Raw genomic sequence first — 56828 nt, forward strand, 5'->3', positions numbered from 1 at the left:
TGTTGTTTGTATCTCCATAAAGCACAGCACCTATGATTTTTCTTCCTTGAAAAACCAACTTTTTATAAACACTATCCAATTCATCAAAAGTTGTGATGGATTTCGTTGTTTCGTCACCAAGGAAATCACCAACAGAAAATAGCTCAACTCCTGATATTTTCAACTGGGTCGAAAGGACCGAGCCTTGGTATCCGCTGCATTTCATCTCACAAATATGCTTTGCCAGCACTTCACCTTGTTCGTAAAGAGGTTTAACAAGCCCATAAACCATGCCTTGATGTTCAGCACATTCGCCAACCGCATAAATATCTGGGATGCTGGTTTCTAAATAGTCATTTACAATGATTGCACGATTTGTATCAATTCCGCTTTCTTTGGCCAATTGAATATTCGGCCTGACTCCCGCAGCCATAACGACCAAATCTGCATCCAGCTCCGTTCCATCTTTAAAACGGACGCGCTCTACACGCTCGTTACCGATTAACTCCTGTGTTTCCTTTTTTAAAAGAAAGTTCATTCCCTGGTTTTCCAACTCTTTTTGCAGTAAAAGTGATGCCGTTGAATCGAGCTGCCTTTCCATTAAATAATCAGCGATATGAACGACATGCACTTCCATACCAAGGTTTAACAGCCCTCTCGCTGCTTCCAAACCTAACAAACCGCCTCCGATGACGACTGCTTTTTTATGTTTGCGTGAAGTTTCAATCATCTTTTGGCAATCTTCAATCGTCCGAAATGCAATGACGCCTTCTTTATCCACACCTTTGACAGGAAGAATGAACGGGACAGAACCTGTGGCAATTATCAGCTTATCGTAGTAAACTTCCCGTTCTTTGTCTGTTTTTACTTTCCTGGTCTCTTTATCGATTTTTATGACCGTTTCACCTGTGAACAATTGGATATTATTCTCCGTATACCAGTTTCGATCATTTATCGTAATATCTTCAAAAGAGGTGTTGCCTTGAAGCACAGTCGACAATAAGATTCGGTTATAGTTAACGTGCGGTTCACTTCCGAAAATAGTAATCTCAAAGGCAGTCGGATCCTTACTAATGATGGATTCAACACAACGTAATCCTGCCATTCCGTTCCCTACTAAGATCAGTTTTTGTTTATACATTTTATCCCCCCAAAAACAAGTGCTGTAAAAAGCCAAACAAAGTAAACAAAGTTCTAGATCTTAACTGAATTCTTTCCGAGTACCCACGTTTTTCTCCATGAAAGCTGAGCTAGGCCCAGGATAAGCAAAGCCACGATTCCAACTGCGGAAAATACTAAAAATCCTGTAGCATATGTGCCAGTGATCTGTTTCAACGTACCTAGTATGTTTGGAACCAAGAATCCGCCAACACCTCCGGCAGCTCCCACAATCCCTGTGATAAAACCTATTTCTTTAGAAAATCGCTGTGGAACTAACTGAAAGACAGCTCCGTTGCCCATACCGAGAAATAGCATTCCGATGAACAGAAGGATTGTAACGACAGTAAGAGAATAAAGAAAACTAATCCCAAACATACATATAGTGAGTCCAATAAATAGAAACATAAGCAGTTTAACTCCACCTATTTTATCGGCAATAAATCCTCCGACGGGACGAAAGAAACTTCCGGCGATGACACATAATGTAACGAATTCCCCCGCCCTTATTCGTGTTAACCCATACTCATCAACAAAAAAGATGCTTAAAAAGCTAGTGAACCCGACAAAGCCCCCAAAAGTCACACTGTAAAGAATACAAAAATACCAAGTGTCCGTTATTTTAAATACGTTGAAATATTCCTTTAGTGGTTTTGCCGGCGGTTGAGATGGCGCGTCTTTTGCGATTAAAATATAAATGATAAACACGATGGTTAAAGGAATCAAAGCTAATCCCATAACATTATGCCAGCCAAGAGATTCTGCAAGACGAGGTCCGAACAATGTCGCAAAAAGAGTTCCGCTGTTACCGGCACCTGCAATGCCCATCGCAAGACCCTGCAAATGCGGGGGATACCAACGACTGGCCATAGGAAGTGCTGCAGCAAAACTTGCTCCTGCCACCCCTAGTAATATCCCTATTAAATAAAGCTCTGCTAAACTTTCACCGAATAACCATCCCCAAAAAAGTGGAATCATCGTTACAAGCATCCCGCCGATTGCGGTTTTCCGCGGGCCGATGCGGTCAGTCAAAAAACCAAGGACGATTCGAAAAAACGAGCCTCCCAAAATCGGAATAGCCACAATCAAGCCTTTTTCAGCTGGGGAAAGTCCGAAATCCTTTGTAATATAGACACCGAGTGCCCCTAATAATACCCAAATCATAAAACTGATATCAAAATAAAGGAATGAAGCTAATAATGACGGAGCATGACCGCTTTTTTTCAATTCAGATATTTTCATTTTTCATCTCTCCAATACTTTATTAATTGAATATTCGTTTATTTTACTCTTATAAAAGTAAGATTTCTTTGTTTATGTAAGAAAACATCACACACTTTTTTTGTAAGTTATTAAATTGTTTAAAGTAGGTATTGGTCAAAATTTAATAAATTCATTTCCTTTTTCTTATAAAAATCGCATGATATTGTGGTTTACTTAGGTGATGTAAAGTTACATGCTTGTTTAACTTTTCATTTATGGCCGGAATAAACTCCAAGAACATTTTGAAATATTCTCCATACAAAAAAAGAGAAGCCTAATGCTTAAGCTTCTCTTCCAGCCTGTAGATAAACCTGACTATAATGGAGTTTTTTTTCAGTTTTATATTTGTCCGTTCATTCATTCCAGCCACCCGCTCCCAAACAACTTTGTTTAACATAAGTTAGAACTCCTTTTACCTACAGTCTTTTTTGTTTAGGCTGTTTTCGCATACTTTGTTGCTATTTACTAAGTAGTGCGGTGTGGTTGATTTCCCCTCCAGATGCTCGCTTTCCGCGGGGCGGGCGGTGAGCCTCCTCGGCGTAAACGCCTGTGGGGTCTCACCTGTCCCGCTGCTCCCGCAGGAGTCTCGCACTTCCGCTCCAATCAACCTTAAATAGTTTCGTTTTAAAAACAACAATCTTTACGAAAAGAGCCTTTGTTTTTAAATAGAAGAAATAAAACTTGAGGTGATATCCATTCAGCGAGATCAACTTTAAATGATGACTGCCTCTTCTTTAGAGGCGGGTTCTTCCCACGGCACGAAACAAGGACCTCTTTCATATGATGTGTTATGAACGGTATGAGATATTTAATAATCTGATTCTATCCGGGGAAAGGTTGGGTACAATAATATGAAGCAATATCCATTTCAGAACATCCCATTTCAAAATCTTCAGAAAAAGGATATGTCCTTTGAAGAGGTATTCGTTCATATTGTTGAGTTTATGGAATTAAATCCTTCCGGTAACTATCAATTAATGGTCGGGACAGATTCGCAAGTACATAAAAAACATACGGTTTTCATTACAGGCATCGTAATACGGCAGGTCGGAAATGGTGTATGGGGTTGTATAAGAAAAGTGATGATCCCTAGAAGGATGCTGCATTTACATGAACGTATCTCTCAAGAGTTGTCGTTAACAGAGGAAATCGTATCACTGTTTACAGAAGAAAGAAAAAATCAATTAATCGATATTGTCCTGCCTGCTGTATATCAAGGTGCGACGTTCACAATGGAAGGTCACATTGATATCGGGGTTGGAAAGCGAAACAAAACCAGTGAGTTTGTAAAAGAAATGGTAGCCAGGATGGAATCCATGGGGGTGGAACCAAAAATCAAACCGGATGCTTTCGTAGCTTCAAGTTATGCCAACCGTTATACAAAACAAGAGTGAATGTTTACAAAAATATGTAATTGCACAATATGGTTTGGGAATTTTCAGACGGCAAAGCGTTACATACTTTTTTTCGGTATGCAATTTTAAATAAGCAAAAAACCGGCCTCAGACCGAGACCGGCTTTAACATTTTAAGATATAAGCCGCCAATGCCGTATTCAGTAAGAAAGTTTTAAACCACCACTCCTCAAAGTGGGTGTTTGCAGAAAAAATCCTGTTGTCCAAGTCAGTGACGAGGCATAACATTCCTGTTTCAATATAAAACTCCCTATTACAGCTTAAAGGTTAAAACTTTATTATCATTACGAACAGTGCAGCTTGTATAATTATCATACCTGAATTACTCACATGTTACAATGTTAATAATCACCATTTTAAAATCGCTTATGGCTATGGAATGGATGGAAGCTGGATTCGTTATAATCAACTATTGATCAAAATAACCGATAAAATCCCCTTGGGCCTCATTTTGAAGATATAATACCGTTTCTTTGTCAGAAATGGTTGGCAGTCCGAATTTTTGATCATACCTCTCAATTCCTTTACCTGTAATGATAATCCAATCCCCTTCTTTTCCTGCTTGTAACGCCTCCTGGATAGCAAAGGTACGATCAGGAATAACCTTCCCATTTCCAGCTGAGTAATCGCTAAGCAGTTTATTTAGTGTGGATTCCATCCCGTCCGAATTCAGATCATCCATTGTCAAAATCAAAACATCACTATGTTCCGAAGATACTTTAACCATTTCAGCCCTTTTGGTTGTATCTCGTCCACCCCGAAACCCAAAGATATGATAAATCTTTTTGGCCCCACATTCTTTGGCCGTTTGAAGCATGTGATGAATGGCATCTGCAGTATGTGCATAATCGATGACTATAGTCGGCCCAGATGCTTTCTTATATATTTCAAACCTTCCTGGTACACCGGAAAATCGTTTCAATGAAGTGAGAATTTCCTGTTTTGAAATTGGAAACATCTTCGCTACGGAATAGGCAGCTGTTGCGTTATATAAATTATGAAGTCCAGGTAAAGGTAACTCAATTTTCACAAAGTCATGATTCTCATTCAATAAAATAAAGGGGTTCGTTGCGGTATTATAATTGGTTATGGCTAAATCGCAGCGATTGGATTTTCCAAAAACAAAGGCTCTGACATTCTTCTCCCTTAAGTATTCTTGCAGTTTCCCCCCCCAGAAATCATCTCCATTAATAACCGCAAGACCACTAGGTTTTAATTTTTCAAAAAGCAGTAATTTTGCCAGGAAATAATCCTCCATCGTACCGTGGAAGTCAAGATGGTCATGATACAAATTCGTGAAGACACAGAAATCAAATTCAATTCCTTCTAAACGGTATTGAGCTAATCCATGTGAAGACACTTCCATTATGACAACCATGTCCCTACTTTCAACCAGCAAGGAATTCAATTCCATGGTACCTGGAGTCGTATTATGCGAATCGACTTTGTTCCCATTGATAATATGCTGTATCGTACCAATGACTGAACAGGTTACTCCATTCTCTTCTAATATTTGCTGAAGCATATAGCTAGTTGTAGTTTTTCCATTTGTGCCCGTAATTCCTATCATTATTTTTTGATTGCTGGGATCTCCATAAAACCTTTTGGCGATTTGTCCTAATGCTTTACGGCTGTTCTCCACTCTTAAATAAGGAACTTCCAAACCCTTAATATCTCGATTGCCAATCACAGCCGATGCCCCTAAGCGAATTGCATCATTGATGTAATTATGGCCATCGGACTTATATCCGGTTACGGCAACAAAAAGGAATCCTTTTTTTATTTCTTTAGAGTTATCGGTTACACCTGTTATGGATATATGTTCAACGTCCTTCGGCAAATCCCCGTTTATCGCTTCTTTCAATATGTCTTTAAGGATCATTAACTTTTCTCCTTTGTAAGCTATTCACTTGCATAAGTACAATAAGCTCATTTTTAGTATTAACCAGTACTCCTAAAATAAATATAAATCCAGAATTTGTAAGTTTCAATGACAGTATGAAGAAAAAAGAAAGAAAAGCAGCCAATTTTGGCTGCTTTTCTAATGGTTGTAGCTGTATTTAGGTGCTGGCACACCGCAAGATGCTTACGATTGAACTTCCAGAGGTTTCGTTTCGGCCTTCTGATTGTACAATGGCAATATGAAAAACATTCCTAGAATAAAAAAGAAAGCGGCGGTTTCAAATATGGCGACGAGTGAAAATTGCTCTTTCAGCACGCCTGCCGCGCTCATGGTCAACACCATCGATCCAGTGAATAATGGGCTTAAGATTCCATTGACCCTTCCGATGAACTCTCCCTCGGTCTTCTGCAATATCAATGTATTGATCCCGATTTGGATACAAGGAAGCATTAGCCCATTAAAGAACTCGGCAGTAAGTGTAATCCAAAGATTTGTCGAAAGCCCCATTACCGCCAACCCTATGGCATTCACAAGCATTCCGAAGGCTAATAATCTTTGAGGTGCCACCTTTTTGGCAAAGATCATTACACCGGCTCCGCCTAAAATCATACCAAACCCATTCACCATAAATAACCATTGGAGATTTTCCTTAGGCAGTTCCAGTTGTTCTGTAACAAGGAATATCGAGAGCGGCTGAATGAAACCCAGTCCGAGCCCGGCAGCCAGAAAACATAAACCAAGCAAACTTAGTTCTTTTTTTCGTAATACGTAGTTCACACCGCTTTTCATTTCCTGCCATAATGTTGTTTTTGCTGTCCCCTCATTCAGTTTGCGATCTTTTGGAAGAAAGGCGAGTGCGCCAGCTGAAAGTAGAAACGCCAGGCCAGTAATCGCAATCGAGGTGTTGATCCCGAAAGATTGGAAGGCAAATGTACCAAGAATCGGACCTAAAACCATAAATACTGCGAAAACGGTCTGATAAACTGACATCCCTGTCTGGATTTGACTTTCTGGCAAATGCATCTTAAATAGCTTCATGCCCGATGGCTGAGAAAATTGAGAAAGTATCGCCGAAATTAAAGTTGCGAAGAAAACCATTTTCCAACTGCCGAAGATTAGCGAGATAAGGACAGCAAATACAGACATTGCACTTAAAATATCACACCAAACCATCGTTTTTTTCGGACTCCAGCGGTCAGCAAATGTGCCTCCAATAAATGAAAAAATAAAAATGGGTGCGAATTCTGCTACTGATATCATGGAAATGGCAAAGGCATCTCCATTTGTCTTTTCCATGACGAATAACAAAACGGCAAAATTCCGTACCCATATCCCTATTTGTAAAAACAGCCCTGAGAAGATAATGGCCTGGAATACTCTATTTTTAAAAATGTTAGGTTCCTTTTTATTTAATGTTTCAGATGTGTTATTCGCCAATATAAAAACCTCCTGTGAAATATCTGGACAGGAGGCAGTACAATACAAATATAACAAGGAAAAATATCCCAATCGAAGGACACAATGATCTTTGTTTGTATTTTAATGTACAGACTAATCCTATCCAGAAAAAAATTCGTTTTAAGCACGCATTTTTTCTTAAAAAATAGGATTAAATGATCATTGTTTAAAGGTCACCCTTCCATTTTATGTTATTTTCATAATAATTTATTTAATCTGATAAATCAAGGGAAAAATTAATAAAATAAAACTATTTTTTTGGATGGGTTTGTTCTATTTTTCTAATATAAAAAATGGACTTCCTTTAAAAGAAAGCCCTTTTATTCCTTAAGTTTCAAAAGGCTGCAGCCGAATATGGCTTCTGCCCTTTGTTACCTTATCCATCATTTTTTCATGATCTTTTCCCGATTATCTCAAGCAAATGTGTTTCTTCTTTTCAGTTTTCCAATAAACGTTCCTGATTAGGATTGCCCTGTACAAGCAAATGGGAAGATGGCATTAGAATTTGATGTTCATGTAAAGCAGTCATCATTTCAAACCTCACGCTTCTCGATGTTTCAAAGTAATCATCAGGTTTCACAAGTCCCACTATGCATAGTTCATATCCAACATATTTTAGATTCGGATTTAAATCCGTAATGCCTATGTATCTAAAATCCTCTTCGGGTGTACCATCTTCTAGCCTTAGAAGGCTTTCACCATACTTATCATTACAGATAATACATATATCCTCCAACAGCCGTTTTACCTTTTCAGGATTTTCCTGGTAACTTACTGTAATGCGTTCAATGATTCGCATTCTCCCTTTATTAAAATTTTGAATCGTCCTGATTTCACTATGTGGGATGGTCAGCAATTTTCCTGACCATTCCCTGATCTGCATGAACCGGATACCGATTTCCTCAATCGTCCCGGAACTTGTCCCGTTGAATGTCACGAAATTCCCGACTCGGAATTCATTATCCGAAAGCCTTACAAATCCCAATAAGATATCCTTAAGCATTTGCTGAGCGGCAAATCCGATCACGACCCCTAAAATACCAGCTCCAGCTAAAATTCCTTTTAGGTCTATAAACTGTCCAATCAAATATATAAGGAAAAGCCCGGATATACCGTACCTAAGAGAAGAACGAGTAACCCCCTGTATTGTTTTTTCGACTTCCTCGTCGAAAAAATTGGATCTTCTAAAAAACCATTCAACCAGTTTATTCAAAATATAATAAACAGCCAATAACAGTATAGCCAAAATGAAAAGCCTCAATAATAAAAATTCTTCCCAGTAATCCACAGCAAGCTCAGAAAGTTTCAAGATATTCATGTTTTCACCTCCATTTTCACGTTTATTCAGATTCGATTAAAATCCAGTCATCATCCTTTCCGATTATCCCTTTATCAAGGATAAGTCTCGTTTTAAGGCGATAGGATACCCCTCGCTTATAAGGCTCCTTCAATATAGGCAGACAAAAGTTGAAAGGAATTTCGTTGCTTTCCCCTGAATTTATCTCCCTTGTAGACAAAATGGTGCTCGTTTTAAGGATCTCTTCCATTCCCGTAGAATGAGTATCCATGATCAAATCACATTCAATCCTTCTTATTCTTTGCGCAAGGGTACCACCCTTAATCAAAAAATATCCATTTATGCATTCACCGGATTTATACGTATTTTTCGGAAGGATTAAATCTATTTGTGCAGAACCTATTCCTAAAAGTAGCAAAGATTTTCTAAGTATCAAAGAATACACTCCATTTATATTTATTTGTTTTTCTATTAAAACCTACATGTTTATACATTTCCTTAAGGGGACTACAAAAAAACCTTTACCACTTTGGTAAAGGTTTACTAAAACAAAATAGACCTTTACCAATAGGTAAGGTCTGGCTAACAACAATATGCTGCCAACAACACCGAGAGCAAAGAGCTCCGTAATGACGACATTGTTGTAAAAGCTACTCCCCTTTGGAGAATGTATTCAAGTATATAATTTATAATACGGTAGAATTAGAAAGTTTGTCAAACCATTATATTTTATTTTTTTCGGGCTCTGCCCGGGTAATTCGGGTTATTTGAACATATCTTGTTATTAATGAAAATATAATGAATGAACTTGTCCGTTGAAAGTATTCACTTCTTGGTTTTAAAAAGGTCAGTTGGTGGAATAGGAAGTATGTAACCTCATTCTATTGCAAATCTGTGAACGCCCTTTCAAAAAGAATATAGTGAACAAATTATGAATATGTAATAAAACCTAAAATTTATTTAAAAATTTACAAGATTTCTCTTTTACTTATGCCAAACATGTTGTAATATAAATGTAACAATTGTAATATTTATTAAACTTTCGTTACATAAGTATCCTATTAAGGATTGGGGAGATATGATATGAAAAAACTTTTAGGTATGTTATTATCCATTATCATTTTATTTTTCACATTAAGTGGTCCGGTTACCGCAAAAACGACATCATTGTCTGACGCAAATGCATTAAAGATAGCCGATAATGCCAGCAAACATTTTTGGAGTGCTTTATATGGATACAAAACCCGTTCATGTTCACAAAAAACTTTCAATTATAAAGGGACAGAGTATTCATACCTTTGCCAAGAGTTTAATACAAAAGATAAATTGACTGCCTACTTAGCAGAGACATTTACTAATAATGCAGTTGAAAAAGGGCTGACTAAATATAATTACATTACCCATAAAGGGAAATTAGCCCGTCCAGTCGGAGACGGCTTTAGCATGTTAGAGTGGAAAAAAGCAAAAATTAAATTAGTCTATCAAAAACAAAACGTTAGGTCATACAATTTAACAGTACCTACAGTCGACGGTGAGTCAGTAAAAAGAACGGTGACCTTTTATAAGTCCGGATCTACTTGGAAAGTCAATCAGTTCGATGCAGTTCAATAAAACATTGGTTTAAATGTAACGCCTCATATGCTGTATAGTTAGTTAAAAACTATATGACATATGAGGTGTTTTTTTGTTGACCATTATATCTTGAGAAATAATCTTTCTGGCTTGTATCAGCTCACCTTTCACTTCACAAAACATTCAAAAAAAAACACAGCTAGGATGCTGTGCCTTAACGGATTTTTGCCTTTCGGAAGCCTTGATAGGTATCGTAGGCGGCAAAAATGATGGAGAGGAGTATGAGACCCCAGTATATCGAGCTTTTCCATTCATCGATTGAGAATAGTGTTCTTTGGTATGCAAGGAATTCCGGGTTCAATAAATCAGGATTACTAATGATGATGATGAAGGCCAGAGTGTACAACAGCTGGTATATGGCATGAAAAAAAGCTAATTTCAGGGTCCATCGACCTAAAAATAATTTATATATCGCTAAGAGCACCCCAATGATAATGACGCAAGATACCAGCAGCCAATAGGAATTCAATACATCTTGATTAAAAGAAGGTGTCACGAAAATGAGACTGCCATTTCTTTTTTCATAGACGCCTAACAGGTTTGCTGCATTGAAATAAAGGGCTGCAAATACGGAAAGGCCTAACAAACTTGCAAAAACCTCGATCATAGGGACCGCTTTTATCTTTGAAATGTTCGGAATATCTTTTAAGTTTTCCGGTGTCCATGGTTTCAAGTCTTTTGTTACGGGCGACTGGTCTTTTGAAGTGTCCAAGCGTTCTAAAATGGCAAATGAAAGCGTTAACCAGAAAAACACTTGGATACCTGTACTGATGATACTTGAAATTCCTTTCCCGATTATTTTTAAAATTGCTTCCATAACCGTATTCCCCGCATCCCGAAACGGATTGTCCCCTACTAATGCGATCAGTGAAATGACTGCAGCGATTGGTAAAATCATCTTCAACAGACTGATATAAACATCATAATAACGAGGTCCGATCAGATGCATTGGCCGATCACGATAACCACTTGCCAGTGTAACCGGATCTCCTAATTTTAAAAGTACCGCTTTCACGTCTTGCTCCGTATGATCATCCGGAAGCATATCTTCGATTATGGATTGAAGCTCAAGCGCAATATCCGCCCGGTTTTTTTCTGGCAGCCTTCGGGTCACTTCCTGAATATAAAGTTCAATCAGCTCCATCTTCTCCCTCTCCTTTTAATAATATATAAAGCTCTTGAGAAGTTTTTCCCCATTCTTCCTTTAACTGCGTGAAGATTTCTCCCCCATAATCACTTAAAGAATAGTACTTGCGCGGTCTACTTTCAGAAGTATCCCAGCTGCTGGTCACCAATTCTTGTTTTTCCAGGCGGCGAAGCAAAGGATATAAAGTACTTTGATCAATGGTAATTCCAGACTTCTCTAAACGCTGGACAAGCGAGTACCCATACTGCGGAGTTTTTAGCTGACTTAAGACAGCTAAAGTCAAAGTGCCTCTGCGCAGCTCAGTGGTTAATGAATTCAGTAAAGTGCTCATCCAATCACCCCTTCTCTATACTATGTGACGTACACCATACCTTATACTATGCATCATACACTATTTTAGTTCTTACAACACCATAAAAATGAAAATATATTTTATTTAAAGCATAAAAAAGAGAAGCGGGTCACGCCTCTCCGTTTTTCCAATATTCATATTACACAAGAATGACCCACAATATCATCGTCGTGATAATCGTGACCACTCCTTGTATTAAGGTTGCCATTGTTTGAGCTTTATAGGCATCCGTCACTTTCATCCCGCTAAATTGGGTGACCACCCAGAAGAAGCTATCATTTACATGACTTACTGTCATCGCACCTGCTCCAACAGCCATGACTACCAATGCAAGAGGAACAGCCCCTTCAATACCCAACGTTGGAAGCATGGGGGCAATCAAAGATGAAGTGATGACCAGTGATGCTGTCGAAGAACCCTGAGCCGTTTTCAACCCAGCAGCAATTAGGAACGGGACCAACAGGAACAAGGAACCGCTAAAGATGCTGCCCATATCCCAACTTTGGATGATGTCTGCAATCCCCGTATTTTTAATGACGGTACCAAATGCTCCGCCCGCCCCGGTGATCAATAAAATTGGCGCAGCATCTAATAAGGCAGCTCCTATCCAGTTTGTTAATGTTTCTTCATCATACTTAGGCAGCAATGTTAAAGCGGAAATTACTCCTACGAGCAATGCGATGACCGGCTGGCCCAAGAATACGAAAAATGCGGCAATCCCCCCTTCCGTTCCAAAGAGCGTTAATACAGAACTGGCTCCAATCAGGACAATCGGTAAAACGATCGGTAAAAATGATTGTAAGGCAGAAGGCATCTTGCCGAATGAACGAACAATTTCATCATAATTGTAATCCAGGTCACTTCGGTCATCTTCAACTTCTATCTTGGTCGCTACTTTCATTGACCATATATAACCAGCAAGTGCAGCTGGTATGGCCGTAATAAGACCTATCAAAATGACAGTCCCCAAGTATCCGTCCGCTCCGATATTTCCGGCTGCCGCAATTGGCCCTGGAGTTGGAGGTACAAGTGTATGTGTTGCATACAAACCAGTTGCAAGTGCAACTGACATGGAAGCAACTGCTACTTTTGCGCGTCTTGCCAACGCTTTTCTTAAGCTCGATAAAATAACGAAACCTGAATCGCAAAAAACGGGTATGGATACGATAAAGCCAATCATACTCATGGCAAGCTGCGGTCTTTTAGGGCCGACAATCCTCAATACAACTTCGGCCATTCTTAATGCGGCACCGGCCTTTTCCAAAATGGTCCCGATTATTGTACCGAAAACGATTACAAGTCCAATGCTTGTCATCAATCCGCCAAAACCGCCGTTGATATTCTCAACAATCTGATCCAGAGGCATTCCAGAAGCAAAACCCACAAATAAAGTGCCTAATAGAAGCGATAAGAACGGATGCAGCTTGAATTTAGTTGTCGAAAAAACAATTAAGAACACGCCGATGGCCAAAACAATAAATAACATAAGATTACCCCCTATTTTTGATCGCTGCCAAAAAAGCCCGCATTACTTGTTCGGCTGAAACTTCCAACAATTCAGCTCCTCTTTCCATTGCTTCCTTTAAAGGCATGGGAGCGTTCACCAAACTATGAACACTCGTTATTCCGTGGTCATATAAAACTTCAATACCTGTTCCGATCGATCCAGCCAAAACAAATACCGGAATACCATGCTTTTTGGCTTCTTGTGCAACTCCCATGGGTGTTTTGCCTGAAGCAGTCTGGTAATCGATTTGGCCCTCACCGGTAAAGACACAATCGGCACCGGACAATTTTTCACCCAGTTTCGTATACTCCATGACAACATCGATGCCCCTTTTTGTTTCTGCACGGAAAAAGGCTTGAAATGCACCTCCAATTCCTCCTGCAGCACCAGCACCTGCTTTATCATGCAAGTGTATGCCTGTTTTGATTTCCACCAAATCAGCCCATGATGATAAAGCCTTATCAAGCATTTCAACCATGTCAGAAGTCGCCCCTTTTTGAGGTCCGAATACCCTTGATGCCCCATCAGGACCGACTAACGGATTTTGGACATCCGAGGCAATCAAAAATTCGGAATCCGCTATTCTGGAATCAAAATCCTCCGTATTAATGCTTGATATCCGTGATAATTCGGCACCTCCGTATCCCAGAGTTTTACCTTCTTCATCAAACACCTTCATCCCCAAAGCCTGGAGCATACCGACACCGCCATCGTTGGTAGCGCTTCCACCAATCGCTAAAATGAACTTTCGACAGCCATCATTCAATGCCTTTTGAATAAGCTCCCCTGTACCGTATGAAGTAGTGATCAATGGGTTCAACTCAGCTAGATCGATAAGGCAGAGACCAGATGCACTAGCCATTTCAATCACACAAGTTTTTTGATCGCCCAAGATTGCATATGCTGCCTGAACATCTTCAAGTAAAGGTCCTTTAACGGTCACTTCAACTTTTCGACCATTTGTAGCTGCTACAAGACTATCCATCGTGCCTTCCCCGCCATCCGCCGCAGGAACCAGTACTGTCTCCGCATCCGGCAGTGCCTTCCTGATTCCTCGCTCAATAGCCTTTGAAGCTTCTGTTGCTGATAAACTTCCTTTATAGGAATCTGGTGCAATAACAATTTTCATGCTCAGTTCCCCTTTGAATATATTTTTATATCAATTAATTATAATCTTCGGAAATATTTTAATCATCGTTCATTCTAAACGAAAATAAGTATGACATATTGGATTTTTTTGGTTATACTATACAGAAAAAATAATCTGTCTGAAAAGTTTTCTGTTATTTTCCTATTTTCATAAAATATAAGATAGCTAAAGGCTTAAACTATCGACGATCCCCCTTTACATGAAAAATCATAGCTTGTTTGCATAAAATATGATCACCATTCTGTTAGCAAATAAAAAAACTCTAGAAGGATGACTTGAATGCTGACCCAAGAAATTGCAATGGAAATTGTCAAACAAACCACCAATAGACTTAACAGAAACATTAATATTATGGATGATAAAGGAATCATCATCGCTTCCGGAAATCATGAACGCATCGACCAATTGCATTTAGGAGCATGGGAAGTACTGAAAACGGGAAAGCCGTTAATCATTCCCGAAAATGATCGTCATCAATGGGTAGGTGTCCTTCCTGGAATTAATTTGCCGATTAATTTTCAAAATGGAATTATAGGTGTCATTGGGATCACCGGAGATCCGACTGAACTTTTGGAATTCGGCGAATTGGTGAAAATGATAACGGAAATGATGCTTCATCAAGCTTTTATGGCGGAACAACTCGAATGGAAACAACACTTGAAAGAATTGGTATTTGAAGACTTATTAAAGGAAGATATCAATCAGCATTCGATTGATCAGAGACTTGAACTGATTGGAATGAAATTAGAACCTCCCTATCAAGTGGGGGTAATGGAAATGAAATTAAATCCGTTAAATAAGAATGAGCTGATTCAGATGACTGAATCTGTTTTTAGTTCCCAGTATGCCCTTGTTGGGTTCCTGAGTGTGAATCGGGTTTTCATTCTCACTACGGCGCTTAGCGGAAATAACATTGAGAAAAGACTGGATTCAGCCATCAAACAATTAAAAGCAAAAGACTTCGTTATACGAATCGGTTTGGGCTCTATCGTGGATAAGGAATCATCCATCGTCCACTCTTTCCGCGAAGCTGAAACAGCACTTTTACTAGGTGAAGCAAAACAAGCTTTATCTAGATATACTGATGTGGAAACAAAAGCTCTGTTGGAAAGGATAGATGAGCGGACGAAACAGCAATTTCAGGAAAGAATTCTAGGCAACTTATCTGAGAAGTTGATTGAGACACTGCATCAATTTTTCCTTAGTAACTTAAATATCGGGGAATGTGCCAAAAGAATGTATATCCATCGTAATTCCCTTATATATCGATTAAAAAAAATCAAGGAAATTACCGGATATAATCCACAAGTGCTGCATGATGCCATAACTTTGCAGTTAGCCATTTGGGTAAGCCAATCGAAAAGGAGAAGTTGAAAGATATTGTGAGAACGATAATGCCTATTTAATTTTTTTCGTTCAATCCTATAAAAGCTTGCATTGGAATTTTGTATAATTGATCGAATTACCGAGTAGATTAAAAATACATGATTTTTTTGCATATCAGGAGGGATTGAATGAGTGGCATCGCAAATGTATTAATTATCCTTGGATTTACCGTTATTTTCATCATTATCATCATTTTGGTTTTACTATTAATTTATATGATTTTCTTTGATCGCATGCAGAAGCACCATGCAATTTTAAGAAATTACCCCGTGCTTGGGAGAATACGATACTTTCTGGAAAAAATCGGACCTGAGATGCGGCAATATTGGTTTAACAGTGATAACGAAGGAAAACCCTTTTCCCGCGATGACTATGAACATATGGTGAAAAGTTCAAAATATTTACGGGATGTCATAGGTTTTGGTTCAAAGCGGGATTTTGATGAGGAAGGCTTCTTTGTTAAAAATAGCATGTTTCCAAAATTGGCCGAAGAAGAAAAATATGATCGTGAAACCAAAGTGACGACAAAAAGATACATTCTATTGAAAGACCCGCTTTTCTCACAACGAGAAGAAAAATGGGAAGATGAAGCTTCCTCTGCATTCTTATTGGATGATGAGGATGCCGTAATCATCGGCCCAAACACTAAGAATCCCTTTCGGCTAAAAGGTCTTATCGGAATGTCCGCCATGAGCTATGGCTCTTTGGGGAAGAACGCAATCACTGCGCTTTCTGAGGGATTGGCTGCAGCAAAAGGCACCTGGATGAATACAGGTGAAGGCGGACTATCTCCTTACCATTTAATCGGCGGCGTCGATATCATCATGCAAATTGGTCCAGCCATGTTTGGGGTTCGGGATAGTACCGGCGAAATGGATTGGGATGAATTAAAGAGAAAAAGTGAAATACCCGAAATCAAAGCATTTGAAATCAAATTGGCCCAAGGCGCCAAAACTCGCGGAGGGCATATCGATGCTGAAAAAGTGAATCCGGAAATCGCTGAAATCCGTAAGGTCGTTCCGTACAAGGCAATTGATAGTCCGAATCGGTTTCACCAATACGATGACGTAAAATCCATGTGCGATTTTATCGAAAAAATCAGGGACCATACAGGAATCCCGGTCGGCATCAAAATGGTAATCGGCGGAACTGACAGTGTTGAAGAGCTTGCTAGCTACATGAAAGAAACCGGGAAAGGTCCGGATTTCATTACATTGGATGGCGGTGAAGGAGGAACCGGTGCTTCTTATCAGGAGTTGATCGATAGCGTAGGATTGCCGATAAAATCCGCTTTACCGATTTTAGTATCGACACTGGAAAAATACGGAGTCCGTGATAGGGTCAAAATCATCGCCTCCGGTAAATTGTTCACGCCTGATAGAATTGCGATCGCTCTAGCCATGGGAGCAGATCTTGTTAACATAGCCCGGGGTTTCATGATTGCGATAGGATGTATACAGACGATGAAATGCCATTCCAATGCTTGTCCTGTCGGGGTAGCCACCACTGATCCGGAATTGCAAAAAGCACTTGTCATCGATGAAAAGAAATACCGTGTGGTTAACTTTCTTGTAACCCTTAGAAAAGGATTATTTCGGATCTCAGCCGCAGCTGGTTTAGAATCGCCTCTCCATTTTCAGCCTAAGCACATTAGCTATAAGGACGATAAAGGAATTGTCACATCTCTTGAAGATATTATGAAAGAAGTTAATGGACAAATAGGGTCCAGGCAATGAAAAGACCACCGCCCAAGTATGATGGGCGATGGTTTTTTCTTTCTCGATCAATGAATGAATCCGTTATAGGTCAATTGTATCAGGCATGTATTCGAGTATCACCTGTCTCCGCTCTTCCCTTACCCGCCAGCTTTCCATAGCGATAATAAACATAAGATGGAGTAATTAGCGGCTTTAGTTTGGAAAAAATTTCAGATGGATTGATAATACCATTTGCCATCACGTTTAAACTTTCTGCATTGGTCATTCAAAAGAAGGTATTCTAGGTGTGCCAATGTTTCACCTACAGCAAATCTGGTTTCGTGGATGGACAGATTTCCAAATAAGATCTGGCAAGCACTTTTTACAGAAATCGGCTCTTTCATGTTTTCATGAATTACATGCAATCGGTCCTGGTGGTGATCCAACAATTCAACAATTCTTTTATTGGCATTTTGAAACGGTTTCCCATGAGAAGGGATGACATATTCAACGTCAAGCTTTTGTATTTTTTTCAAAGAATTAAAAAACTCTTCCAATGGGTTGCTGAAACCTTTAAACCAATAAGATATATTTGGAGATATCTTGGGCAATATATGATCTGTCGAGAAAAGGACGCTATTTTCCTTATTATATAAGGAAATCAGGCCGTCAGAATGTCCCGGAGTGAAAAGCACTTCATACTCATATTTGCCAAAATGCAGCTTCATTCCTTCTTCAAGATGATGATTTACGGTAGGATAGGGTTTTACTTGGGGCATGAATCCGCTTTCGTCACTGGATAAGGCCGCGGCGACATCTTCTTCCATACCACACGCATTGTAATTATCTTTAAGCAGATTCAGCGAATCGGCTTCCCAATACGTAGTTCCCGCATGCTCATCCACTTCTGTCATCCATACATCCGCACAGGTCAATTGTTGTAATGTCCCTGCATACCCGAAATGATCTGGGTGATAATGTGTGATGATAATATCGGCAATATCGTGTTTTTCGATAATTGGGTTCCATAAATCCCTGGTCGTTTTGTTATTTAATCCCGCATCAATGATAGTCCATCCTTTTTCACCTTCCGCCAAGTAACAATGGACATGGTCCAATCTAAAAGGCAATGGAATGGTAATTTGCGTAACTTTCAATTCATTCAGCAAGTATAACTTCCCCTTCCGATGTAACTACATTTACATGAAAAAAATCGAAATTGCTAAAAACAAAACATTTAAGTTTATTAAATAACGTATATCATTAATCAATTCGACGAATTTTCTCAGTTTCCTTTAATCATATCCACAGCCAATCGATTAAAATCCAAAAGCCATAGCCTGGGCGCAATGGTTAATTCATGAAAATTTTAAAAAACGCCATTAAAATTAATGGCGGCAGACTGTAGACAAACTCGATGAAAATCGAGTTTGTCTATTTTTATGGCTTGTACAATTTGGAGGTTGATTGGAACGTAGGGCACTCGCTTTCCGCGGGCGGTCGGCCCTCGGCTTTCGCCTGCGAGGTCTCCCCTAGACGCGCTTTTCTAAGCAGGAGTCTCGTACTCCCGCTCCAATCAACTTTGTCTTACCATTTACGGCACTTCGTTTTACATATCTTCCTCGATCGTTTGAACAAGGTTGAAAAGAAAATGATAAATTAAATGAAAAGCTTCTTCCAATGACATGTCTTCTTGAAACCCTTTAATGTTATCCAAGGCTAAATTCACATCCCATAGCCCGTCGCCCTGGTTAAACATTAAACTGAACGAACCAATTTTTTCTGCTTGAAGTTCCTTGGTTAAATACGTTTTTAAAACTTCTCCCATTTTTTTCTGGAATTTCAATCCGAACATCGCGTTATATGTACCGAAAACATCATCGACTTCTAACGAAAGTGCCTCAACGCCGATTAATTCGAACCATCGTGATTCAAAGTAAAGGAATTCATCTTTGTTTTTTTTCAAATACTCAATCGGTTGTGATAAAAATGCAGAGTTCTCTTCAGAGATTAATTCTTCGCTCTCTTTATTACTGCGCTCTATATAAGCATCCGTAAAACGCGATGCATTCTCTTTTTCCACTATGATGATATCCTCGGCGAGTAATTTATGCTTTTCTACATAATCCTTTTCTTCTTTAAATAACTCAATCTTGTTTTCGATTACGGATTCTGATATGTATGATTCCATTTGTTTTTTTAGCATGATATGTCCTCCTAGTGTCTTTTCAAGCTTTCACAATTTCAATCATAGCATATTCAGTATAGATAAAATAACTTTGTGAAAGAAATTAGAATATCAGATGTGGCAATCATTTCTGGTCTCCGATATAGTAGTGGTAAGCGTTTATACATATGAAAGAAATGAGATGTTGAATCATGCAAAAAATCATTGTAGTTGGTGCAGGAATTTTGGGAGCTTCCACTGCCTATCAATTGGCTAAAAATGAGGTTGAAGTGATCATTATTGACCGCCAAGATGTCGGTCAGGCAACATCTGCAGCTGCAGGAATCGTTTGCCCGTGGATATCGCAAAGGCGCAACCAAGCTTGGTATCTTCTTGCCAAAAATGGTGCGGCCTTTTACCCGGGTTTAATTGAAGAACTTGAACGTGACGGTGAAACCGAGACTGGGTATGCCCAGGTCGGTGCCATAAGTCTGCATACAGATGAAGCTAAACTGAATGCCATGAAGAACCGGGCTGCAAAACGGCAAGAAGATGCACCGGAGATGGGGGCGATCACCTTACTTACCGCGGAGGAAACACGTGCCTTATTCCCGCCTCTTTCCAGAGAATATGCAGCCGTTCATGTGAGTGGTGCAGCGCGGGTCAATGGACGCGCACTACGTGATTCCTTATTGAGAGCTTCACAAAAATACGGTGCAAAACTTATGTATGGCGAAGCTAAACTTACATATAACGGTACTCAAGTGTCAGGTGTAACAATTAGAGATGAATTCATTCCTGCTGATAAAGTGATTGTTTGTGCTGGCGCTTGGGCACCGGAATTACTGAAACCACTGGGCGTGAATTTTCAAGTCACTTTCCAAAAGGCTCAAATCATTCATCTGGAAATGGCAAATGAAAATACAAATAAATGGCCAGTAGTCATGCCTCCGAGTGATCAATATCTTTTGGCTTTTGATCATAATAAAATCGTTGCGGGGGCGACTCATGAAAATACGGAAGTTTTCGATAACCGAATGACCGCAGGAGGGCTGCAGGAGGTTTTCAACAAAGCCTTGCAAACCGCCCCCGGTTTGACAGATAGCACGTTTGTTGAAGCGAGGGTCGGATTCCGTCCATTCACGCCAGGATTCCTTCCCGTCATGGGACCTTTACCTGGCTGGGGAGGCATAATCGTAGCCAATGGTCTTGGAGCTTCAGGTTTAACTATGGGCCCATATATAGGCTCACTATTGGCAAACCTCGCACTTGACAGAGAAATTGAAATCGAAATCGAAGATTATGATGTAAGAGGTGCGCTATAAATTTAACTTCCCTTTAATTAACTTGCTGTATGAACTCGACTGATCAGAAAATGATCAGTTCCGTTTTTTTCAAATGGTCCTTTTCATAAAAAAATCAAGGACCTTTAATGGGTCCTTGATTCAGACTGTAGACAAACTCGGGGAAAATCGAGTTTGTCTATTTTTATGGCTTGTCCAATTGGGACGTTGATTGGAACGTAGGGCATCGCTTTCGCCTGCGGGGTCTCCCCTAGACGCGCTTTTACCACAGGAGTCTCGTACCTTCCGTTCCAATCAACTTTGCTTGAACTCTTAGATAGAACACTTTTGCCTAGGGTCATTTTTGTTTTAAAATAGAAGTATTAAAACATGAGTTGATGAAGATGCTTTCTAAACATGATTCTATTCAGCGAGATCAACTTGAAATGATTACTTTAGATTTAGTTCAACCGGTGCCACCGAACCATTTGGTTCGTAAATGGAGGCTGCCATTGACTTCACTTTCATTTATGACTTGGTGAAAGATCTGTATTCAGAGTTAGGACGCCCAAGTATTGATCCAGTTATTTTAGCCAATATACCTTTGGTATTCGTTCCATGCGTAAAACGATTGAAGAAGCGGAAACAAATAAGGCTTACCGTTGGTTCTTAGGCTATGGTTTTCATGATAAAGTACCTCCTACTCCACGTTCGGGAAAAATCATGCTGTTCTTTGAAATGAAAAAATAAGAATCTTCCATTTCAATCTATTTCATCTATTTATTAATATCAGGTTCACTTACTTCTTCATAAATAACTTTTAACTCTTCAATAGTGAGTGTTTTTAAAAATTCCTCTAATTCATCCATGTTAATGCCTCCTATAATTAAGAACATTAGTTCCTATTATAATCACCATAATATCAGTAGTAAATAGTTAATTTTACTTTGAACACAAATAGATGAATTATAGTATTCAATAATCAACTGTTTCCCATCTTTTTATACCTAAAAAAGATTCAATGATCATACAGCACTCCTTTTTAACCCACGGTCATTTCCTTTGAAAAATAGTGCTGTAACATCCTTTTCATTTGCTCTCTATTTGCTGCAAATTGCTTATGACGATGACCATTTCCTCCAGATGGATGAGGAAATCCTAGAAGTATGTTATTGGCATCCAAATAATCTTGACCCGCTAAATAGTTTAAGACCTTGGTAACATTAACGCCTAAAGGAATAATAAGCGGACGATCAATGGTACCTATTTCGGTAGCAAAGCCTTCCATTATATTTTTTTTAAGCAACTCGGTCTTTAAAATGTTCGGAGTTGTTCCACTATAGTTTTTTCCGTTATAAAAAACTGGGTAGGTTAAAACTGAGGTAGTATGAACGAGGTGACTCGCTTCGTCAAAAAGATCCAGTGTGGACGAAATGTTTAAGTATGTGTGTAATCCAAGCTCATCCAACATTTTAACTAAATTTTTTCTCATCGTTCCTTCAAAACTGGAATTTTTTTTTACTTCGTGCAGGATCTCTTCGTCACCATGCAGGTGCCCTCTTGCATTAATTACGGTAGAATAAGATTTTTTCATTTGATGTAAACCAGGAGTGATTCCGACAATCACCACTTTGGCCCGTTCATTTATATATTCGAAAGGAGCATAATATATTTCGAGTTTTTTCTTTTCTTCTCTTTCAAGCAAAAATTGCTCACTCTTTATCATTTCATCTGTATAGACAGCAGGTAAAGCTTTAATTAAGTCTTTAAATTGTTTAAACTTAGAAAAATTAGCGATCCCCATAAATTACTACCCCTTCTTCCCTTTATTTATTTTGGCCAATATAGTATATCAGAAATTCAGATTTGCCACCGACATAGGGGCATTATGAACCTTGTTGGAAACCTCTCAAAAAAAAGATAAATTGCTTTCCAACCCTTGGATTGAAAAGAATTTATCTTGAAAATGGTATTTGGGGATGAAAAAAATGTTTGGGTTTACAAATTGAAACTATTGATTGAATCTTCCGCGTTGGCGAAGTAATTCACGATTCAGGTTCGGATCCTTTTCAAATGCAGCGCGGCCGTGAAGCCAGAATATGTTGTTGACAACAACTAAATCTCCAACAGGCAGTTCAAGTTCAAGTACACTTTCATCACTTTCTAATGAATTGGATAAATCGCGCAAGTATTTGGCTTGTTCGATTGAATCAGGATAAACAAATTGATCGATAAAACATACACCAGGTTTGTTATTATGATTGAAGAAGGTCAATCTTTCAATTTCCTGGTCAACGTTCTTGCTTTTTGGAGCTTTATACGTGAATTTGTGGCTGGATAATGGATGATTCACATACATATCAAGCTCTTTCCAATCGTCTAAATGCAATAAACGTGATTCGCCACCACGTGCATTTTGTTCGATCATCTTCATCATTAGTAACCAGTCCGTTGGTTCATCTACAAATGTGCCATCCGTATGAAGTGTAAATAAACGATAAGCCTGACGTAAATATGAATCACTGCTATCCGTGTCTTGAACATTAAAGCGGGCATAATATTTCCCTGACATGGAATCATGGTTTGGAGTTCCCAGCAAGTATGAAATGGCCGTTGCAAAAATGACATATTCATCTGTATTCTCCGTGACACCCTCCAAGCCAAGGGTGAAGCCGCCGGATTCCCGATCATGAACGATGTTACGAAGCAATTCACCAAAGTCTTCCCCTACTTGATCCAAAAGATATGAAGCAATGATGAGTCGTGCATATGGCGTATATTCCAGATGTTGAACAGACTGATTATCCTTGGATACCGTTTCTAAAAAAGCAGCAATCGCCTCTTTTGAAATTTCAATATGATATAAACGGCTGGATTGAGGGTGAACTTTAACCTCGTATTTTTCTGTTTTCCTTTCAAACTTCGCTCTCTTTTTTTCTGCAATGTTCATGAATGATTCCTCCTGTTATTTGTAATATAGGTGACAAAGTTAACAGGAAATATAAAAAGCCAGTCGCACATGATTCCCAAATAAAATGGGAATCCAACTGTACAACTGGCTTATATTCACTTCACTGCTCTATGCAAATAGAGTCACAGCGAATATGCAGTTTATGTATGATTTATTTTTCCTGTTTCCAATCATTAAGATCTTTACACGATTCTGAAAAGGTAGTTTCCAAAAGGTGTTAATGTCATAATATTGGCCTAATTACATTAAAACGTTTTTTCATATAATTGTCAACATCTTTTACAAATTATTCTGATAAATTATTTTACTAACTTGGTAGTTTCGTTTTTTCTGCCGCTTTAATTTGCTGAAAATGGAGATCCAGGTCCTTCAATGCAGCAATCAATGCATTAGCCGCTTTCCCCCGATAATAAGATGTAATCGATTCTATCGCTTCATCAACACCATCATTTAAACTGATACCTTTTAATAAACGCCAAATAAATTCCCGTCCATGCTCTGTTGCCAGTGTACAAGACGCCTCCAGGATAACACCATATTTAGCATCGACTTCTGCAGTGATGGTCAATGTTTCAAAGACACTTTTCGCCGCCATCCCTTGAGGTAAACGTGCATGACCTGCAATAAAAATTGTTTTACAATTGAACATGAGGCCTCTTCCTCTCTTTAACAATATTATTTTGTCAATACAGCTTCCAATAAGTGTGTTTGTTCCGGAATGCGGGTAACAACCTCTTTTCCAATTTCAATGGAGGCTGTTGCTGCAGGTGACGGTGCATTACAAACATGAATGGTCCGTTTCCCCATTATAATATGAAAATCATCCACCATATTACCATCATCCTGTAACGCCTGTGCTCGGACTCCGGCAGGTGCAGGGATTAAATCATCTTCTTGAATTTCCGGAATCAATTCCTGAAGGCTTTTCGTAAATTGCTTTTTACTAAAAGAACGGACATATTCTTCCATCCCTTCCTTCATGAATTTACTGGCCAGTTTCCAAAAACCTTTATAGCTTAAAACTTCAGTTAAATCCTTCGCATTGAAATCGGTTTTTTTATAACCTTCACGTTTGAAACTTAGTACAGCATTTGGGCCAGCATCTACTTCGCCGCTAATCATCCGTGTGAAATGAACTCCTAGAAATGGAAACTTAGGGTTAGGTACCGGATAAATTAAATGATTGACAAGAAAGCGCTTTTCGGGCTTCAATTTAAAATATTCACCGCGAAACGGGACTATTTTCATATCAGTTTTATACCCCGCGGCTGCTGCGATACGGTCACTGTGCAATCCAGCGCAATTAATGACTATCCTTGCTTTTATTGTCCCGTTGTTCGTAGCGATGATGACTTCATCAGAATCCTCGTCAATCTTCTCCACCTTTGTATTCAGCTTGATTTCACCGCCGTTGCCTCGGATGATATCCGCCATCTTTTCACTTACCTGACGATAATTGACGATGCCAGCTTGCGGGACGCGAATCGCTCCAAGTCCATTAACATGCGGTTCAATTTCCTTTAACTCTTCCACACCGATTCTTTGGATAGCTAGCTCATTTTGTAAACCGCGTGAAAATAAATCATCTAGAAGGGGCAACTCTTCTGGTTTTGTTGCAACAATGACCTTGCCGCAAATATCATGATCAATTCCATGCATCCTACAGAATTCCGTCATTGATTTGCTTCCTTGACGGGCAAACCGTGCCTTGAAACTGCCTGGTTTATAATAAATTCCTGAATGGATGACTCCGCTGTTATGCCCCGTTTGATGATCTGCAACAACAGCCTCTTTTTCAATGACTACCACTTTAGCATTAGGAAACCGCTGATAAAGGGCCATTCCCGTCGATAAACCTACAATTCCCCCGCCAACAATTGCGAAATCATACACAATTAACACTCCTTTTATTAATGATTTTTAGTATTCAGCAACTCCATATACGTAATTAAATTGTTCTTAGTCCGTAAGATGTGAAATTCTACTGCTGCCCTTAGTTCTGCAGGATCCCCTCTTAGTGCCGCTTCATATATCATCCGGTGTTCCCGTTGCGTTTCTGGGTAATAATCAATCAGCAAATTCGGCGCAATGGGGGAGATACCCAACGTTTCTACCATTTTTTGAACTCTTGGCCATGGGCACCCTTTTCGGAGGGTTTCATGAAAAGCCGCATTCAAAAGGATATAATGTTCATTGGTTTCATCAGATAACTGAATCCCTTCCATTTCAATCAAAATTCCCTTTAATTTTTCTTTATCCTCCTTTGTTAAATAAGGAAGCGACTTTTCTACAGCAAGGCCTTCAAGCAGAGACCTTGTATGATAAATTTCTTCAATATCATCCCGGGTAATCGGTGTGACGATTGCTCCTTTATGAGGAACCATTTCCACCAACCCCTCCATTTGAAGTTGTGTAAGGGCTTCACGAATGGGCATTCTGCTTACTTCCAGGCGATCTGCCCACTCCTCTTGGATGAGTCGCTCCCCCTTTTTTAACGTCCCATTCAAAATCGCCTTCCTAAGACTTTTCGTTACATTTTTTACGATTGTAGATTTATCTCTTTTAGAATTAGCATTATCCAATCCAGCGTCCACCTTTCGATATTGGATACAATTTAAACTATATCAACTTAATGAAGCGATTACAATACAGAAAATTAAATAAATTGTATCCAATTTAAAAAACACTGGATACAATACTAGGTGAACATCTACTTTTCTCATATAAAGATAATTTATGGCATTCATTTATATGTAGCTATACACTAGTGATTTAAAAGCAGTTTTTTTGGGATGAAATTCGATTCAAATCAAGTCTTTTTGTATCAAGATACATTAATATCTTATCTGCAGGCTTCAACCGTGTTAAAATCAAACAAATATAGTTATGAAGTACAAAATATGAAATTGGTAAAAGTCATTAGAATAAAAGGGGAAAATTGCATGGCAGAATTAATCGATTGGAAAAATAGTGCTCACGGGCATAAATTCATAGCATCTTTTAGCGGAGGAAAGGATAGTGTCTTAGCCTTATATAAGGCATTGAAGGTTGGAGAAGCTGTAGGACTGATTGTCATGCTGGAGGAGGAAGGAAAACGTTCCAGATCCCATGGAATGCCTCCGGAACTCATAAAAGCCCAAGCTGAATCAATAGGTTTGCCTGTATATACTGCTGCTGCGAGTTGGACTGATTATGAAAAGGTATTTATGCGCCTTTTAGAAGATGCAAAGAATCAAGGAGCAGAAGTGTTGGTAACTGGAGACCTGGATATGCCTGCCCATGGTTGTTGGCATGAAAAAGTTACGAAGAATGCCGGATTGAAGCTTGGAATGCCTTTATGGGAAATGAACCATCGTGAAGCTGTCGAAGAGTTCATGAATCTAGGATTCGTTACGATCATTGTAACCGTTAATTTATCATTGGGAATGCGAGAGGATGATTTAGGACGAACATTAACCCATGAATACGTGAAGGAACTTGAAGCTCGCGGCATTGACCCCTGCGGAGAAGGTGGAGAGTTTCATACCACAGTAATAAATGGGCCCATTTTTAAACAGCCAATTCCAGTTCGTAAATGTGAGATTATTAAAGACGGGGAGTATGCTTTTTTACCTTTGGAGCTAGATAAGATGACGAATAAGAGTACCTTATAACCGAACTTATTATCAATATTCCTGGCAACAACTCTATACTGCACCCCAATTATGTGATTTTCTTTAAGGATTGAGGTGCAGTTCATCTGAGGAGTACTTTAACAATAGGATAAGATTATTTTAGTTAACATAATAAAATTATAGTAACTTAACTTTGCAGCAATCATTTATTGCTGATAACTTTCTGATTCATTATTTGTTAAATAGGAGAACAACAGACTTTTAGAAGAAAAAATATTTCTAATATACCATTTTAATAAGAAATTAAGCGATAAAAATCAGTACTGGTGACATCAAAAAAAGACTATATATTCTAGTCTTTTTTGAAAAGTCATTCGGTTGATTTAAAACTGTTGCCTTAACAAAACTCTTATATTTTTCAAAAATCCTCAGCGAAGGCGATTTTCTTAGTATAAGGAGCTTATCCCCCTCCGAAACCCCTTTCACCTCTCCGCATCAATGATGCCGGTTTTATCTCCCCTTTCAGATATAACGAAATAATGTTTCTCTATAATAATGCTCTATTTAAGGACTGTGTTATCCATATAAAAAGAATGAAAAATACAGGAGTTGTCTTCGTCCGTTCAATTAATAATAGAAATCCATTAATGTTTCGTCCATTAAATCCTGTGTGAGTCCTATGTAAATCATCGTATCTTTGGGATTGGAATGATTAAGGATTTGCTGCAGTAGAGCGATATCCTTGAATTTTTGGTAATGCAAATAGCCGAAGGTTTTTCGGAGGGTATGTGTACCGACATCCGGAATGTCTGCCATTTCAGCCGCTTTGTTCAGAACTCGATAGGCCTGCACCCTGGTGATTGGACCATTACCTTTTCGACTTGGAAATAAATACTGTTCATTTTTCAGGTTCGATTTGCGGACATATTTCCTAACTTCCTTACGAAGCTGAGGATTGACAAGGAACCGCTTAATTTTATCTGTTTTTTGCTCCACAATGACTATATGCGTACCCTCAAGGATGTCTTTCACTCGCAATTGTAAAAGATCCCCTATACGTAATCCGATGTTTATCCCGATTGAAAACATCATATAATCCCTGTAGCTGCAATATTTTAATAGTGATTTTTTCATCTTTTCTATGTGATCCAACCTGCGTATCGGCTGAACATTTTTAATTCTTTGAGAGGTTGCTTGCATGAACGGCTCATTCCCCTTTCTCCTTCTTTCATTTTACGTGAACAGCTTAAAAAAAGGCAAGTTTTATAAATTTTGATACGCTTATAAACCTTGATTTAACGGGATTTCGAATGTATCAATAGAGGTCCTTTGTTACATTCGGAATATTCTAACAAAAGTGATTTGAAAAGAGCTTGTAATCTACTACCCTCCTTTCACCGGCTTATAGCTTCATAGAGCGCTTTTAATCGGTTCTTGACTTATGACTCCAATGAGTTAAAACAATAGCTTTAAAAGCCAAATATGGAGCTCGTTTTTTTGACTTTTTTAATATTTTTGTAAAATAATGTATACCATCCCTATAACCCAATCAATTTTCAATTCATTTGGCAATTCATTTGGCAATTCATTTAATTTACTATAATTTAATTATGTAAACTTTTGTTTTAAACATTTCTTCATTTTAAATTTAACAAAGAGAATTCAATTTACTTCCCTTTGTCAAATATCCCCCAATCCATTAATGAATATAAAAACTGGCACCATCAATGATTTCTATGTCTTTGTGACTTTTCAGCTCCTCCATCAGCTGGAAAAGCGCTCCATCCTTTTGTTTTGCTTCAATCATGCAGTCGAGATGTGGTAAGCTTCCCTTTATTTGTTGCAAAAATTCCAAGAACATCCCAGTATCCACAAAGTCAGCATGTGCTCGAAAATCTTTTTCGGACCTTGGACTTGAAATATGCATTTTAGGGTGTAGTTTGGAATTACTCCAGGTAGTCAATATTCGGTCCCAATGATCTTTCCAATCTTCATTCGGTAAATGATGTGCGAGGTGATGGTGATAATCAAAAACCATTGGTATTCCTAATTTTTCACATAAATAAAGGGTTTCCGACAAAGTAAAGGTAGTATCATCATTCTCAAGAATGACCAATCTTTGAATCGATTCCGGAATCAAACCCCAATTATGGATAAACTGCTCTAATGCCTGTACATGCTCGCCGTACCCCCCGCCAACATGTAAAACACAGCGATGTTCGGGATCCACTCCCATTTTTTTTAATAATGTATAATGCATCCTTAATGTTTTTAAGGATGTCTTCAGAATATCGATATTTGAACTATTCAAGATGACAAAATGATCTGGATGAAAATCTACCCTTATTTTGGGGTGATTCTTTATGAATGTTTTTAATTTAGCCAGTTCTTCTGAAATAGCTTCTATGTAATCCCATTCTGGAATTTCCGGATGATTGGCTAAAGGGATAAGTTTTGAAGAAAGCCTAAAGAACTGAATATTATTGGCTTCGTTATGAATCAGTAAACGCCAGCAATTATGAAGATTGGATATTGAAAGGCGTTCGAGCTTCCTTATCGCTGCATCTCTGTCCTTAATCTTCGAAAACTGAGTATAAGTCATCGTTTGGGATGGCGAACAGTTTGGCACATGATTACTCATGGCTACATAACCAAGGCGAATTAATGTCAAAGTGATGGCTCCTTTACGGTTGAATGTTTAATGGAAGTATTCCCCTTTTTGACCAATAATATATATGTGAAAAATCCACCGTTCCAAGAAATTAAAAAAATGGCCTTTTTCCGAAAGAATATCGGGCCAAAACCATTTTTCCAAGTTATCATTTCAGTCTAGAATTTCATACTTTTTTTCACTTACACTTCAGGGGTAGGAGTTGGTTTGGCATACCCACTTTTATATTTTTCATCGACTTTATTCCGGATCTCTTTGACGCTCATGCCATCATTCAAGTCCAATATGGATTGCGCAGCAATTTCCAAGCAAACTCCGCATCTTGTCCCGTGGTCATCCCAAACCACTTCCCCATTTTTTTTATTCTCATGGATAAAGCAATCATAATTATTTTTATGGTTAGCTGACTCTCCGCAACCGCAATAACAAGGTATTTTTTCTAGTAAATCTTTATTTTGTGCAACAGCTAAATAGATTGTCTTCATATCCTCTGGTTTTTCAGCTAAGAAATCCGGCGCTATTTCCTTACTGCTTGTCTCCTCCTGAAGATCTCCGGATACCGTATGCTCTGAATGTCCTTCATGGCCGCTTTCTTTTTGTACAACACTTTCCTCTTCACTTGAACAACCTGAAAGTATTATCGAAAAACAGATTCCCATAGTGACCGTCATTAATTTCAGATTCATTTTTACACTCCTTGCTCCTTTTAATACTCCCATTTTATGGCACGTAAGTTGTTTCTACAAGCATAAGTTTCCTTAATTATTAGGATTTAAAATGGCAATTATACTAAAATGGCTTTCTGGTACGACTTTCGTACATAATTTTAAAGTATTTACCACGCTTTAAGATAAAAGAATGAGGTGATACTTTGATAAGAGCGCTACCATCATTGTGTTTTTTAGGCACGTATTTACTTATTATACTCCTCGACAACCTACAGGGCTTGAATATATGGCTCTTTCTTTAGAATCAAACAATATTTGATCGTAGGTCGTGGATAAGATTACTTTCTGCTCTTGTTATTTACCATATTTTTTTATATTTGTTTATATCCTCAGCTATCAAAAACCGGCAGCCTCCCTCTTCATGAAGCAGCTGGTTTAATTTTTTGTTTTATATAAGCGGTTATCAATAAGGACCTAATACGGACAAAGAACGATCGAATTGAGGGTTAAGGAAACCCCACCTATAATTATGCAAAGAGGCCCACTTTAACGGCAGAACTCTTTTTATTCAAATACGGAAGGATCATCGTAATCGTAATCAATTCTCCAAAAGGCACGGTGATACCTGTAGGAATCAACTCTTTCCATAATGATGTTACCATCTGCCAATCCGTCAAGGTGGATTACAGTTGGCTTTACCGATTTTTGGTGTGGAGATTCAACCATTCGCACGGACAAATCTGAACTATGCCCGAGCTCTTTCATCAATCTCTTTACATTTTCACTCCCTCACATAATAGGTGCCATCGGTTGTAGGTTTTCTTTAGCTCTTTTAAAAGAGCGTCCTATTCTAACTTTTCCGCCCCTTAATAATTAAGTGTGTGTTCGTTTCACTTATGATTGCTTTTATTATTTGTATCTCATATAAGTATATGTAATAAAAGGATGGCGAGAGAAATTTTGATAGCACGTTCAACGAAAAAAACCGATGCATTCCCTTTTGGCAATCATCGGCTTAAATATTTTTAATGGGTTCTCAAAAAACAAAGTCAATTTCGTATACGATTCTACGTCCACTTCAATAAGTTTAACGAGCAAGGCACTTTATTTCCTACTTTTAGATAAGGTTAGTGGAATCGTTACGAGTGAAACTCCTGCTGCAATCCAAAACCAACCGGTGTTTCGTTTTTTATCGCTTCCGCTTTTACTGGGAATACTTGATCCGTATGATTTTCTTGAGGCGGGCCGTTCTATTTCCGCTGTTTCATTCGTTTTATGCAAATGCTGATTCTCCGGTAATTGGGTGGTTCTTTCCAGATCGCTTGTATCTTCTCCCATTCCTTTAATAAAAGTCATCAGGAAGGTCATGGCTTGTTTGACTTCTTGGTCATTCAAGGAACGCAGTAATGCTAAATAACTTGGCTTTTCTGGCGTTTTATCAGCTTCGGCCACACGGGCAATCCCTGAGTTGACTTTGAGGATTAGCGGTTCAAGCTGCTGAACATTAAGTGTCCCTAATGTGCCAAGTATGAGAAGCAGATTTTTCAGCGTATTTGCCGTTTCTGGGGTGTCCGCTGTCTTGACAAGAATGTTCAGCACTTTATCCCCTTCCTTCAACAAGTTGTTAACCATCGATAATATCCCACGATCCTGCATGCCCTTCATGACTTCAAACGTTTCTTTAATCACTTCTTTATTTTCCAAAAGGGTACGCTCGATATCCTCGAGTTCAATCCTTCTTCTTTCTTCATCACTAATGCTGATTCGATTGATCACTTTTGTCGCTTTAGCCACGGTTCCTCTCCTCCTTTTTGATCTTCAAGAGGTCACCAGGGAATATATAATCTTCGCGGGCCCATTTTTTTTGTACTTGTACACCTATCTGCGGTTGTGGATTACCATTACGATGGTTGATGCTCGGCAATGGATTGTCTCCTTTGACCCTGAGCACTTCCATTTTTGCTTGAACTTCCTTATAGGCAGGAGTATCAGTATCTTTATCTGAATGGCTGCTTGTCAATTGGTTGATTGCCCCGTCACCTGAATCGTTCATCGGAAGATAAACTTCTTTACCTTTTACACGATCCGTAATCAGACATTCCACTTTTGCATGTCCATACGGTGAAGTAAGCCGAACAAGAGTGCCATCCTCAAGCCCTCTATCTTTTGCCAATTCCCGGGATACCTCAAGGAAGACTTTTGGCGTTTTGGAAGTGATGCCTTTTGATTTATAGGTCATGTTTCCTTCATGGAAATGTTCCAATAAACGGCCATTATTCACATGGATATCGAACTCATCCCCAAAGTCAATCGGTTTGGTCCATTCGACTGGAAATAACCTTGCTTTTCCATCAGGGAAAGGAAATGCTTCCGTGAATAACAGTGGCGTATCTTTACCATCTGAAGCAACTGGCCATTGAAGACTTTTATAACCTTCCAAGCGTTCATACCTTACTCCTGCATATAACGGTGATAGTTTAGCGGCTTCTTCCATAATTTCACTTGGATGCTCATAATTCCAGCCGGCTCCTAACGAATTAGCGACATTCAATATAATTTGCCAATCAGGCTTTGAGTCGCCAAGCGGTTCAAAGACTTGATAAAGACGTTGAATACGGCGTTCCGTATTCGTGAAAGTACCTTCTTTTTCAAAGCTTGGGCTTGCGGGAAGAACGACATCCGCGAATTCAGCCGTTCTTGATAAGAAGATATCTTGTACCACAAAGAAGTCCAGTTTTTCAAATGCTTTATGGACATGATTGATATTCGAATCGACCATACCCATATCTTCACCTTTTAAGTACATGGCTTTAATGGTACCTGAATGAATCCCTTCGACCATTTCATGATTATTAAGGCCAGGGTTTTCGGGTATTTTTGTACCCCAGATGTTTTCATATTTCGCTCGTACCTTTTTGTCCGTTACTTTTTCATAACCTGGCAAGCGATCCGGCATACTGCCAAAATCACTGGCTCCTTGTACATTATTATGTCCGCGTAAAGGGTAAGTGCCTGTTCCAGGTTTACCGTAGTTGCCCGTTATGAGAAAGAGATTGGAAATTGCAGTACTCGTATCACTTCCTCCGCCATGCTGGGTAACGCCCATGGCCCAAAGCGCTGCAACGCTTCCCGCTTCATGAATGGCTTTTGCCAACGTAATTAAATCTTCCTTAGCTACGCCTGTTACTTTTTCCGCATAATCCATTGTGTAGGGTTCTAAAGTCTTGATATATTCCTCCATCCCATTTACACGATTTTTAATGAAGTCTTTATCTGTCCAACCTTTATCGACGATATATTTAGTGACGGCCGATAGCCATATCATATCCGATCCCGGAGCAGGCTGGATGAAGAGGTCGGAACGGTCAGCCATTTCATGCTTTCTGATGTCTGCGACTATCAGCTTCTGTTTCCCCAGTTTATGGGAACGCTTGATTCTTGTAGCCAACACGGGGTGTGATTCGGATGTATTGGAGCCTATGATCAATACAAGTTCGGAATTTTCGATATCCTTTATGCCCCCTGTATCTCCACCATATCCAACCGTTCTGAATAGTCCCAAAGTAGCCGGTGTCTGACAATACCGGGAACAGTTATCAACATTATTCGTGCCGATGATGCCCCTAGCCAGTTTTTGCATTAAATAGGACTCTTCATTGGTGCATTTGGAAGACGTTATGAAAGCCATCGAATCCGGACCGTGAGAATCCTTAATGTCGGTGAATTTACGGGAAATCAATTCAAGGGCTTCTTCCCATTCAGCCTCTCTGAACGCATCCCCTTCTCTAATTAAAGGTTTTGTTAGTCTTTCTTCACTATTCACGAAATCCCATCCGAATTTCCCTTTAACGCAAGTCGAAATTCCATTTGCAGGTGCCTCCACTTGCGGTTCGATCTTAAGGATTTTACGGTCTTTGGTCCAAACGTCAAAGCTGCATCCTACACCACAATATGTACAAACCGTTTTTGTCTTCTTGATCCTTGCATCCCTCATGGCGGATTCCATATCTGAAATCGCTAAAATCGAGCCATAACCCGTTTCAACATTTTTCGTAATTTCTATCATAGGTCGAAGAGTTTGTTTAGCGATGCCAGTTAAAAATCCGGCTTCACCCTCCATCCCTTTTTCCATCATTGCATTACACGGGCAAACTGTGGAACAGTGCCCACATGACACACATGAAGATTCATTGATCGGAACATTATCATCCCAAATGACACGCGGACGTTTTGCTTCCCAATCAATAGTCAATGTTTCAGTGACCTGTACATCTTGACAAGCTTCAACACAACGGCCGCAAAGGATGCATTGATCTGGGTCATATCGATAGAATGGATTTGACCGATCCACTTCATAGGGTTTTTGATCAAAAGGAACACTTTGATGATTTACCTTCATTTCCTTAACGGAATTGTGTATTTCACAAGTGCCATTATTATAATCGCAAACCGTACAATAAAGCTCATGGTTATATAATATCTTGTCCATCGCCATGACCTGTGCTTCTTTTACCTCTGCTCCGGCTGTATCGATTACATCCCCATCTTTGATCTTGGTGGAACATGATCTAACTAGTTCCCCATTAACGCTCACTAAACATGTATCACATGTTTCGATAGGACCTAGGCTAGGGTGGTAACAAACATTCGGGACTTCAATGGAGCTATCCGTCAGCATTTGTAATATTGTTTGATTACCTTCCACACTGGTCTCAGCACCATTGATTTTTACATGCACTTTCTCTGGCAAAATAATCGCTCCCCTCTTAAAAAACGATAAAATTTATCATTTGGTATTTTCTACCCTCGCACAAATTTTCTCAAACTTGTGAAAGTGAATAATGGAAGTCTTCATTTGACCAATTTCATATTAGAAAATGAACCAAAGCCGAAGTGAGACATAGTATTCACTCACTTCGACTTTAGTATCATTGATTAGTGTTTGCTTTCAATACAAACGAACTTAAAGGGGCAACGGTTATCTGACTACCTTTAATCCTATCAATTTCTTCCAGGCCCGAACGCTGACCATCCACTAAAACGGACCAATTACCTTCGTGCGGAAGAGTAATGGTTATCGCGTCCCAATTTGCATTATGAATCACTGCCATTTTATAATCTTGATGTTGTAAGGTGAATGCAACCGCATTTGGCGGAGCATCAATGAATTGTAATTGCTCCTCAATTTCTTCGGGTGTGCTTAACCTAAAAACAGAATGATTTTTCCTGAGAGAAATCAGCCCTTTCATATACTCCACTTCCCGATCTAACTCCGCTCTCCTTTTCCAATCCAACCTGTTAATCCAATCAGAAGATTGATAGCTGTTTTCATCTCCATCCTTCGTGCGCATAAACTCTTGTCCAGCATGTATCATGGGAATTCCCTGTGACAGTAAGACAATTGCCGAAGCTAATTTATGCATCTGTTTCCGTTTTTCTTCCGTAGCATCTGGATTAGTGATGAGCAGCTTATCCCATAACGTATAATTATCATGTGCTTCAACATAATTGATTACCTGATCTGGTCTTTGATATGTGGCGATATCTTCATCATATTTCAAACCACCAGCGATGCCCTTTTTTATAATATCTTCCATTCCTGGTTTGCCATTGACGAATCCCTTATCATGTTCATTCATGACAAACCCTTTTAAACCATCTCGGATCGCATCATTAAAGTGAGCGATTCCAGGCATTTTAAAAGCATTCTTTTGATTTGCTTTCAGCTCTTGGGCCAAGGGTGTATCCATATCCCAGCCTTCGCCCAAAACAATGAGGGTCGGATCAATTTCTGCCAGTGCCTTTTTCACTACATTCATCGTTTCCACATCGTGAATACCCATTAAATCGAAACGGAAACCATCAAGGTTAAATTCCTTCGCCCAATAGGTCACAGATTCAACGATGAATTTTCGCATCATTTTACGTTCGGAAGCAGTATCATTTCCTACACCAGTTCCATTCGATAAGGTGCCATCGGCGTTATAGCGAAAAAAGTATTTGGGAACGAGTTTATGGAAGTTTGAGTCTTCCACAGAATAAACGTGATTATATACAACATCCATGATCACTCGTAACCCGTGGTCATGTAAACCTTGTATCATTTCCTTTAACTCCCGGATCCTTACTTTTGGCTGATACGGATCAGTCGAATAAGAGCCTTCGGGAGCGTTATAATTCTGTGGATCATATCCCCAGTTATATTGTGGTTCATTCAATTTCTTTTCATTGACTGTAGCAAAATCAAATATCGGGATAAACTGAACATGGGTAACACCTAGATCTTTAATATGATCAAGACCCGTTTTCGCTCCTTCTGGACCTTTGGTTCCGGCTTCAACTACTCCTAAGAATTTACCTTTATGATGGATTCCGCTTTCAGGATGAATCGATAAATCACGTGTATGCAATTCATAAATGACTATGTCCTCAGCTTTTTCAAGAGGTGGTTTATCCCGTGTCCACCTTTTTGGGTTCGTATCTGTTAAATCTATCACGACCCCTTTATCACCATTAACAGTAACTGCGCGAACATAGGGATCGACGGCTTCGCTCCAGGTTTCTCCCAATTTCACTTTATATGTATAAATCAATCCATCCTGATTTCCGTTCAGCTCAATGGTCCAGGTCCCCTTTTCCGAACGAACCATTTGAATCTCCATTCCATCTGTATCATCCCAATGTTTATAAGTAACTAGCTTGGCTTCAGATGCAAGTGGTGCCCATAACCGGAATGCCGTTTTATCTTTAAGATAGGAATTTCCTAAATCTTTGCCTTCATAAAAATATAAATCATCCAATTCTGACGGGTTTACCGGATTAATATTAGCAATCGGCAGGGATTCCAACTGATTTTCCGTTTCATTATCCATAGGTTTTTGGTTATTTTTATTTTCCTCTTCAAAATAAGAAAGTGAATCTTTAATAGGTCATTCCTCCATTGAAATTCCCATTTTAGAACAGGAATTATTCATTTTTATAATCATGAGCGAATCTTCCATTATGTTATGATTCCACAGGCATTACCCATCAAAACATCCAATCTGCAAATTATGTCGAAAATTCAGAAATCTATATTTAATAATCGAAAGCAGCAGGTCATTTTGCTGGACCTTACTTATCGTTTAATGAAAAGTGAATCCAAAAAAAGAAAAAAATGCCTCCATAACAGTTTTACGGTCTTGGAGGCATTTCTAGTACTCTTTATGGTGTTTTAATAATTTTCACTGAGTTATCTTCAATAATTGCAGTGAAGTTCTTAACTTCAGGCTGCTCAAAGATAAAGTCGGTGATGCCATCTTCGAGCTGTTCTTGAAGAACACGGCGGAGCGGTCTCGCCCCGAAAGTTGGGTGATATCCGAGTTCAATTAGCCTTTGTTTCGCTTCATTGGTCACATCTAAAGATAAACCATTTGCAGCAAGTGTTTCGTCTAGCTCGTGAATCATGATATCAACAATTTGCAGAAGATCTTCTTTCTTCAATGCAGAGAATTCAATGATGCTATCGAACCGGTTCAAGAATTCGGGTTTGAAGAAGCTCCCTAAAGATTGCAGGATTGAAGCCTCTTCCACAGCTGAACTTGTTCCGAATCCCATTACTTTTTGTTTCTCACCGACTCCTGCATTACTCGTCATGATGATCACGGTATCTTTAAAAGTAACGGTCCGGCCTTGACTGTCGGTTAAGCGGCCATCTTCCATGATTTGCAGGAACATATGCATGACATCCGGATGTGCCTTTTCGATTTCATCCAATAAGATGATACTGTAAGGCTTGCGGCGAACTTTTTCAGTCAATTGTCCAGCTTCCTCATGTCCTACATATCCAGGAGGAGAACCAATTAATTTGGACACACTGTGTTTCTCCATGAATTCACTCATGTCAAGACGAATCATAGCGTCCTTGTCCCCGAATAATTCCTCAGCAAGAGTTTTCGCCAATTCGGTTTTACCGACTCCTGTCGGACCGACGAAAAGGAAAGAACCGGTAGGACGATTTTTGGATTTTAACCCGGCACGACTTCTTCGAACGGCCTTGGATACCTTTTTGACAGCCTCTTCCTGCCCGATTACTTTTTTCATCAGCTCCGCTTGGAGATGAATCATTCTTTCTTGCTCATCTTCTTGGAGCTTACCTACAGGAATGCCGGTTTTTTGTTCGATGATATTTTGAATGTCTTCAATGGTTACGGTTGGCTTAATTGCATCTTCCCCTGCTTGCAATGACTTTTCCAGTTTTTCTTCTTCATCACGAAGAACGGCAGCCTTTTCATATGCTTCTTCTTTTAAGGCCATTTCTTTTTCTTTATAAATTTGCGCCAGTCGTTCTTTCATGTTTTCTACCTGGCCGTCTTCGATGGTCAAGTTCAATTTGGAACCAGCTTCATCCATTAAGTCTATTGCCTTGTCAGGGAGGAATCGGTCTTGAATGTAGCGGTTCGAAAGTTCAACAGCCGCTTTTAGGGCTTCCTCACTATATGTTACACCATGATAAGATTCATAACTTTCTTTTAAACCGCGTAAGATGACCAATGCCTCAGCCGTTGTAGGTTCGTTAACCTGTACAGGCTGGAAACGTCTTTCAAGGGCACCGTCTTTTTCAATTTTCCTATATTCGGATAAAGTGGTTGCTCCGACAAGCTGAAGTTCGCCGCGTGCAAGTGCAGGTTTCAAGATATTTCCTGCATCCATTGATCCTTCGGCCGAACCTGCCCCCACAAGCTGATGAATTTCATCGATGAATAAAATGACATTTTTCCTTTCCTGTAATTCGCTGATCAATTGCTTCATTCTTTCTTCGAATTGCCCTCTAATTCCAGTATTGGAAACAAGGGATGCTACATCAAGCATAAATACTAGCTTATTACGTAATTTCACTGGCACCGAACCTTCAACAATCGCTAAAGCAAGACCTTCAGCAATGGCTGTTTTACCGACACCAGGTTCACCGATTAAAACTGGATTATTTTTATTGCGTCTGTTTAGAACTTCAATGACGCGTTTGATTTCTTCATTTCGTCCGATTACCGGATCAATAAGTCCTGCTTTAGCAGCATCGGTCAAATTGCGGCCATACTCCTCAAGCAATCCTCCGTCCTCGCCATTTTCAGCTGAATCCGGTTTTGGTACACCATTATAATTAAATGGATTGAATGAATTTGGAGATCCGTTAAATTGGAATTTCCCCATATCCATTCCGCCCATAGCTGCTCCAAGTTTGTTTCGTTCTTCTTTATAACAAGTGGAGCACAGTTTCACATCATGCTCCTGACCATTCATATTTAGGTGAACTTGAATATTAGCTTGGTTTACATGGCATTTTTCACAAAGCATGTAGTACTCCTCCTTTAAAAAATTAAATTGAAAGCAAATCTTTGACCTTCTTTGACTTTCTGACTTTATTATACATTGACCTTCTTTGACTTTCAATAATTTTGTCTGGGAATTTTTTTGAAAAAAAGGAATTCCTTCGATTTGGTTTGCTTAGCATATTAAACTATCCATTTCCAGTCAACTAAAAAGCTTTCATGAATGCTTCATACTACCGATTACCCAATTCAGGACTTACCATAACCTTAAACTATTAGCAAAATGCCAATTCTCTTGTCCATGTGCCTCATTCACTCTTATTTTTTGGCTGTTTTCGCATACTTTGTTGCTATTTACTAAGTAGTGCGGTGTGGTTGATTTCCCCTCCAGATGCTCGCTTTCCTTGGTGCGGGCGGTGAGCCTCCTCGGCGTAAACGCCTGTGGGGTCTCACCTGTCCCGCTGCTCCCGCAGGAGTCTCGCACTTCCGCTCCAATCACCCTTATATAGTTTCATTTTAAAAACAACAATCTTTACGAAATGAGCCTATTTTTTAAAACAAAAAAAGACTTTATTAAGTCTCTTTATGGTTAGTACAATTTTTAAACGTTGGATTTCCACTCCAGGTACTCGTTTTCCGCGGGCGGTCGGGGAGCCTCCTCGGCGTCTTCGCACCTGTGGGGCCTCCCCTTGACGCGCTTTTCCCTCAGGAGTCTCACACCTTCCGTTCCAATCATCTTTGTTTTAATTTTAAGATAGAATACTTTTTTTTGTTTTTAAGCAGTATTAATACTTGAGGTGATATCGATACTTTCTTAAAAGTCCCCTCGTTGTTCAACCCATGCCATGCTTTCCTTTCCGCAATAGCTGATTCAATTCCAATAAAAAACCAAAAAGGTTTCGGAATGAATCCTTCCGAAACCTTTTTGTCTACAAATTGAAAGAGACTTCATTAAGTCTCTTAGCTTTTTTATATTAAGATTGATTTTCTTCTATTATATACGTTTCGCACCGATATACTTTGGCTTCCAATAACTATTATTGGTTTTAGCGTATGACACTCCTTTTGATGATGACGAGTGTATGAATTCATTGTTTCCTATGTATATGGCCACATGTGTGGGTTTTTTCGCTTTATTTGGTGCAAAGAACATTAAGTCACCTTTTTGCAGGCTTTTAACTTTCTTTCCTTTTTTATATATGTCAGCAGCAGTTCTTGGTAAATTCTTACCAGCCTTTTGATATGAATACTTCACTAAACCCGAACAATCAAAACCTGATGAAGAAATGCCACCCATTTTATATTTTGTACCTAGTTCACTTTTAGCCACTTTAATCGCTTTTGTATGATATGAAGCAGCTTCCACTTGGTTTCCGGCAAAGGATGCGGTTACAAGCGTGATAGCCAATGACAATCCGACGACAATTTTCTTAAACAAATTATTTACCCCCTGATGTGATTTGCTAAACCTAATATACTAGAAAAGCTATATCACTCGCATCACAGGATCTTTACGAATATGTTACATTTAGTAGATTTAGGAAGAATGACCATATAAAACATAGAAATAAGTCGAATCAAGTGTCCATTCAATATATTGAAAAGCACCTTTAATAAAACTATCTTTTCTTCATAAAAAAACAGCGGTAAAAAACCACTGTCAAAATTCTTTTGAGAAAAATGGAAGAAATAATTTCACTCCACGTTTATTAAAAGGTAAACATTTCAAATCTGCAATTAAATGACTTATGTATCCTAATGAACAAGTGGCGAAAATTCCGTCAATCCCCATAAAGGCTTCGAATTGAAAGGCAATGATGCCAAAGAAAGCGATACCGGCAATCGAATGGGTATAACTTCTATGTGGTGTAAAGGATGCCAGGATAATATAGACTCCAAAAAGCCACAACCAGCTTTCCTGCAAAGATAAACCGCCTCCTAATACCGCTAATCCAGTCAAGGTCAGCATATGCCTTTGCCTAATGAAAGATGAAATAATGATGATTCCGATTCCTGCTCCTGCACCGATCCACTTTTCCGTTTCAGAGCCTTCCAAAAGACTATAAATGATCATTAAAATTCCAATCGTTTGTGCTATCGTTCGGATAAACTTATGTGAAAAGGTAATCCTATTACTTAACTTCCCATCAATATCCATATCGGGCATCAGCCCTGAAACTCCCCCGATGCCCACCAAGAATAAAGTGGTGGTTGGATCTGTTTGAAGTGTGTTTGCCGTCAAGAATCCAACTGTTGCCCCTATGGCCATGTGTGCTGTCCCGTTCACTGTCTCTCTCCTGCCTCTAAGAAGTAATCTGCTCAAGAAACGAATGTTTGTTCGAATCTCTGCATACCTAACTATACAACATTTTGGGGGGAATTTCTCTAGTTCTTATAAATAAAGCCAAAGAAATCAGAGATTAGAGCAAATATAATACCTTTTCGTACATTTAAAACACTTTTTCTAAATGTCTATAATTGCTTTGTTTAGGTAATTTTCATTACTCTAAATACGCAAAATATTTTTCAGTAAATTGAGGTTTTTCATGAAATTTTATCCAAAATATGAATATACTAATCTATAAGGGGAGTGATTCAGATAGCTTTTTTAAATGCCTTCAATAATTTTAAAAATGGGAAAAAGTCCAAGAAAATAAAGAACATGGATTTTCGGGAACAGCATGTAAATAAATCGTCAGAGCTCATTGGTAATAATGTAATTGTCCAAAATATAATTAACAATCACCTTTCCAAAAAAAATAACCACTTGTAGGGTGGTTTTTTTAATTATTGGGGGAAATGGTTTCATTCTTTTCCAGCTTCTCACTTGCTTCGTAAATATAGTTATATTGTAAATAGTAATCGTATATGACGTTTTGCAGGATTTTAAGCAGTGATTTATCGAATGTATCGAATTCAGTTTGATAACTATTTAAGACGGTGACGAATTTCCCGTCCATGTTTTCGAAATAATGGATAAGAAAGTTCTTGTAATATTCACTATCGCTATTGCTTTTATTCGTAATGCACGGATCGCCGGTTTGAATGGACTTTTCAAGCATCGCTTTGATGGATTTAGGTAGCTTTGCTTTTTTGAACTGGTTCAGGGTATAGATATCATAGGTAAAGGAAAGACCTAATTGATCGGAATAAAAATCCTCGGCACAGTCCAATGTATAGATTAAGGGTGTTTTAAAGTCTTTGCTGTTGGCAATTTCCTCTGATATCTCCAATTGAAATTCCTCGGATGTTAAATAGGCTGCAAATTTCATTTTTGAACTGCTCATGCTGAATACTTCATAAACGGCTGCATCTTGTTTTTCAATTTCAATTTCGATATTAAAGAATTTAAAGTGTTTTAAACGGTAAAAAGCAATCGGGGCTAATAGGAATAGCAATATCCAAACTAGGTAAAGGAATAATGTGTTAAAGATGATTTGATAAAATTCAGATGTTACGATAGGTTCGATGATTAACGATATCAATGTATGTTCAAATCCCTGAGAAACAGGGGGGGCAGGTACAATGGTTTCCTCTGGCTTTTTTAAAGTTTGGATACCTAAATGAGCCATCGCGACTAACGTGTAAACAAAAATTAAAATTGTCCCAATCACATAAAATTTTGGCATGAATCCTATAATCCTGTCGAAAACAGAAATCCGTTTATCTTTCTGCTCCTCTATAGCCAATGTGGTTGCTCCTTTTAAGATTATTAATATCAGGAAAAGTCTACAGGGGCTTAGAATTTCCTGGAGACTACCTATTTAATTTATATGTTTGCAATTATGTTAAAATACGTAAAATTCGTTTAAACATTGACATATTCCAAATTACTTTCGACGTTTTCATTAAAATTAATAATAATTCGTCGTTAAAAATGCCCAACCTCTTCATTGAAAATGAAAGGATGAGCAAATGTTCAGGGTTTTATTTAGGACGGCCCTTTATCGCAAATTCTTCGACCTTCCTTAGAAACAGCTCCATGGCTTTTGATGCTTCAAAGTCCAACTTTTTCACGATCGAAAAAGGTCTTATTAGGGGCTCATTTTTCAAATGGAAAGTTTTCAATTCATTGGACTTCAATTCTTTTTGTACTGTCAATCGGGATAACAAGGCAATGCCGAGTCCAGCCATCACCGCTTCTTTCACTCCTTGGATACTGGTGAAAATAAAGGTTTTTTTTATGTTTAACTCCAGACTGCTCAGAAGTTTATCGGAATATGTACGGGTCCCCGATCCTTGCTCCCTAAGTACCCATGTTTGGTTTTGGAGCATATTGCCTTCGATGAGATCCATCTGTGAAAGTGGATGATCCGGGGGAACGACCACAATCATCTCGTCATTCATGAAGGGCCTGACATCTATATCTTTATAATCCGTTTCCCCTTCAATCAAGCCTATATCAAGCTTATTCGAACGGATTCCTTGAATGACATCATTTGAATTAGAGATGATGATTTGTATATCCACCATCGGATATTGTGCCGCAAATTCTGCCAATACTTTTGGAAGGTAATATTCCCCTATCGTGAAGCTTGCACCTATTTTCATCGTTCCGCTAACCACGTTATTAAATTCATTTATTTCTCTTTTTGCTGTTTCATAATGATTAAGCATTTGCTTTGCATGTCTATACAAAATTTTTCCCGGCTCTGTTATTTGAACTTGTTTGGGGGAACGATAAATTAATTTCGTTCCTAACTCATTTTCCAGATTCCTTATGTGAAGACTGACTCCTGGCTGCGACAGGTTCAGGATATCCCCTGCTCTTGAAAAGTTTTTCTGTTCGATTACAGTTACGAATACTTTTAACGGATCCATTGTTACCTCCCTATTTCCCTATGCGTTTCATTTTATCATAAGTAGAAGTAATCATTGAAATAGCAAAAATATATTTCACTTATTTTTAATTTAGTTTTAAAGTTAAAAGCATCAACATAGATGGAGTGATCACACTGGAACAAATAAAAATTGAAACTAAAAAACTCGGATTTATAAAAGGAATAGCATTGACTTTGCTAATTGCCATTGCAGCAAAATACTTAGCAGAGCTTCCATTCCTTCATATAATGGGACAGTTAGTCATTGCAATTCTGATTGGTGTTGTTTGGAAGTCGCTAATCGGTGTCCCGGTTTACGCCGTTGCTGGGACAAATTATTCAAGTAAAGCCCTTTTGAGAGTGGGCATTATCTTATTGGGTATGCGCTTGAACCTAAAGGATATTATTAATGCCGGTCCGAAAACATTTGCAGTTGGTGCCATTAGTCTTGCATTTGGTATATTAGTAGTTTATGGATTGACCCGCCTATTTAAAGTTGAGAAAAAGCTTGGGATATTGACAGCTTGCGGAACGGGAATTTGCGGAGCTGCTGCCATACTGGCAATTTCCTCCCAAATAAAAGCAAAAGAAAAAGATACAGCAATCGCTGTAGCGACGGTTGCTGTATTAGGTACAACCTTCACCTTCGGATATACGCTCCTATATCCATTAATGGAGTTATCCGATCAAGGATATGGTATTTTTTCGGGTGCGATACTCCATGAAATCGCTCACGTCATCGCCGCTGCGGCACCAGGGGGAAATGAGGCTGTCGACTTGGCAGTGGTGGTCAAATTGACTAGGGTGGCCCTGCTCATTCCCGTTGCCATTTTAATTGGATTCATCATGAATTGGAAAGAACGATCAACGGTTACCGGAAAGAGATTTTCCTGGAAATCCATTCAGATACCGTGGTTCATTTTTGGATTTTTATTGATGAGTGCCATTTATTCTTCAGGTGCAGTTCCTGAACCTTTAGCCGAAAAGCTTGTTATGCTTTCCTATATCCTCATGGCAATGGCGATGGCGGGACTAGGATTGAATATTGATCTTGTAACTTTTAGGAAATATGGCGGTAAGCCTTTTATTGCTGGACTGGTCGGCTCTATATTATTGAGTTGCCTCGGCTATGTATTGGTTCAGGCTTTCCATCTAAATTAACTTTTCAATAAAAACAAGCATCCCTTAATCGGCATGCTTGTTTTTTTCTATTGGATGCGGAACATTGGCACCATAAAAAATTTCATCCATTTCCGTTTGAAGCCTTTCTATAATTTCCTGCCTTTCCTCTTTATTCAGCTTTTCCTCTGTATAACCGAATAAATAATTATTTATATCGAACCTTTTCAGCTTACATTTCGTATGGAATATATTTTCCTGGTATACATTTACATCGATCATGTCATATAAACCTTTTACTTCATCAGGAATATAGTTTTGAATGGAATTAATATCATGATCAATGAACAATTTCCGCCCATCTTTATCTCTCGTAAATCCTCTTACTCGATAATCGATCGTGATAATGTCGGTATCGAAGGAATGAATAAGATAATTAAGGGCTTTAAGGGGTGATATTTCTCCACATGTAGAGACATCGATATCGGCCCTGAATGTGCTAATGCCTTCATTTGGATGATATTCAGGGTATGTATGTACGGTAATATGGCTTTTATCCAGTTGCATGACCACATTATCAGGTAAAGGCCCTGGTGATTCCTCATAAGTCCCCATAGGCACTTCGACGACAGGCCCTTCTGAAACAAGAATGGTTACACTGGCGCCTTGAGGGACATAATCCTGTTTGGCCGTATTTAAAACATGCGCCCCTATTAAATCCGCAACATTGTGCAGGATCTTCGAAAGCCGCTCTGCATTATATTGTTCATCGATATAATCCAGGTAGGACTCCCTCTCTTCCCTGGTTTTTGTGTAACAAATATCATACATATTAAAGCTTAAAGATTTCGTAAGATTATTAAAGCCATGAAGTTCAATACGCTGCTCAGGTGTAAGTTTCATGAATGATTCCCCTTATACTTTTTTTAGGACTACCCTTATAGTTACCCTTTTCGTGAAATAAAAAACTAAATCTGCCAGTCTAAGCTTCTGACTTCTAATCGGTAAGCTAAGAAAAAGCCATTGCATTAACATGCAACGGCTTTTTTATTTTCCTGATTTGTTCTAGGCAGTATGAACTTTTTTCTTCTTTATCGGTGAAAGAATCCGTTCCAGCCATCCGAGTAAAAGATCCGAAAGAATGGCCATCAATGCCGTCGGAATTGCTCCTGCAAGTATGATTGCCGTTCCATTTGACGCATTCGTTCCCCTGACAATGATATCTCCCAGTCCGCCTGCCCCTACGAATGTACCGACAGCAGTTACCCCAATTGCAACGACAAGAGCTGTACGTAAGCCAGCCATGATGACAGATAGAGATAATGGCAGTTCGACCATTCTTAGTAACTGGAGCTTTGTCATTCCCATTGCCTTGCCAGATTCTAAATAAGCATGATCTATACTTGTAATCCCGACATACGTGTTTCTCAGGATTGGCAATAATGAATACAAAAACAACGATAAGATTACCGTATTTGTCCCCAGCCCCATCACTAGCATCAGGAGTGCAAGCATAGCCAATGCTGGTATGGTTTGTATGACATTCGTTATCGAAAATACCCAATTACTCAATTTCTTATGTTTCGCGATGAAAATGCCTATCGGGATGGCTACAATTGCTGCAAATAACACTCCATAAGCAGACATTAAAAAATGGCGATAAAATTCAGTAAGAACATACATCCAATTTTGGGAATAATAAGTTCCCAACTGTTGCAAGGTTTCCATTAGTTTGCACCTCCCAATTATTCAAAATATTTATGTGCTTTAAGGAATTCCGATGCTACGACCGATGGCTCCTTCAAGTTCCCATCCACTTCATAATTCAGTTCCTGCATGGTTTCAGTAGTGATCTCGCCAATTAACTTGTTAAGTTCCTCTTCAATTTCAGGATACCGTTCCAACAATTCTTCAGTAACGACCGGTGAACAGTCATATGGAGGGAAATATTGTTTATCATCTTCTAAGAGCTTCAAATCATTAACCTTAATCCGTCCATCCGAGGAATATGCAAGGACAATATCCATCTGACCATTTTTGACTGCATCGTATACCAAGCCAATCTGCATCGGATAAGTTTCGCCAAACTCCAATCCATATGTATCGACGAATCCTTTATAACCATCCCCTTTTCTTTTCAGCCAAGCACTATCCACACCTAACCTTAAATTATCTGCATCCTTTTCCAAATCCGATATACTCTGATACCCTTTTTCCTCAGCCAATTCATTTGAAATCGTAAAGGCATACGTGTTATCGAATCCATAAGAATCAAAAAATTTGAATCCATATTGTTCCTTGAATTCCCTTTGAACAATTTCCATCGCTTTTACTGGGTCCTTTTCGATTTCCTGTCCCAGGACACTCGTTAAATCAGTCCCTGTATATCGAGTTGCGGCTATATCTATATCACCGGTCTCCATCGCTTTTTGCTGAACGAAATTCGAACCTAGATTTTTGATGATTTTCGTATCAAGTTCCGTATTCCTTTCAAGGAGTTGAGCGATCATGTTCGCCAGGATTTCAGATTCGGTCATGCTTTGGGCACCGATCTTTACAGTAGTCTCAGAAGATGACCCTAGACCAGGCAAAGAACAGCCGGTGATCATTAATGCACAAACGATAAGAGCCATTAAAATTGTATTTCTTATTTTTTTATTCATGGTAATCCTCCTCAAGCAACTTCCTTCATGCCTTTCAAGCCTTTTGGTACGACTTTTCGCTCTATGATCGAGAATACATAATCAACCAGGATAGCCATGATGATTACCGGAACTGCACCAGCGATGATATATTCTGTTTGGTATAAATTCAAACCGATAAAAATGTAATCTCCCAAGCCCCCGCCTCCAATAAAGGAAGCTAAGGTGGCCCATCCAATTAAATAGACGGAAGCCGTACGGATACCAGCCATAATGACGGAAAGTGCAAGCGGGAATTCTACCAGACGAATCCTCTCCCAGCTTGACATCCCGATGCCCCGTCCGGATTCCAGCAGATTTTCATTTACTCCTTTAATGCCTGTGTATGTATTCCTGAGTATGGGTAAAACGGAATAGAAAAATAACGCAATGATTGCGGGTGTTTTCCCAACGCCAAGGAAAGGAATGAAAAAGGCGAGAACCGCTAAGCTTGGCAATGTCTGCATAATGTTCGCAATTCCGATTATAATCGATGCGCTCCTTTTCATTCGTGTCAACATTATCCCTAGTGGTACAGCGACTATTATTCCAAGGAAAACAGCGATCATGGAAATATATAAGTGCTCCCATGCTTTAAAAATCAATTCTTGCCAGTTCGTTTGTAAAAAATCGAGCATTGTTTCCATCTCTTACACCTCCTAAAACATTTCTACTACTTCTGCCACTTGATTTTCTTCCTCTCCCCAAATGCTGTCATATACGATGTCGACCAATGTAGCCCTAGTGACAATTCCGACCAAATGTTTATTTTGGTCAACTACAGGCACGTATTTGAAACCTCGTTTTAAAATCTTTTGAACGGAATCACGGATTAAAGTATCCTGTTTCACTGAATAGACTTCAGTATTGATGACTTCGCTGATAAATTTAGCTTTTTTTCGATATTCACTGATCGTTTCAACATCTACGAACCCTTTCAAAACATTTTGCTCATCGACCACAAGTAAAGAATCGACCCTTTTCTCGCGCATTATCGTAATAGCATCGGTAAGGGATTTTTCTTCTGTAATGGAAATTGGGTTTCGACTCATGATTTGTTCAACCAACTCAACATTAGGTCTAGTTTGAAGCAAACGATCTTTGCCGATGAATTCTTCAACAAACTCATTGGCTGGGTTTCTGAGGATTTCATCCGGTGTTCCCACTTGGACGATTTCACCAGCCTTTAAGATGACGATCCTGTCGGCTAGCTTAATGGCTTCATCCATATCATGCGTAACAAAAACGATTGTTTTATCAAGTGTGCGCTGCAGATTTTTAAACTCCTCCTGAAGGGCATCGCGGGTGATTGGATCTAGTGCGCCAAAAGGTTCATCCATTAAAATGAGTGGAGGATTGGAAGCAAGCGCTCTGAGAACGCCTATCCTTTGTTGCTGCCCGCCGCTCAATTCGTAGGGATACCTTTCCAGGTATTCAGGTCCCATATCGACAAGCTGAAGCAATTCCAGTGCGCGTTCCTTTTTCTTCTGTTCATTCCATTTAAGAAGTTTTGGAACGAGGGTGATATTTTCAAGAATGGTCATGTGAGGGAAAAGGCCGATTTGCTGGATAACGTACCCGATCTGTCTTCTAAGCTCGACTGGGTCTTTATCCATGATATTTTCACCATTAATAAGTATCTTGCCTTCAGATGGTTCGATAAGACGGTTAATCATTTTCATTGTCGTTGTCTTTCCACATCCACTCGGACCAATGAAGCAAATGAACTCCCCTTTTTTAATATCCAATGATATATTTTTTACAGCTTTCTTTCCTCCCTTATAGATTTTCGATACATTTTCGATTTTTAACATAAAAAGCACCTCCATCATTCGCATACAATTAAAAATTTTACAAAAATATTAATTTTCCATATGCACAGTCTCTTGTACCCATAAGGTAAACTGCTTAAACCATTTTTTATAAAAAACTAGTTCATTGTATTTATATTGATAAAATGGTAAAAAAAACTGCCCCATTTTAACTGAGGCAGTTTGATAGATTTATAGTATTAAAAATGAATTAAAATCCTATATTTTTAGCAATCAGGGTTTTTATAGTTTCATCTGTCCCTGTAAAGAATGTTGGCAAAGAAATGTCCCGATGACGCCGGGCAATTTTATCGTCACCCATACTTCCGTAACGATCATGCAGCTGCATGCACTTATCAGATATTCGCTTAGACATCTCCGTTACCCATTGTTTAGCCATCGATACTTCAGTTATGATATTCTCCCCAGTCATATGTTTACAGATCAACTCATCAATAAACGTTCTTCCCAGTTGAATATCTGTCGCAATTTCAGCGATGGTAAACTGTGCATTTTTAAATGCACTTCTTTTCTTATCAATAGCTTTTTGACTTTTTATAAAATTCATCGTCAAGTGAAGCATGTCTTTTGCTGCCATTATAGAACTGATCACACAGATTAGTCTTTCCTGCTGCATTTTTTGCATGATATATGAAAGGCCCTTCCCTTCCTCCCCAAGGAGGTTGCCAACTGGAACTGAAGCATCATCGAAAAATAGTTCGGCTGTACCTAGGCTTCCCTGTTCTGGTTTACTAAGCTTTCTACCCCGTGATAACCCTGGTGTATCTTTATCAATGAGCAGTAGACTGATTCCGTCCTTGGGAGGAACAGCATTTAGATCTGTTTTGCATGCTACTATCATGAAGTCAGCTTTAAAGCCATTTGTAACGAACGTTTTGGCTCCATTGAGAAGATAATAGCCATCTTTCTTGATGGCTGTGGTTTGAATATCAGCTAATTCCGATCCCATTTCCGGCTCTGTCCATGCAAAGGCAGAAATCATTTGCCCTGTAATGAACTTTGGTAAATATCTTTGTTTTTGATCTATTGTTCCGAATGAAGCAATATAAGGGGCTACAACATCAGAATGAATGGATATTCCCCCCAAGGCTGAACCCACCCTCTCCAATTCCTCTGCCAGTACAACAGAATATCCAAAATTTGCTCCTATTCCACCGAATTCCACTTCAATCCATGGACATAAAAATCCATTATCTCCTACCTTTTCCCAAAATGAGTAAGGTATTTCCCCCTCTTTTTCCCATTGATCATAAAAGGGGACAGCCTCCTTGGCGAGAAATTCACGAATTGATTGTTTAAATAATAGATGTTCTTCCGTTAGAAAGGAACGGTAATCATCCTTATTGATTGCCATCGTGCTAACCATGGGCTAACCTCCATTCTTTTATTACTGATAATTACTACGATGAACAAATAAAATATGTTAAACGCTTCGATGTAAACGATTACAATTCCAAACAATTAAAATGTTCCTCAATATTCATGTTCAACAAAAGTATGGAATTTCCTTTTAAAAATCAATTTTCCCCATTTTTAATGGTTTGATTATGACTTAACCGCTTTGATTGTGGTTTTGAACTTATATTCTGTCGAGGTTATTCTTGGAATACAAAATGTAATAAATAGACAATTCTACTTTTTACGCTCAAATCTCATTCTTTTTTTGCTTAATACAATGGTTGCTTTAACAGCCCTCGTTAAAGCAAATAAACCAGCTAATAGCATGTCAAATCCTACTCTAAAATTTTCATTTTCCACTATTTTGGGCCATGCCCAATAACCCTCCAAAACCTTTTTGGAAGGGTATTTCTCTGATTCAGTTAATTAGGCAAAAGCAAGGAACGCTTCTTTTCTCTTTAATAAACTATAATTAGTAATAATACAGATTGAAATTACAGTTTTTTTAACACGATTTTTGACTACTAAATCTTTCTTGGTTTATATTAATTCCTTCATAACATCTTTTTTGGTGTGAACAGCTTTTGCAAACTGCTAAGGAATCCGTTTTCAAATACTTTTTGGGTTCTTGTAAAAGATTCTTGATCATGTTGAGGTATTCCAATCCACCAGAAACATCCTTCTTGGTTGTATAAATGTTTCTTTTTTACCTTCCATAAGCGAGTATATCTCTATTCTTTCCGGTAATTGACCAAATGCCTTTTCACAAAATACCGAAATCATATTATTAAATAAAAGATTCATTTCTTCATCTGTATCAACTAAATACTTCTTTATGATGAATGAGTTGCCTGACCATTCTGCCACTTCAAAAGTTAAGGAAAGTTCGGTACCCAACTCATCCATATTCATGTTAAATTTTTCATATAAAAACAAAGGTGGATTTTCAATTCTTTCAGTAGTTAAACATTGGAGTAAATGAGCTGTAATATTAGCAAGAGTCTTATAATAATGAATCTTCGACTCGAACTGACGTACTTCAATGGCACTCCAATGATCATCTATGAACTCCAAAACCTTCTTAGTCGTCTGACTTTTTGGAGGAAGTTTATAATATCGACTTACAACTTGATTAACCACAACTTGAACCATCTTCCTCCAATCCGATTGAGTGGTGATTTTTCCTTCTATATGTAAATAGTAAAATTGATAAGGACATCTTATAAAATCCTGTAAATGATAATCAGTTAAAGTAGCAATGGAAATCCGATGTTCCCTACCGATCATTCCCTTCTCCTCTCTCTCCTCATAAAATTTCAAATTCTATATTGAAGTGACAAAACTATTCTTTATAAATTCCCTTCCGAAATTTTGGCAGTTCTTAATATCCTCATCCTCTGGGGTTAATTCTACTTTTAACCCTTCCAGGACGATAACAGCACCCTGTTCTCTTAATTTTTCTGTTAAAATATCTACGGCTGCACCATATTGTGGGTAAGATGAATCGCAGGAACCAAACGCCGCAGCTTTCTTTCCAGTTAGATCGATATGATCCATATCCTCATAAAAGTCTAAAAAATCATCGGGTAACTCTCCGTCTCCCCACGTATATGCTCCTAATATGATCCCATCGTAATCTTCAAGCATGGAAGCTTCAGGACCATCCATAATATCTATCTTTTCGATACTCACATCGCTGATTTCTGTGATTCCTTCTGCAATGGTATTCGCCATTTCTTCTGTATTTCCACTCACACTGGCAAAAATTATAATGATTTTAGACATGAGTTCCCCTTCCAACATCTCGAACGATTTATTGTTTTTATGTTATATGTACATGAAATTTGTTTTCTTAAAAAGCATGTACATCACCAGAGTTCATTTTATTCTTAATTTTTTGTACATTGCTCAGTTCATCGGAAAATGAAAGAAATGACTCCCTATCATGTGCATCTAGTGCTTCGTTTACTTTAAAACTCAAATGGTTAATTTTAAGGTTCAAATCTAAAATGGAGCAAATGCTGCCCTTGGAATACAGTTCCTCGATATCTTCCACGTGCATAAAAAACTGAAACTCGTTGTTGACAACTATTAAAGAATGCCATCCTAGGCAATCAATGTACTTCCGTTCATTTGTAATTGTCCAAACATCTCCTTGAAGAAACTCAATTATATGTTGGTGCCTTTGACCGGGGCAGCAGCAGCTTACTTCATGCTGAAATAGTTCTAAAATTATAAAATTTTTATCCATAGGTGCTCCTCCTTCACTCACATTCAGTTTTTTTGAATTCTTCTTCAACCTTGGCACTAGGGTCAGTCCGTTCGTTTTTGACAGAGGTACCGCCTATTCGAAATTCATTTTATAAACATGCAGAGAAACAATCGAAATTGATAATCATTTTCAATTAGTATTTTATGTGATAATGATTATCAATGTCAATCTGTTTTAGCTAAGTTTTCATATTTTTGTTTTGTTGCCTCGGAAAAATAGATGCCTAACTGCCGCTGCCAAGTACAAAAAAATACTCTGGAGAATAACTCATCCCAGAGTATTTTTTACGCTATACAACTATTTTATCGTCTTTATCCCTTACCCGGTTTAAAAGCAGGAAGCTGTCCTGCCGCTATATTCCTTCGCATTCTAAAAAGTGCCTTCTTTGTTCCTACACTACTTTTTACCCTTGTATTTTCCCATTAATGACAACACACTTCCCATTTGTTTGCTTCTTTATCATCCTTCCATCCTTGATGTATACAGTGTAAGTATTATTGACTTTAGCATCTAATCTTGCTAGGTCTCCCGTTATTGCTATGATATTTTTGACAGCTTCCCTCTTCAGATTTTCGATAACTTTCTTTTTCCATTGTTCCCGTTTTATTTCATCAACCATCAGGATCACATCCTTCTTGTTTGATTTATTTCTTCTCCCTGATATAGAGTATTACATTTTTATTATCTTGTTACCCTTATGCTTTTCCTTATTAATCCGTTTCGAATTCTTTTTTTGTTTTAATATCATAACAGGTTACGGTAAAATGAGTGAATGATTCAGGTACAAGCTTTTTTAGCAGGAAATAATCATGGGTACTATGCAAGCAAGAGTTTTCCTCATAAAAATGTTTTATGGTATGATAGTTAGATTGTTTTTCCACCCTGTGACAACTTTACATTCATCAAGGAAAGAGGTATTTATGCACACCACAGAATTAACCAAGCGGCATTGGCTGCTCATCTTAACACTTACTTTATTAACATTTGTTCTCGGGACAAGCGAATTTGTTATCGTCGGGATCTTAACCGATATTTCCTCGAGTCTCCATATTACAAATGCAAAAGCAGGCACACTCGTTTCTGCGTTTGCCATTACGTTTGCCATTGCCACACCGCTCGTGATGTCGGCAACCAGCCATTTTCCAAAACGGAAATGGATGTTGTTTTTGATAGGTTTGTTCATCATCCTGAATGCTTTGTGCGTGATTTCGACGACCTACGTCATGCTCCTTGCACTTCGGATGATGACTGCGATTGTAACAGGAGTTTTAATTTCTCTTGCCATGATCGTTGCCAGTGAAAACATGCCAATCGCAAAACGTGGACTTGCTATTTCATTCGTTTTCGGTGGTTTTACACTTGCAAACGTGATCGGAGTACCAATTGGAACTGTCATCGCTGAAAGGTACGACTGGAATGCAACCTTCCTGTTAACGACTTTACTCGGAGCTATTGCATTTTTGGCATCTTTCTTCATTTTGCCTACTATGCACAGTCCATTCCGCAGTTCAATGCGTGATCAATTTTCTTTGTTGACACACCCGCGAATCTTAATGGCTTTTTTCATTCCATCACTTGGATTTGGAGCGACGTATGCCGTTTATACGTATCTTGTTCCGATCCTGAAAGGAATGGAAGCACCAAGTGGTTCAATCAGTTGGATCTTGTTTGGCTACGGATTCATTTCCATTTTCAGCAACATACTCGCTGGTAAAATTGCCAGCTACAATGCCATCGGACGCCTCCGGTTTGTTTTTCTCGTGCAAGCAGTGGTCCTGATCAGTTTATATTGGACGACAGATAATTTTATCTTTGGCTTGGTTAACATTAGCTTGATGTCATTAATGGCCATCCTTTTAACAACATCTACCCAGCTATATTTGATAGACCTAGCAGGTATTTATCAACCTAAAGCTACAGGATTGGCCGCTTCACTGATGCCTGTGGCAAGCAATGTCGGTATCGCCTTTGGTTCCGCATTAGGCGGAATTGTTTACCATCAGGGAAATTTGATGAGTGTCACATGGGTAGGCGGGCTGATTGCTATCTTGGCAAGTCTTTTAACTTTCCTGAGTCATCGCTTAGACCAGAAACAAAAGCAGGCAGCATAAGATGTTAAAGGATTGAGGCGATTAGTATATAAACATCAATGATCAAGGCAGTTTTCACATACTTTGTTGCTATTTACCAGGTAGTGAGTTGTTGTTGATTCCCCTCCAGATACTCGCTTTCTTCGGGGCGGGCGGTGAGCCTCCTCGGCGTAAGCGCCTGTGGGGTCTCACCTGCCCGCTGCTCCCGCAGGAGTCTCGCACTTCCGCTCCAAAAAAGAGCCATAATCAAAAAGAAAACCGGTCATTTGAGTTCGGTTTCATTTTGATTATGGCTTTTTTGAATTCATCTACTTCTTTATAGTGAAATATTAAAATTGTAGTTCATCATATAGAAGATTTGTTTTATACAGAATAGATCTTTGGGTGAAATTTCTCCATTACTCAAAATTTATTAATCATGCTGTCAAACTTCTTTTGAATTGATAACTGAGGAATATGGCTTGGCATAATTTAAAAACCTCATGACTTATGGTGCGGTTCCACTACTGCAAGGCCTGGGTGTAGCCTTTGTTAGGAACGGAGAAAAGTTAAATATAAGTTGACCCTTCAAGAAACCTGCCTCTCTAGTTG

The 56828-nt window shown here is 38.8% G+C and carries 46 protein-coding genes, 1 other RNA gene and 3 pseudogenes (1 of these 50 cut by a window edge); 9 read left to right on the forward strand and 41 right to left on the reverse strand.

Translation table 11 applies throughout. From position 1 onward, the window contains the following. The 3 genes from nirB to AC2YHV_RS04020 form a co-directional block, all read right to left on the reverse strand. Positions 1–1120, reverse strand: the start of a protein-coding gene (gene nirB / locus AC2YHV_RS04010; RefSeq protein ID WP_487372642.1) for a nitrite reductase large subunit NirB. The gene continues 1202 nt to the left of window position 1, outside the view; 1120 of the gene's 2322 nt are visible here — the first part of the coding sequence; its start codon is at positions 1118–1120; its stop codon lies off the left edge, out of view. 53 nt (positions 1121–1173) lie between these two features. Continuing rightward, entirely contained in the window at positions 1174–2379 is a 1206-nt protein-coding gene (locus AC2YHV_RS04015) for a nitrate/nitrite transporter (protein ID WP_268564052.1), read from the reverse strand. Between the two features lie 295 nt (positions 2380–2674). Further along, positions 2675–2797: a hypothetical protein gene (locus AC2YHV_RS04020; protein WP_487372643.1), complete on the reverse strand. Its 123-nt coding sequence runs from the start codon at positions 2795–2797 to the stop codon at positions 2675–2677. A gap of 454 nt (positions 2798–3251) precedes the next feature. Between AC2YHV_RS04020 and AC2YHV_RS04025 the strand changes: the two genes are divergently transcribed. Further along, positions 3252–3794 (forward strand): ribonuclease H-like YkuK family protein, encoded by a 543-nt coding sequence (locus AC2YHV_RS04025; protein WP_034306780.1) that lies wholly within the window; start codon positions 3252–3254, stop codon positions 3792–3794. A 138-nt stretch (positions 3795–3932) separates the two neighbouring features. Here the strand turns inward: AC2YHV_RS04025 and ssrS are convergent. The 5 genes from ssrS to AC2YHV_RS04050 form a co-directional block, all read right to left on the reverse strand. Then, a non-coding RNA gene (gene ssrS / locus AC2YHV_RS04030) (6S RNA) lies at positions 3933–4119 on the reverse strand. 104 nt (positions 4120–4223) lie between these two features. Further along, complete coding sequence (locus AC2YHV_RS04035; protein ID WP_487372644.1) at positions 4224–5696, reverse strand: UDP-N-acetylmuramoyl-L-alanyl-D-glutamate--2,6-diaminopimelate ligase; 1473 nt, start codon at positions 5694–5696, stop codon at positions 4224–4226. Positions 5697–5900: 204 nt separating this feature from the next. Next, positions 5901–7154, reverse strand: a complete 1254-nt coding sequence (locus tag AC2YHV_RS04040; RefSeq protein WP_487372645.1) for an MFS transporter — start codon at positions 7152–7154, stop codon at positions 5901–5903. A 457-nt stretch (positions 7155–7611) separates the two neighbouring features. Continuing rightward, positions 7612–8493, reverse strand: a complete 882-nt coding sequence (locus AC2YHV_RS04045; protein WP_098864525.1) for a mechanosensitive ion channel family protein — start codon at positions 8491–8493, stop codon at positions 7612–7614. Between the two features lie 22 nt (positions 8494–8515). Next, positions 8516–8908, reverse strand: coding sequence for a sporulation protein (locus tag AC2YHV_RS04050; protein WP_063576204.1), 393 nt, complete (start codon positions 8906–8908; stop codon positions 8516–8518). A gap of 647 nt (positions 8909–9555) precedes the next feature. Here AC2YHV_RS04050 and AC2YHV_RS04055 point away from each other — a divergent pair. Next, the gene (locus AC2YHV_RS04055) at positions 9556–10083 is read left to right on the forward strand and encodes an IseA DL-endopeptidase inhibitor family protein (protein WP_283930766.1); all 528 of its coding nucleotides are present in this window, start codon (positions 9556–9558) and stop codon (positions 10081–10083) included. Between the two features lie 175 nt (positions 10084–10258). On the opposite strand, the gene AC2YHV_RS04060 is transcribed toward AC2YHV_RS04055, so the two are convergent. The 4 genes from AC2YHV_RS04060 to AC2YHV_RS04075 form a co-directional block, all read right to left on the reverse strand. Continuing rightward, positions 10259–11248, reverse strand: a complete 990-nt coding sequence (locus AC2YHV_RS04060; protein ID WP_487372646.1) for an HAAS signaling domain-containing protein — start codon at positions 11246–11248, stop codon at positions 10259–10261. After that, the gene (locus tag AC2YHV_RS04065; protein ID WP_487372647.1) at positions 11235–11582 is read right to left on the reverse strand and encodes a PadR family transcriptional regulator; all 348 of its coding nucleotides are present in this window, start codon (positions 11580–11582) and stop codon (positions 11235–11237) included. The genes AC2YHV_RS04060 and AC2YHV_RS04065 overlap by 14 nt, the downstream gene beginning before the upstream one ends. A 160-nt stretch (positions 11583–11742) precedes the next feature. Beyond that, positions 11743–13089: a GntP family permease gene (locus AC2YHV_RS04070; protein ID WP_487372648.1), complete on the reverse strand. Its 1347-nt coding sequence runs from the start codon at positions 13087–13089 to the stop codon at positions 11743–11745. A gap of 4 nt (positions 13090–13093) precedes the next feature. After that, a complete protein-coding gene (locus tag AC2YHV_RS04075; protein ID WP_487372649.1) occupies positions 13094–14239 on the reverse strand; it encodes a glycerate kinase in 1146 nt (381 codons plus the stop codon). Between the two features lie 300 nt (positions 14240–14539). Here AC2YHV_RS04075 and AC2YHV_RS04080 point away from each other — a divergent pair, with 300 nt between their 5' ends. Both AC2YHV_RS04080 and AC2YHV_RS04085 read left to right on the forward strand, forming a co-directional pair. Beyond that, positions 14540–15634: a CdaR family transcriptional regulator gene (locus AC2YHV_RS04080; protein ID WP_098864529.1), complete on the forward strand. Its 1095-nt coding sequence runs from the start codon at positions 14540–14542 to the stop codon at positions 15632–15634. A gap of 140 nt (positions 15635–15774) precedes the next feature. Next, positions 15775–17382: an FMN-binding glutamate synthase family protein gene (locus tag AC2YHV_RS04085; protein WP_057277607.1), complete on the forward strand. Its 1608-nt coding sequence runs from the start codon at positions 15775–15777 to the stop codon at positions 17380–17382. Positions 17383–17573: 191 nt separating this feature from the next. Here the strand turns inward: AC2YHV_RS04085 and AC2YHV_RS04090 are convergent, their stop codons facing one another. Both AC2YHV_RS04090 and AC2YHV_RS04095 read right to left on the reverse strand, forming a co-directional pair. Further along, positions 17574–18512: an MBL fold metallo-hydrolase gene (locus AC2YHV_RS04090; protein ID WP_427524846.1), complete on the reverse strand. Its 939-nt coding sequence runs from the start codon at positions 18510–18512 to the stop codon at positions 17574–17576. Positions 18513–18952: 440 nt separating this feature from the next. Next, positions 18953–19549: a branched-chain amino acid aminotransferase gene (locus AC2YHV_RS04095; RefSeq protein WP_098864531.1), complete on the reverse strand. Its 597-nt coding sequence runs from the start codon at positions 19547–19549 to the stop codon at positions 18953–18955. 173 nt (positions 19550–19722) lie between these two features. Here AC2YHV_RS04095 and AC2YHV_RS04100 point away from each other — a divergent pair, with 173 nt between their 5' ends. Together AC2YHV_RS04100 and AC2YHV_RS04105 are read left to right on the forward strand one after the other, a co-directional pair. Beyond that, complete coding sequence (locus AC2YHV_RS04100; protein WP_487372650.1) at positions 19723–20835, forward strand: NAD(P)/FAD-dependent oxidoreductase; 1113 nt, start codon at positions 19723–19725, stop codon at positions 20833–20835. Between the two features lie 362 nt (positions 20836–21197). After that, positions 21198–21518 (forward strand): annotated as a pseudogene (locus AC2YHV_RS04105) (transposase); the annotation flags it as partial. 317 nt (positions 21519–21835) lie between these two features. Here AC2YHV_RS04105 and AC2YHV_RS04110 read toward each other — a convergent pair. The 5 genes from AC2YHV_RS04110 to AC2YHV_RS04130 form a co-directional block, all read right to left on the reverse strand. Then, a complete protein-coding gene (locus AC2YHV_RS04110) occupies positions 21836–22597 on the reverse strand; it encodes a uracil-DNA glycosylase family protein (protein WP_487372651.1) in 762 nt (253 codons plus the stop codon). Positions 22598–22804: 207 nt separating this feature from the next. Continuing rightward, entirely contained in the window at positions 22805–23743 is a 939-nt protein-coding gene (gene glaH, locus AC2YHV_RS04115) for a glutarate dioxygenase GlaH (protein ID WP_487372652.1), read from the reverse strand. Between the two features lie 328 nt (positions 23744–24071). Continuing rightward, positions 24072–24413 (reverse strand): DUF3870 domain-containing protein, encoded by a 342-nt coding sequence (locus AC2YHV_RS04120; RefSeq protein ID WP_487372653.1) that lies wholly within the window; start codon positions 24411–24413, stop codon positions 24072–24074. Between the two features lie 26 nt (positions 24414–24439). Continuing rightward, positions 24440–25657: an L-2-hydroxyglutarate oxidase gene (gene lhgO / locus AC2YHV_RS04125; protein WP_098864534.1), complete on the reverse strand. Its 1218-nt coding sequence runs from the start codon at positions 25655–25657 to the stop codon at positions 24440–24442. A 17-nt stretch (positions 25658–25674) separates the two neighbouring features. Further along, positions 25675–26346 carry a GntR family transcriptional regulator gene (locus AC2YHV_RS04130; protein WP_106026344.1) on the reverse strand — a complete coding sequence of 224 codons (672 nt, stop codon included), beginning with the start codon at positions 26344–26346 and terminating at the stop codon, positions 25675–25677. Positions 26347–26706: 360 nt separating this feature from the next. Here AC2YHV_RS04130 and AC2YHV_RS04135 point away from each other — a divergent pair, with 360 nt between their 5' ends. Further along, the gene (locus AC2YHV_RS04135) at positions 26707–27417 is read left to right on the forward strand and encodes a Dph6-related ATP pyrophosphatase (protein ID WP_063576190.1); all 711 of its coding nucleotides are present in this window, start codon (positions 26707–26709) and stop codon (positions 27415–27417) included. A 588-nt stretch (positions 27418–28005) separates the two neighbouring features. Here AC2YHV_RS04135 and AC2YHV_RS04140 read toward each other — a convergent pair. The 12 genes and pseudogenes from AC2YHV_RS04140 to AC2YHV_RS04195 form a co-directional block, all read right to left on the reverse strand. After that, a complete protein-coding gene (locus tag AC2YHV_RS04140) occupies positions 28006–28578 on the reverse strand; it encodes a site-specific integrase (protein ID WP_194719377.1) in 573 nt (190 codons plus the stop codon). A gap of 499 nt (positions 28579–29077) precedes the next feature. Then, a complete protein-coding gene (gene uvsE, locus AC2YHV_RS04145) occupies positions 29078–30049 on the reverse strand; it encodes a UV DNA damage repair endonuclease UvsE (RefSeq protein WP_487372654.1) in 972 nt (323 codons plus the stop codon). A gap of 182 nt (positions 30050–30231) precedes the next feature. Beyond that, a complete protein-coding gene (locus AC2YHV_RS04150; protein ID WP_170956451.1) occupies positions 30232–30735 on the reverse strand; it encodes a PCYCGC motif-containing (lipo)protein in 504 nt (167 codons plus the stop codon). Between the two features lie 509 nt (positions 30736–31244). After that, positions 31245–31379 (reverse strand): hypothetical protein, encoded by a 135-nt coding sequence (locus AC2YHV_RS04155; protein WP_400449306.1) that lies wholly within the window; start codon positions 31377–31379, stop codon positions 31245–31247. A 610-nt stretch (positions 31380–31989) separates the two neighbouring features. After that, positions 31990–32511 (reverse strand): annotated as a pseudogene (locus tag AC2YHV_RS04160) (helical membrane plugin domain-containing protein); the annotation flags it as partial. Continuing rightward, positions 32504–35467, reverse strand: a complete 2964-nt coding sequence (fdhF, locus tag AC2YHV_RS04165; protein ID WP_487372655.1) for a formate dehydrogenase subunit alpha — start codon at positions 35465–35467, stop codon at positions 32504–32506. The gene fdhF and the pseudogene AC2YHV_RS04160, both read right to left, overlap by 8 nt. Positions 35468–35645: 178 nt before the next feature. Then, positions 35646–37532, reverse strand: a pseudogene (gene pulA, locus AC2YHV_RS04170) (type I pullulanase); the annotation flags it as partial. A gap of 388 nt (positions 37533–37920) precedes the next feature. Continuing rightward, the gene (locus AC2YHV_RS04175; RefSeq protein ID WP_487372657.1) at positions 37921–40050 is read right to left on the reverse strand and encodes an ATP-dependent Clp protease ATP-binding subunit; all 2130 of its coding nucleotides are present in this window, start codon (positions 40048–40050) and stop codon (positions 37921–37923) included. Positions 40051–41019: 969 nt separating this feature from the next. After that, positions 41020–41463, reverse strand: a complete 444-nt coding sequence (locus AC2YHV_RS04180; protein ID WP_063576181.1) for a C40 family peptidase — start codon at positions 41461–41463, stop codon at positions 41020–41022. Positions 41464–41685: 222 nt separating this feature from the next. Further along, positions 41686–42312 carry a metal-dependent hydrolase gene (locus AC2YHV_RS04185; RefSeq protein ID WP_098185970.1) on the reverse strand — a complete coding sequence of 209 codons (627 nt, stop codon included), beginning with the start codon at positions 42310–42312 and terminating at the stop codon, positions 41686–41688. A gap of 496 nt (positions 42313–42808) precedes the next feature. After that, a complete protein-coding gene (locus AC2YHV_RS04190; protein ID WP_487372659.1) occupies positions 42809–43714 on the reverse strand; it encodes a hypothetical protein in 906 nt (301 codons plus the stop codon). A 238-nt stretch (positions 43715–43952) separates the two neighbouring features. Beyond that, a complete protein-coding gene (locus tag AC2YHV_RS04195; protein WP_048680535.1) occupies positions 43953–44846 on the reverse strand; it encodes a selenium metabolism-associated LysR family transcriptional regulator in 894 nt (297 codons plus the stop codon). Positions 44847–44980: 134 nt separating this feature from the next. Here AC2YHV_RS04195 and AC2YHV_RS04200 point away from each other — a divergent pair, with 134 nt between their 5' ends. Continuing rightward, positions 44981–46006 carry a YeiH family protein gene (locus AC2YHV_RS04200; protein ID WP_487372677.1) on the forward strand — a complete coding sequence of 342 codons (1026 nt, stop codon included), beginning with the start codon at positions 44981–44983 and terminating at the stop codon, positions 46004–46006. A 24-nt stretch (positions 46007–46030) separates the two neighbouring features. Here AC2YHV_RS04200 and speD read toward each other — a convergent pair whose 3' ends face one another. From speD to AC2YHV_RS04250, 10 genes are all read right to left on the reverse strand, one after another. Next, positions 46031–46867, reverse strand: coding sequence for an adenosylmethionine decarboxylase (gene speD / locus AC2YHV_RS04205; protein WP_054395755.1), 837 nt, complete (start codon positions 46865–46867; stop codon positions 46031–46033). 162 nt (positions 46868–47029) lie between these two features. Next, the gene (locus tag AC2YHV_RS04210) at positions 47030–47692 is read right to left on the reverse strand and encodes an ABC transporter permease (RefSeq protein WP_034306858.1); all 663 of its coding nucleotides are present in this window, start codon (positions 47690–47692) and stop codon (positions 47030–47032) included. 17 nt (positions 47693–47709) lie between these two features. Continuing rightward, the gene (locus tag AC2YHV_RS04215) at positions 47710–48627 is read right to left on the reverse strand and encodes an osmoprotectant ABC transporter substrate-binding protein (protein ID WP_057277589.1); all 918 of its coding nucleotides are present in this window, start codon (positions 48625–48627) and stop codon (positions 47710–47712) included. 11 nt (positions 48628–48638) lie between these two features. Continuing rightward, on the reverse strand, positions 48639–49292 hold the full coding sequence (locus AC2YHV_RS04220) for an ABC transporter permease (protein ID WP_063576176.1): 654 nt from the start codon (positions 49290–49292) through the stop codon (positions 48639–48641). A 12-nt stretch (positions 49293–49304) separates the two neighbouring features. Further along, on the reverse strand, positions 49305–50459 hold the full coding sequence (locus AC2YHV_RS04225; protein WP_053535096.1) for a betaine/proline/choline family ABC transporter ATP-binding protein: 1155 nt from the start codon (positions 50457–50459) through the stop codon (positions 49305–49307). Between the two features lie 208 nt (positions 50460–50667). Beyond that, entirely contained in the window at positions 50668–51843 is a 1176-nt protein-coding gene (locus AC2YHV_RS04230; protein WP_487372663.1) for an acyl-CoA dehydrogenase family protein, read from the reverse strand. A gap of 677 nt (positions 51844–52520) precedes the next feature. Then, entirely contained in the window at positions 52521–53162 is a 642-nt protein-coding gene (locus AC2YHV_RS04235; RefSeq protein ID WP_487372665.1) for a hypothetical protein, read from the reverse strand. Positions 53163–53198: 36 nt separating this feature from the next. Continuing rightward, on the reverse strand, positions 53199–53660 hold the full coding sequence (locus tag AC2YHV_RS04240) for a flavodoxin (protein ID WP_487372666.1): 462 nt from the start codon (positions 53658–53660) through the stop codon (positions 53199–53201). A 67-nt stretch (positions 53661–53727) separates the two neighbouring features. Then, complete coding sequence (locus AC2YHV_RS04245; protein ID WP_063576171.1) at positions 53728–54126, reverse strand: hypothetical protein; 399 nt, start codon at positions 54124–54126, stop codon at positions 53728–53730. A gap of 424 nt (positions 54127–54550) precedes the next feature. Continuing rightward, positions 54551–54766 carry a hypothetical protein gene (locus tag AC2YHV_RS04250; RefSeq protein ID WP_034306869.1) on the reverse strand — a complete coding sequence of 72 codons (216 nt, stop codon included), beginning with the start codon at positions 54764–54766 and terminating at the stop codon, positions 54551–54553. Between the two features lie 301 nt (positions 54767–55067). Between AC2YHV_RS04250 and AC2YHV_RS04255 the strand changes: the two genes are divergently transcribed. After that, on the forward strand, positions 55068–56258 hold the full coding sequence (locus AC2YHV_RS04255; RefSeq protein WP_098185960.1) for an MFS transporter: 1191 nt from the start codon (positions 55068–55070) through the stop codon (positions 56256–56258). The last annotated feature ends 570 nt before the right edge of the window (positions 56259–56828 follow it).

This window comes from Peribacillus sp. SRI_006 (assembly GCF_057586375.1).

Coding starts and splice junctions, on each gene's coding strand:
- AC2YHV_RS04015 (WP_268564052.1), bottom strand. CDS start 2,379: ATGAAAATATCTGAATTGAAAAAAAGCGGTCATGCTCCGTCATTATTA.
- AC2YHV_RS04020 (WP_487372643.1), bottom strand. CDS start 2,797: ATGTTAAACAAAGTTGTTTGGGAGCGGGTGGCTGGAATGAATGAACGG.
- AC2YHV_RS04025 (WP_034306780.1), top strand. CDS start 3,252: ATGAAGCAATATCCATTTCAGAACATCCCATTTCAAAATCTTCAGAAA.
- AC2YHV_RS04035 (WP_487372644.1), bottom strand. CDS start 5,696: ATGATCCTTAAAGACATATTGAAAGAAGCGATAAACGGGGATTTGCCG.
- AC2YHV_RS04045 (WP_098864525.1), bottom strand. CDS start 8,493: ATGAATATCTTGAAACTTTCTGAGCTTGCTGTGGATTACTGGGAAGAA.
- AC2YHV_RS04055 (WP_283930766.1), top strand. CDS start 9,556: ATGAAAAAACTTTTAGGTATGTTATTATCCATTATCATTTTATTTTTC.
- AC2YHV_RS04060 (WP_487372646.1), bottom strand. CDS start 11,248: ATGGAGCTGATTGAACTTTATATTCAGGAAGTGACCCGAAGGCTGCCA.
- AC2YHV_RS04065 (WP_487372647.1), bottom strand. CDS start 11,582: ATGAGCACTTTACTGAATTCATTAACCACTGAGCTGCGCAGAGGCACT.
- AC2YHV_RS04070 (WP_487372648.1), bottom strand. CDS start 13,089: ATGTTATTTATTGTTTTGGCCATCGGCGTGTTCTTAATTGTTTTTTCG.
- AC2YHV_RS04075 (WP_487372649.1), bottom strand. CDS start 14,239: ATGAAAATTGTTATTGCACCAGATTCCTATAAAGGAAGTTTATCAGCA.
- AC2YHV_RS04080 (WP_098864529.1), top strand. CDS start 14,540: ATGCTGACCCAAGAAATTGCAATGGAAATTGTCAAACAAACCACCAAT.
- AC2YHV_RS04085 (WP_057277607.1), top strand. CDS start 15,775: ATGAGTGGCATCGCAAATGTATTAATTATCCTTGGATTTACCGTTATT.
- AC2YHV_RS04095 (WP_098864531.1), bottom strand. CDS start 19,549: ATGCTAAAAAAACAAATGGAATCATACATATCAGAATCCGTAATCGAA.
- AC2YHV_RS04100 (WP_487372650.1), top strand. CDS start 19,723: ATGCAAAAAATCATTGTAGTTGGTGCAGGAATTTTGGGAGCTTCCACT.
- AC2YHV_RS04110 (WP_487372651.1), bottom strand. CDS start 22,597: ATGGGGATCGCTAATTTTTCTAAGTTTAAACAATTTAAAGACTTAATT.
- glaH (WP_487372652.1), bottom strand. CDS start 23,743: ATGAACATTGCAGAAAAAAAGAGAGCGAAGTTTGAAAGGAAAACAGAA.
- AC2YHV_RS04120 (WP_487372653.1), bottom strand. CDS start 24,413: ATGTTCAATTGTAAAACAATTTTTATTGCAGGTCATGCACGTTTACCT.
- AC2YHV_RS04135 (WP_063576190.1), top strand. CDS start 26,707: ATGGCAGAATTAATCGATTGGAAAAATAGTGCTCACGGGCATAAATTC.
- AC2YHV_RS04140 (WP_194719377.1), bottom strand. CDS start 28,578: ATGCAAGCAACCTCTCAAAGAATTAAAAATGTTCAGCCGATACGCAGG.
- AC2YHV_RS04150 (WP_170956451.1), bottom strand. CDS start 30,735: ATGAATCTGAAATTAATGACGGTCACTATGGGAATCTGTTTTTCGATA.
- AC2YHV_RS04155 (WP_400449306.1), bottom strand. CDS start 31,379: ATGGTAACATCATTATGGAAAGAGTTGATTCCTACAGGTATCACCGTG.
- AC2YHV_RS04175 (WP_487372657.1), bottom strand. CDS start 40,050: ATGCTTTGTGAAAAATGCCATGTAAACCAAGCTAATATTCAAGTTCAC.
- AC2YHV_RS04195 (WP_048680535.1), bottom strand. CDS start 44,846: ATGGATCCGTTAAAAGTATTCGTAACTGTAATCGAACAGAAAAACTTT.
- speD (WP_054395755.1), bottom strand. CDS start 46,867: ATGAAACTTACACCTGAGCAGCGTATTGAACTTCATGGCTTTAATAAT.
- AC2YHV_RS04210 (WP_034306858.1), bottom strand. CDS start 47,692: ATGGAAACCTTGCAACAGTTGGGAACTTATTATTCCCAAAATTGGATG.
- AC2YHV_RS04215 (WP_057277589.1), bottom strand. CDS start 48,627: ATGAATAAAAAAATAAGAAATACAATTTTAATGGCTCTTATCGTTTGT.
- AC2YHV_RS04220 (WP_063576176.1), bottom strand. CDS start 49,292: ATGGAAACAATGCTCGATTTTTTACAAACGAACTGGCAAGAATTGATT.
- AC2YHV_RS04225 (WP_053535096.1), bottom strand. CDS start 50,459: ATGTTAAAAATCGAAAATGTATCGAAAATCTATAAGGGAGGAAAGAAA.
- AC2YHV_RS04230 (WP_487372663.1), bottom strand. CDS start 51,843: ATGGTTAGCACGATGGCAATCAATAAGGATGATTACCGTTCCTTTCTA.
- AC2YHV_RS04235 (WP_487372665.1), bottom strand. CDS start 53,162: ATGATCGGTAGGGAACATCGGATTTCCATTGCTACTTTAACTGATTAT.
- AC2YHV_RS04240 (WP_487372666.1), bottom strand. CDS start 53,660: ATGTCTAAAATCATTATAATTTTTGCCAGTGTGAGTGGAAATACAGAA.
- AC2YHV_RS04245 (WP_063576171.1), bottom strand. CDS start 54,126: ATGGATAAAAATTTTATAATTTTAGAACTATTTCAGCATGAAGTAAGC.
- AC2YHV_RS04250 (WP_034306869.1), bottom strand. CDS start 54,766: ATGGTTGATGAAATAAAACGGGAACAATGGAAAAAGAAAGTTATCGAA.
- AC2YHV_RS04255 (WP_098185960.1), top strand. CDS start 55,068: ATGCACACCACAGAATTAACCAAGCGGCATTGGCTGCTCATCTTAACA.